Raw genomic sequence first — 57,671 nt, 5'->3', positions numbered from 1 at the left:
CGCCCAATGCCGCCCGCGAGGCCGTGGCCCACGGCCATACCGTGGTGGTCGAGACAAACGCAGGGATCGGCGCGGGTTTTCCCGATACAGACTATGTCGAGGCCGGTGCTCAGGTCGTTGGCACGGCGGCCGAGGTGTTTGCCACTGCCGACATGATCGTCAAGGTCAAGGAACCCCAGGCCGCGGAGCGGAAGATGCTGCGCGAAGGGCAGCTATTGTTCACCTATCTGCATCTGGCCCCGGACCCCGATCAAACCCATGACCTGTTGGCATCGGGTTGTACTGCCATCGCCTATGAAACCGTGACGGATGCCGCCGGTGGCCTGCCGCTGCTCGCACCTATGTCCGAAGTGGCGGGGCGGTTGGCCCCGCAAGTCGGCGCATGGACCCTGCAAAAGGCAAATGGCGGGCGCGGTGTTCTGATGGGCGGGGTACCCGGTGTCGGCCCGGCCCGGGTTATTGTGATCGGCGGCGGCGTCGTGGGCACGCACGCGGCGCGGATCGCGGCAGGCATGGGCGCGGATGTGACCGTGCTCGACCGGTCCCTGCCCCGTATGCGCTACCTTGACGACGTCTTTGGCGGGCAGTTCAAGACCAGCTTTGCCAGCCAGGGCAATACCGCCGAACTGGTGGCCGAAGCGGATATGGTTGTGGGCGCGGTTCTGATCCCCGGGGCCGCTGCACCCAAATTGGTCAGCCGCGCGCAACTGTCCACGATGAAGCCTGGTGCCGCCATCGTCGACGTTGCCATTGACCAGGGCGGGTGTTTCGAGACGTCGCGCGCCACCACCCATGACGACCCGATTTACGACGTGGACGGTATCATGCACTATTGCGTCGCCAATATGCCGGGGGCTGTGGCCCGCACCTCGACCATCGCGCTGGGGAACGCCACGATGCCCTTCATGCTGGCGCTGGCAGATAAGGGGTGGCGGCAGGCCTGCGAGGATGATCCGCACCTTTTGGCGGGTTTGAACGTGCATGCGGGCAAACTGACCTATTACGCCGTCGGCAAGGCGCTGGGGATCGACGTGCTGGCCCCCACCCTGGCCCTCAAGCAATAGGTAGCTGCGTCGGACTGACGTCGCAGATGGGCAATGGCCCGCTGTCACGGCACCCACAGATGATTGTGGGAACTATGGAAACGAAAAAGGCCGCCCTGACACGCAGGACGGCCTTCTCGTTTGATCAACCGGCTCAGGCTTGTTTGGCCAGCGCGTCCCGGATTTCTTTCAGAATATCCAGCTCGGACGGGCCTGCGGGGGCCTCTTCTACCGGCTCTTCGGGTGTCTCGGTTGCGGCTTTGACCTTATTGACATAGCGCACCAGCATGAACACAACAAAGGCGATGATCAGAAAGTTGATGATGGCCATGATGAAAGCGCCATAAGCAAAGACCGCGGCACCCGCCTCACGGGCTGCCTCCAGCGACGCACCGGGTGCAACATCACCCGACAGCACGAAATACATGTTGGTGAAATCGATCCCGCCGAGGAACAGACCAATGAACGGATTGATCAGATCGGCGACCAGGGACGACACAATGGCTGTAAAGGCCGCGCCGATGATGATACCAACAGCCATGTCCATGACATTGCCCTTGGCGATGAAGTCTTTGAATTCGTTAAGCATATTTGTTCCCTCGTTGGCTTTGGCGCACCCTTATTGTTGATGTTGGTGCGCGTGCGAACACTCGTTAACACATGATCTCACAACGCCAAGCCTATTTCTGGGGGGAAAATCGCCTATGTCGTGACCATAACAATCAGGAGATGCCCCAATGGCCGACCTCAGCGCCTTTCCAATCACCCAGAAATGGACCCCGCAGAACACCGATGTCCTGCAACTTTTTTCCTTCCCGACCCCAAACGGCGTGAAGGCGTCCATTGCGCTTGAGGAAATGGGCATTCCCTACGAGGCGCATCTTGTGACCTTGTCGGATGCAGACGTCAAAAGCCCCGAATTCCTGTCACTCAACCCCAACAACAAGATCCCCGCGATCATCGACCCTAATGGGCCGGACGGCCCGCTGGGCCTGTTTGAGTCTGGTGCGATCCTGATCTATTTAGCGGAAAAATCCGGCAAACTGATGGGCAAGACTGCCGCCGAGAAAGCCAAGACGATCCAGTGGGTCATGTTCCAGATGGGCGGACTTGGCCCGATGCTGGGGCAGATGGGCTTTTTCGTGAAATTTGCCGGCTCGGAGTGGGAAGACAAGCGCCCGCAGCAACGTTATGTCGCCGAAGGCAAACGCCTGCTCGCAGTTCTGGAACAAGAGCTTGAGGGCAAGGACTGGATCACCGGCGAATACTCGATCGCGGATATTGCGATTGCCCCCTGGCTGAACGCCTTGGAATTTTACGGCGCCAAGGAGATGGTCGGCTGGGATGATCACCCGAACCTTGTGGCCTATGTCGCCCGGTTCAAGGCGCGCCCGGCGGTCGCCAAGGCGATGAACATTCCACCGCGCCCCTGATTTCTTCTGGCCCTAAATATCCCGGGGGCTTGGGGGCTGGCCCCCAATAATTGGCGCGTTTAGGGGCTGCCCCAAACCCCCGGGATCAAACGAAAACCCATGGATGCGTGGCAACGCCGATTCAGACCGCGCCGCGCATCTGCGCCGCAATCTTTTCGGCAATCATGATCGTCGCGGCGTTGGTGTTACCCCCGATCAGCCTCGGCATGAGAGAAGCATCCACCACGCGCAGCCCCTCAAGGCCATGCACGCATCCAGACGGATCGACAACGGCCATGTCATCGCCGCCCATTTTGCAGGTGCCGACCGGGTGATAGATCGAATCCGCACGGGCGCGGATATCGGCTTCCAACCCTGCATCGGTGCCGTCGTGAGGATAAAGTCGTTTGCCTCGCCATAGGTCGAGCGGCGGAGCGGTCAGGATTGCCTCCATCTGATGCGCACCCTGTTTCAACAGTTCGAGGTCGCGAGGATCGCTGAGATATTGCGGATCAATACGGGGCGGTTTGGCGGGGTCCGCAGCCGTTAGGCCCACGCTGCCGCGACTGTGCGGGCGCAGCACGCAGACATGGCAGGAATAGCCGAACTTCAGGTGGATCTTGCGCATATGGTCATCCACGATACCCACCACAAAGTGCAGTTGCAGATCGGGGCGGTCCACCTCGGGGCTGGATTTCAAAAAGGCGCCGCCTTCGGCAAAGGGCGAGGCAAACAGGCCCGATCCGTCCTTGCGCCAGCGCATAGCGGCCTTGCCGAGGTCCATCAGGCCCTTCGGGCCAAGACCCACCACATCATCGCGTTTGGAATGATAGCTGAGGATGTAATCGAGATGGTCTTGCAGGTTCTGCCCCACGCCCGGCAATTCATGCAGCGTGTCGATGCCGTGGTCTGCGAGCTCGTCGCGCGGACCAATCCCTGACAGCATCAGCAACTGGGGGGAGCCAAATGCACCAGCCGACAGGATCACCTCGCGCCCAGTTTCGATCAGCTTGATCTTGCCCCCATGCTTGATCCGCACACCAATGGCTCGGCCTTGGGTCATCTCGACCTTTTGCGCGATGGCGCGCGTCAGCACGGTCAGGTTGGACCGGGTGAGAACTGCGTCAGGCAGATAAGCGGCGGCGGCCGAGCACCGCTCCCCTTTGGCAGGCCCGGTATGATGCTGCGTGACCTGATAAAGACCCACGCCCTCTTGGCCAGGTCCATTGAAGTCATCGGTCGCGCGCAGCTGTTGCTGCGTGGCCGCTTCGACAAAGGCATGGGTGATGGGACGCGGTTCGGATTGTTCCGCAACTTGCAAAGGGCCGTCCGACCCGTGCAGGGCATCCGCGCCGCGCACATTGCCCTCGGACCGTTTGAACCAGGGCAGCACGCTTTGCCAATCCCATCCGTCACAGCCCAGATCAGCCCATTCGTCGTAATCTGCCGGATGTCCACGCACATAGAGCATAGCATTGATGGCACTTGAGCCGCCCAACGCCTTGCCTCGCGGCTGAAACCCCCGGCGCCCGTTCAGGCCGGGCTGTGGTTCGGTATGAAAGGCCCAATTGTTGACCTTGGGACGGCCAGAGATCATGGCTGCAATGAGCGCTGGCGCCCTGATAAAGATGTCGCGCCCCTGCCCGCCAGCCTCGATCAGGCAGACGGAGGTGCCCGGATCCTCACTGAGCCGAGAGGCCATCACACAGCCGGCCGAACCACCGCCCACAATCACATAGTCATATTTCATAAAGGTGCCTCCCAGCCTGCGATAAGGCTAGGCCCGCCATTCACGCCGTTCAAGCGTTACCCGGGGTCGGAACCGTGTACCCAAATCGGTCTTTCACACAAAGACCGGCTGGAAACCGACGCGGTTTCCCTTTCCGCTGTCCCCGTTTTCTGCGTCAGAAAACAGCCGGAGACCGCGTCGGTCTCCGTTCCTTATTCAGGCAATGTGCCTGTCAGCACATAGCGCAGGATTTCAACCACTTGCCCGGGCCGCTCGGCAACTGCGAGCGCGGCGGCGTCAACTTCCTTCAAGGGATGCGCATGATCCGGCCCATGCAGAATGATCAGGGATTTGCCCAAAGCCGCTGCATAACCCGCATCAAATGCGGCATTCCATTGCTTGTACTGGTCCCCAAAACGCACGACGACCACATCTGCATCCGAGATACCCTTACGGGTGCGGATCGCGTTGATCATCGCCCCTTTGTGGTCATGCCAAAACTTGTTTTCCTCTGCCCCCAGAATTGCCACGCCGCAATCGTCGCTGGCTGCATGATCCGTCACCGGACCCGAGAACACCACATCCAGACCTGTTGCCCCTTCGATGATTTGCTCGCGCCAGTCCGTGTGGATTTCGCCAGAGAGATAAACATTCAGTGTCATTAAAGGCTCCTTCATTCACTGCCGCGTAACGTGCAGCACCGGACACCAAAAGCAAGGTCAGAGGCGCGTGGCCACCACGAAATGGTTCGGAGGACGAACCGGGTAGTTGCCTGTCTCGACGATCCGAAAGCCTGCTGCCGCGATCTTTGCCTCGATCCCCGCGATGCTCTCGAATGAAACATAAGGGGCCTTGCCGACCCATTGCATTGCAGGGATCAAGCGCTTTAGCAGACCAAATTTTAGCCCCAGCGACCTTTCCCCAAGACATGGAGTTTTGGAGATAAAGATGCCGCCGGGTGCCAGCAGCGCATGGATACGGGCAAACGTCGCGGGCAAGTCTTCGACCAAATGAAACACGTTGAACCCCATCACCACGTCAAACCCGCCGAGGGTCAGGGTGTCGTCAAACACGCCAGCTTGCAGAAACTGAACGTTATCGGCCCCGTCCCGCGCCTGAGCTTGCGCGATCATCCCTGCGGAAAAGTCTGTGGCAAGGATTTGGCCCACGTGATCCGCCAGGCGCAAGGCGGTTCCACCTGTCCCACAGCCCAGTTCCAGAACTCGGGCGTCCGGCGTCAGGTGTGACGCCACACGTTCCATCGTCAGATTATAAGAGGCCATATCGGAAATCGGTTGAGCCGCGTATTTGGCGGCGATCTTGTCCCAGAATGCACTATCAGGTTTCATTGCGTTTCTCCTTTATCCGCGCATATAAGTCGGAACGATCACCCTCAATATCCCCGAAATCTGTAGGTTACGCATGCAAAATCGTATAGGTCAAAGCTTTGACTGGAACCGGATGCGCGCCTTTCTGGCCACTGCCGAGGAGGGATCCTTGTCAGGTGCGGCCCGTCATTTGGGCTTGACCCAACCCACTTTGGGTCGCCAGGTGGCCGCCCTGGAAGAAGAGTTGGGGCTGGCCCTGTTTCAGCGCACCACCCGGGCCATGCAACTGACGGATGCCGGGCGCGATCTGTTGAACGAGGCACGCAATATGGGCGAGGCAGCGACGCGCATCGCACTAATGGCCCAAGGGCGCGCGCAGTCTTTGGATGGTGTGATCAAGGTCACGGCTAGTGACATGATGAGCGCCTATGTCCTGCCCGATATCATGATGCGGCTGCGCAGCATGGCCCCCAATTTGCGGGTGGATGTAGTCGCCGCCAACGACATTCGCGATATCCTGAAACGCGAGGCCGATATCGCGATCCGCCATGTCCGCCCCGAACAACCAGACCTGATTGCACGGCTGGTCAAGGATGCAACCGGGCATCTTTACGCGTCGAAAGACTACATCGCCGCACGCGGCGCGCCCGAAACGGTTGAAGACCTACTGGACCACGACTTTATCAGTTTTGGCGATGACGCGCGGTTCATCGAAGCGCTGGGGATGCAGGGCATCCACGTCACTTCCGCCCATATGCGAGCAGGCTCGACCAGCGGTGTCACCAATTGGGAACTCCTGCGGCGCGGCTTTGGGATTTTGCCGATGTCCGACGACATTGCCGCGCAATTCACGGATGTGGTGCGGGTACTGCCTGATCGGCCAGCCATCACCTTTCCAGTGTGGTTGGTCACGCATCGCGAGTTGCACACCAGCCGACGCATCCGGCTGGCGTTTGATTTGATCGCCGACATGCTGGCGGAGCGTTAACCCCGCAGGCTACCGCCCGTGGCCTTGGTGACCTTTTCGATCACTTTTTTGGCTACCGCCTCGATATCGGCATCCTTCAGCGTCGTTTCACGGGGCTGAAGGCGCACGGTAATGGCCAGCGATTTCTTGCCCTCACCCAGGCTTCCACCGATGAACTCGTCAAAGACGCGCACATCCTCAATCAGAGCCTTATCTGCACCACTAGCCGCATTGACCAGCGTCAGGGCATCAACACCGGCATCGACGACAAAGGCGAAATCCCGTTCGACCGCCTGTAGGTCGCTGATGTCTTGCGCGCCGCGGTTCGTGCCTGCCTTGCGCGGCAAGGGCACTTCCTCGGGCCAAAGGGTAAAGGCCATGGCAGGCCCTTTGATGTCCATCGCATCCAGCACGCGGGGGTGCAATTCACCGTAAACACCCAGCACTTTCTTGGGACCAAGGCAGATCATGCCATGGCGTCCGGGGTGCCACCAATCGCTGGCACCGCGCAGGATTTGCACGCGCGCAGGCGCGCCCACAGCCGCCAGAACAGCCTCGGCATCCGCCTTCACGTCGAACACGTCGACGGGGCGGGACGCACCATGCACATCCTTTGGACCAGTCCGACCCACCAATAGGCCACTGACGAGGTTATGCTCCTCGCCCGGCTCCCCCCCGTGAAAGGCTGGGCCCACTTCGAACAGGGCCAGATCCATGAAGCCGCGCGCCTGGTTGCGGGCCGCAGCCTGCAAAAGGCCCGGTAACAGTGCGGGCCGCATATGGCTCATGTCGGTCGAGATCGGGTTTTCCAGCATCGTGGCATCATCGCCACCGCCAAAGAGCGCAGCAGAGGCCTGATCGATAAAGCTGTAGGTCACGCATTCGTTGTACCCCAGTGCCGCCGCCGTCCGGCGCGCCGCCTGTTGGCGGCGTTGCATCGGCGTCATAACTGGCTTGGGCACACCGGTGGTCAGCCGTGGCAGCGGCTTGCCCTTGAGCTTGGTCAGAGACGCAATGCGCGCCACTTCCTCGACAAGGTCCGCCTCGCCCATCACATCGGGTCGCCAACTGGGGACGTGCGCCATATCGCCATCAAGGCGAAAGCCGAGCGCCGTCAGCGTCTGGCGCTGTTCGGATTCCGGGATGTCCATGCCCACAAGGCTTTGGACCCTCGCCGCATTCAGGCGGTACGCCCGCGCGGTGTCAGGGATGGCACCGGCTTGCACGCGACTGGACACTTCACCACCGGCAATGTCCACGATCATCTCGCAGGCGAGATCGAGACCAATGGGCGTAAAGGCCGGGTCAATGCCCCGTTCAAACCGGTAACGCGCGTCGGAATTGATGCGCAGCGCGCGGCCCGTATAAGCGGTGCGCACCGGATCGAAATAGGCCGCCTCGACAAAAACGTTAACCGTCTCTTCGGTGCAGCCGCTGTGCAGGCCGCCCATGACGCCACCGATGCTTTCGACGCCATTGGCATCCGAAATCAGGGTCATATCGGGCGCGAACGTATATTCCTTGTCGTCCAGGGCCACGAGTGTCTCGCCCCCGACAGCCCGGTGAACGCGTAAGGCGCCGCCCGCAATCTTGTCCGCGTCAAAGACGTGCAAAGGGCGGTTGCGGTCAAAGGTGAAGTAGTTTGTCACGTCCACAAGGAATGAAATCGGACGCAAGCCAATGGCACGCAGGCGGTCCCGCAACCAGGCAGGGCTTGGGCCGTTCTTGACGCCCCGGATCATCCGGCCAAAGAAGACGGGGCACTGACCCAGCGTATCGTCGTCGATGGTGACAGTGATCGGGCAAGGGAACGCCCCTTCGAGGGACGGCTCAGGTGCTGCTTTCAACGTACCCAAACCACGCGCAGCCAGATCGCGGGCGATGCCGCGGACGCCCAGCGCGTCGGGTCGGTTGGGGGTGATGGCAATCTCGATCACCGGGTCGACCTTGGCAGGGTCATTTTCGGCCAGCCAGTCCACGAACCGGTCGCCGACCTCGCCCGAGGGCAATTCGATGATGCCGTCATGCTCTTCGCTCAGTTCCATCTCGCGCTCGGACGCCATCATGCCAAAGCTTTCGATACCGCGGATCTTGCCAACGCCAATGGTGGTGTCGATGCCGGGGACATAGACGCCGGGTTTCGCCACGACGACGGTAATGCCTTCGCGGGCATTGGGTGCGCCACAGATGATCTGTTTCATACCCTCATCGGTGTCGACCTGACAGACGCGCAGGCGGTCTGCATCGGGATGCTTTTCCGCGCTTATGACTTTGCCGATGGTAAAATCGGCCAGCTTGGCACCGCGGTCTTCGACCCCTTCCACCTCAAGGCCGAGGTCGGTCAGGGCATAGCAGATGTCATCCACCGAAGCGGTCGTATCGAGGTGCTGTTTCAGCCAGGAAAGCGTGAATTTCATGCGATCAGGTCCTTGCGTGCGCGGTCGCCCTGCAATGGCAAAGATCAGGCCCGGGTGCAAGGCTGCGCAGGCGCACCAATAGGTCCGCCTTAAAGCCTTCGTTGCGACGGCTTCATTTCAGCCCGCAACGAGGACCTGTCGTTTGCCATCGGTCACGGATAGCTGAACGGCAGGTCCAAAAGCTCGTCCAGATGTCGCGCAAACCAACCATGCGGGATGAAATGGCCACCCGGATGCAGATCAAGGCTGACCCGGCCCGTTGCGCACGTATCCCACTCTGTCCGGCTAAGTGTCAGGAAATCCACTTGTTGCCACACCCCGCGCGCCTCGCCAGCGCCGCAACCATAGGCGGCGCGCCACAACTCCACCGGATGGGTCACGTCACCGCCAGGGCCCATGGGGAAATCCATAACCGTGTCATTCAACCCGTGCACATGGCGCACTTCGCCTGGTGCCTGAGGGCAGGTTTCGGATTGTGACAACGTGCCCGCAACCGCCAAGAGCGCGCGCACGTCATTGCCGTTCTCGCACACGTAGCGCCACGCCATGGCCGAGCCGAAGGAATAGCCGGAGACAAAGATATTCTCTTCATCCACCGGATAGCGTTTGGCGACATCCGCCAGAACGGCAGCCGCAAAGGGTACATCGTCAGTGTCGCTGTCCCAGAAATCCCAGGTCTTGCGCAACCCATTGGGGGCGACCAGCAGCACGCCCCGCCTCCGGGTTGCCCCGGAAATCCGACCGTGGTTCACAGGCAGAGCGCCGGTCCGTTGCCACCCGTGGAAATGCAGCATCACGGGCATCGGACTTTGCCCGTCCCAATCGTCGGGAAGCCGAATGTGGTACGACCGGTCGCCAAGGGTGCAGGCCACCTCACCACCACAGTCCTGCCAGGGACCCATGGCTGCGGCGGGCAGGGCCCAGATCAGGGCCAATCCAAAAATCAGATATCTCATGCGGGCGACCCTAACGTCGTGGCGGACAGTGTCACGTCACAACGTCTTTACCCGCCTCATTGTTTTCAGCGTTCTTGGCACGTGTGGCTTTCATCCAGCGATCCACAAAGAAGACTGGACCGAGGATAATGGTCCAAGCGGTCGCATTGATCACAGTGAACGTCAGCTTGAGAGCCGGATCCATGCTCGAGCGCCACAAAAAGATGTGGGCGATCACGATGAGCACGATCATTGCGACGACGATGTATTTGGTCATACCCTCTAGATAGAGCGGTTTCGCCTCGCGGACAGGGCGAACCGCTTGGCAAACCAGCTCTCAAGCGGGAGGATTTTCAAACGAGAGAAGGGCGGACCAGGGCTAGCGGCTCAGCCCGCCGTGCAGGGTCGGGACATCCAAGGCGGCAAAGCCGTAGTGGCGCAGCCAGCGCAGGTCGCTATCAAAGAACGCGCGCAGGTCGGGGATGCCGTATTTCAGCATCGCAATCCGGTCGATCCCCATGCCAAAGGCAAAGCCCTGCCATTCGTCAGGATCAATCCCACCCGCTTGCAGAACTTTGGGATGCACCATGCCAGAGCCCAGGATTTCGAGCCAATCGTCGCCCTCGCCCACTTTAAGCGTACCACCTTCCCAGGAACAGCGGATGTCGACCTCGGCCGAGGGTTCGGTGAAGGGAAAGTGCGAGGCGCGGAACCGCAAATCGACACCGTCCACCTCGAAATAGGATTTCACGAACTCTTCGAGCACCCACTTCAGGTTGGCCATACTGATGTCGCGGTCGATGGCAAGGCCCTCGACCTGGTGGAACATGGGCGTGTGCGTCTGGTCATAGTCGGCGCGGTACACACCGCCGGGGCAAATGATGCGGGTGGGCGCACCGGTCTTCTCCATCGACCGGATCTGGACAGGCGAAGTGTGCGTGCGCAGCACATGGGGTGGGCGGTTGTCGCCCTCGGCCCGGTGCATATAAAACGTGTCCATCTCGGCCCGCGCGGGATGGTGGCCGGGGATGTTCAACGCATCAAAGTTGTACCAGTCGGTGTCAATGCGCGGCCCTTCGGCAACGGAAAAACCCATTTCGGCAAAGATCGCCGTGACCTCTTCGCTCACTTGGCTGATGGGGTGGATCGTGCCCTGGCGGCGCGGGCGTGTGGGTAGTGTCACGTCCAACCATTCGTCGCGCAAACGCGCGTCCAAGGCCGCATCTGCCAAACCGACTTTTTTGGCGGCCAGCGCCGCGTTGATCTCATCCTTGAGCGCGTTGAGCGCGGGACCTGCCACCTGGCGTTCTTCTGGTGTCATGCGGCCCAACTCGCGCATCTTGAGCGCGACTTCGCCTTTTTTGCCGACAGCGGCCAGGCGGATATCCTCCAGCGCGGCCTCGTCCGAGGCGTCGGCAATTTGCGACAGGTATTTCGCTTTGAGATCGTCCATAGTTTTTGCTCCGCTCAGGCGTTGCAGGGGGAGTAATCCGTTGCCCGCAGCAGTGCAAGCCATGCGGTCACGCAGAAGCCGATTCGGTCTTTGGACGACAAAAACGAATCACCGCACAAAAAAACGAATCACCATGCGTTGACAGTGTTGAGAAATGATTCGCGATGTGTTTGTGTCGCTACCAAGGATAGGCAACTTGGGGCCCGCAACTGCCATATATGCGGGATAATGACAAAATCAGCCCATTTTGCCCGCCGATGAGACAACGCCTGGTCTTGGGGGACAGCGCAATGACGAAATTAACGATGAACACACAAGGTGGGTATGCGCCGCAGCAACAGGCCTTTGCGCCACCGCCACAGCGCGCGGGCCTGTCCGGCTGGGTTATTGCTGCTGGTGCCTTTGTCTTTCTGGCCCTGTTTGCCGGGCTGATCGTTACGTCGACCTTGTTATTTGTGCAATCCAACCAAAACATTGCAGCAGCCGCCAATACCGGCCTTACGGAACCCACGTTTCCAGGTGCGACGGACGCGGTCACCCGAACCAACGTAAACTTGTTGCAATCCGAGCAGGCAACGACGCCCCCGGCCACCACAGCCGTGATTGCAGCTGTGGCACCGGCGCCTACGCCAGTACCACAGCCGACCGAGGCCCCCGTGCAGGTCGCCAGCACCGTGAATACCGTACCGCTGCGTCTGGGCCGGTTTCACCGCTACCGCGTGCCATCATGTGTGGATTACCTCGACACGATGGTTGGTATCACAACCGTTAACTTCCCGGTGGGCGGCGACCAGCCCGACCCGGCTGACATGATCCGCGTGCGCAATATCGCGACGGCCGTCGAAATGTGTGACGAAGTGAAAGTCATCGTCGAGGGTCACTCTGACCGCCGCGGCAGCGAAAAGATCAACATGGATCTCAGCTGGTTCCGGGCCCAATCCGTAATCGATCAACTACAGAGCGAAGGCTATGATGTGACAGCAATGGAGCCCAAGGGCTTTGGCGCGAAACGTCCCATCAACCTGTCGGGCACAATCTCGGGCGAGGCGGTCAACCGTCGGGTCCAATTTGCTCTGGCCCCGCGCGCAGCACCGCCTGCGGGTCTGGTCCAGGACAACTGATCAGGAGGGCACCCCCTTGGGGTGTCCTTTGCCCTTCGACCTGGATAGGCCCTGCCGCTCGCGGTGGGGCCTTTTCGTTCACGCGGGGTTGCATTGGGATTGAACGTCATCAGCGGCGTCGACAGATTGCAGCAACACAAGTTCGACCCGCCTGTTGTTCTGCTGCGCCCGCGCCAGCCCTTCACCTTGCAAGCCATTCTCGGAAAATCGCAAGCAATCCTCGCCCATGCCTTGCGCCCTGATCTCGATCTCTGACAGCAGAGGTTGCGCGGCAAGCCAGGCGGCCACCGCATCCGCGCGCCGCTGCGACAGGTCACGGTTATAGGCAGCGTCACCTGACGTGTCGGTGTGACCGCGAACAATGACCAACTGAGGGGAAAAAGCCTCTATCTCGGCCAGTTCGGCCTGCATCTGGCCCACGGTCGGATCGGCCAAAGTGGCCTTGTCGACCTCAAACACAAATTGCGCCGGGATTGTGCGAACCTTGGCAGCACCTGTTTCGTCAACCACTTCCACTACAGGCGGGTCTGCGAGGATCATCGCGACCATCAAAACGGACACCACCCCGCAGACTTGCGCGACAGCAGATGTTGCAAACAGTGCAACGTAGCCCGTGTAGCGCGACCACGCGGGCCATATGGCCGTCACGTCGTAATCCGCTCCTTGCAGGATCTTGGTCGGATCACGGTTGGCCTCGTTAAAACGTTTTCGCACGTCTGGACGCATGGAAGGGCCAACAATGGCGACCACATCGGCGCCCCCTCTGCCAACAAGGTTTTTTGCCCAGAGACTGCGGAACAGCAGATATAGAACGAGGGCGACAGCCGCGGCACAGATCGCAATCAGGTAATACGTCACGAGAACAAGCGCCTCGCGCGGCCAAAACAGGTTGATGACATTGACCGCCAAGAGCGCGAACAAGACCAGCACACCAATGACCCGCAAAATGGCCGCGCGTTCCGGAACGGCGGGAAAGAGTACCTTGGGAAAAACAATTTGTGTGATGGCCGCAATCGTTGTCACAGCGGTCGTAACGTAAAGATAGGCGGGTTCGAACGCGCCGTATTCACTTGCTGCGGTGGCCAGTTCCTGTTCCATCGCAGCCTCCTAGAAGTCGCGCAGATGCACGGTGGGGTTCAGGGCGAAGCAGTCGTAAAGCCCTTCATCCTCGATACCATCGGGCGGGTTTCGGTCTGGCGTAGCAAAACGGTACACGCCCTCTTCGATGGTCCGTTGCGCCTCGTTGTTAGCGTCAGTTTTACCGAACCGCATTTCGCGTTCGATCCATGCCCATTTGTAATCCACATGGACAAGCGGAGTATTTGCGATCAGCCGCAATTTGACATGACCGCTGGGCGGCGTGTTGCTGCCACCGGGTGGCGTCGTCGCGGCGGCCATGGCCGCCTTTTCAACGTTTCGCCCAAAGAGGCCCATGATGCGGCCAAGGGTCTGATTGGAGTCGGTCTGCATCTCGACCGATTTGTCCTCTGAAATGGCTTCTTGCACCTGTTCTGCCTGTGCCGACCCCAGCGGGCGGTTGGGATCGTCGGGAGTGTCCAAGCTGATGCCAGTACGCTTTGCCAGACCCTTCAAGTTCTTGGTATCCGTAACATCAAAGAGCGGCAGCACATCACCCTTGATGCCTTTGGGCCGATAGACGGGAATGCCGCCCAGTTTGCTGCCCCTGATCCGCGCAATCGTGCCTCGCACGTCATCGAATTTTTCCGCCAGCTTGAAGGCACGATTTGCTTGGGCGGGGTTGGGGCGGAGGTCTGAGTCGTCCATGAAACCAAAACTGTGACGGGCAGCTTCAGCGTAGACGCGTGCGACGGCCATTTCCATCTTGAGGTCACTGCTCAGAATACCCTGCGCCTGTGCGCCGTCATCATTTTGCACACCTCCAAGCATTCTGTATATGCCTTTGGGACCTTTTGCACCGTAGCGGCCCCCGGATTGCGGAACGCTGTCCACGTTCAGTGCGGTGACCAGGTAATCCACCAAACGCGGTGTTTCTGCTGTTTCAAATCCGTTGTAGCTCAAATCAAACCTCGCCAAAAAATTCACGCGATAAGAGTACACAAATCCAAAATTCTGAAAAGAGTGATGGTGAGCCGTAGACGAACCGAGGTCTTCAAACCCCTGCGATCTCGATTATTCCGGCAGGCCCGCCTGGCGCAGCAAGGCCCGGTATTGCGCCCACTGATCCGCATCGCGGAACGGGATGGGCCGCATATCTTCAAGGCGGAATTCGTTGTGATCGGAGAGCAGTTGGTCTTTCATCCGTGCCACCTGCCCTGTGTCGCCCATGCGTTGGGCCACGGCAATCACATGCAGCATGGATTGCACAAAAGTGGGCTGCTGTTGGAGCGATCGGTGCGCGCAGTCCAGACAGCGCTCGTCAGCACCCAAGGCGAAATGGCCCAGCGCTTCGCTGCCTGCGACAAGGTGGTAAATCGGGTTCTGGTTCAGCGAGGCTGTGACCCGGCTGATCGCCTCAACCCCGACGCGGTATTCGCCATTCAGGATCGTGATGAGGCCCAGCATCGCCTGGCCCGTGCCAAAATGCGGATTGATCTCGAGCGCGCGCTGCACGTCCCGCAGCGCCGCCGGAATATCGCCCGTCACCCACACATTGTACGAGCTTTGGATGACGTTCACGAAATCGCTGTGGGTGTTCAAGCTCAGCGAGCGGCGCAGACACTGATAGGCCGTGCGTGCATCTGCGTCAGACACGTGGCGATACCCACATTTCGCCTCATACATCAGATGCGCCGCGCGCAGGGCTAGTGCCATGAAGTTGTCGGGTTCCTGCTCCAGTACCAGGTCGATCAGCTTGCCCGCCACGTCCCATTCGGCCCGGTCCGCTCCCAACAAGAGAACGCCTGACTTGCCGATCATGTGCTCGATATCGGCCTCTTCGCCATCGTCGCGCTTGTCGACTTCGCGGGCTGTGATGGCCGCGCGAATAGCCGTGGCAATGTGAGAGGACAGCTCATCCTGAGTGGCAAAGATATCTTCGATCTGACCATCAAAACGGACGGTGCCAAAGGTCTTGTTTTCGTCCGTATCAAGGCATTTGATGATCACACGATAACGATTGCCGATCATCTGAAAGCTGGCAATGCCCACGTAACCGGCTTGCGCCTCGTCCTGCACCACCTCAGATCCCGTGTGGTTTGACAATGTCGCCGTCACCGCCTCGTGGCAGGCCAGCGCCAGCATTTCGCCGTCGTCCGACCGACCAAGCACGTCAAAGGCGCGCAGCGCCACGACGGGCTTTTGCCCTCGCGAACGCACGGCTCGCATCACCGGCTGCTGGATCGGGTTCCCCGTCCATTTATACATGCGGATCGCACGAGCGATATTCTTGACCTGCCGGTCCCCGGTATCTTCAAATTCACTGCCCAGATTCCCGACAATCTGCTCAAAAACCGCCGACGAGATTGCGATGCCGCCGGGATCAGCCAACCCTTCGAGCCGCGCGGCAAGGTTCACGCCATCGCCCCAGACATCTCCGTCACGCATCACCACATCGCCCAGATTGACGCCAATGCGGTAACGGATACGCAGCACTTCGGGCCAGCTGCTTTCCTGGACGGTCATGTGGTGCTGAAAGGCCATGGCGGCGCGGACGGCGGCCACCGCACTGCTGAATTCGACCAGCGCGCCATCGCCCGTCGTCTTGATGATGCGGCCGTGGCCCTCGGCGATGCACTCGGCAAAGGGACCCGCCATAATATCGGCCTGCCTACGAATGACACCTTCTTCGTCCCGCTCCATCAAGCGGGAAAACCCAACGATATCAGCCGCCAAAATGGCGACCAACCGTCTGTCGAAGGCACGTTCAGTGGTCATTTCGTCTATCCCCACCTTTTTCAATGCACAGTTTGGACATGTCGCGCAATGAAAGAGGGGGCAAAGGGGCGGTTTTTGCAGGTCTTTTTGCCAAAAACTACTTGGCCGTGTGCACACCTGCCAACGCGTGGGTTCAGGCGGCGCGCAGCACCGGACCGTAGCGCACGGTTTGAACGGGCCTGGCCGTTACTCCGATGCCGTGCTCCGCGATATCCGGGAACAGGGCCGTCAGTTCCCGCAGCGTTTCCGGACACCAACCCGCGGTCTCAGCGGCGACAGGGAAATAGCTTTCGCTGCGTAGCCCATGGCTTTGAACAATCTCATGACCGTCGAAAAGAAGATGCACATACGTCACCGCTCGGCGCGGCATCTGTATGACCCGGTGGCCATCCAGCAACGCCTTGGCGGCAATCAGCACCTCGTCCTCGCCACAATAAAGCTGGGCGCGCCAGTCGCTGACCAGAATGCGGTGCTGCGGTGACACCCAAACAGGGGCGACGGCACCGTATGCGCCAGGCAGGATGCAGATCGGGGCAAAGTCGCCCATGCCCAATACCGTGCGCCGCCCTGTCCAACTCAGCGGGCGTGGACCATGATCTTCGGTCAGGACGATGTCGCCCGCTTGCAACGCCTCGACCCGTGTGGGGCCCGCAACAGTGTCGATCAACGTGCCCGCCACGAAACAGGCAATGCCAGTGTCACCCGAACTTGTCGCCTCATAGGTCAGCGTATTGGGGTTGGGTTGGTTGAACTGGATCGATGTGGTGGTGGCGTCCGGGCCCACAACCACCGCAAGGTTTTCCGAGGTTGCCCCGGCCGCGGCACCGCTCTGGGCGACGATGTTCTGCGTTCCACCGCCAATGTCGTAGAAGTCCAGAACCTCACCGGTATCTGTGTTGGTCAAAGCGTACGCTTCGTAATTATTTGCCCCACCGCCATCCGGATCGGTCAGCGCAATCGGCAGGTTATCCGCCGACAGAACATAGATGACCTCGCCATTGTCAGGATCTACGGTTTGGATGACACGAGGGTCATCCAGGGTCACCTCAAGGCCCAGAGTTCCGTCGCTTTGGTAAAAACCGACAACGAAATCCGCGGGATCATCCGAAGGGCCCAGCGCAACCTCAAGGAATTCCGATACGCCCGAATTACGCGCATAGGCATTAGAATAATGAAGTTCGCTGATCCGCGCCACGGTTTCGCCACTGTTTCGTTTCGCACGTGTGTAGCCGAGTATGGTTACTGAACTGTGCCCAAACCGTGTTCATTACATGGGGAATTGTGACGAAAAAGGCCCCGCTCCGGTCTGGAACGGGGCCTTTTGGCAATGTCGTGCCGATGCTCGGCGATCAGGCGCTCAGCGCGCCTTTGGCTTGGTCCACGATCGCCGCGAATGCGTCGGGCTCGTTGACGGCCAGATCGGCCAGAACCTTACGGTCTACTTCGATACCAGCCAAGGACAGACCGTTGATGAAACGGCTATATGTCAAGGCTTCGTCATGCGCGCGCACAGCAGCGTTGATCCGCTGGATCCACAAAGCACGGAAATTCCGCTTGCGGTTATGGCGGTCGCGGGTTGCGTATTGGTTGGCTTTGTCAACGGCCTGGCGGGCAACCTTGAAGGTGCTTTTGCGGCGGCCATAATAACCTTTGGCGGCCTTGATGACCTTCTTGTGACGGGCGTGGGTAACTGTACCACCTTTGGTGCGGGACATATCAGCTCTCCTTCAGGCTTAGCGGTCGTAGGGCATGAAGCCCTTGACGATTTTGGCGTCGGGTGCGGACAGGGTCGTTGTGCCCCGCGCGTCGCGGATGAACTTGCGCGTACGCTTGATCATGCCGTGCCGTTTGCCTGCCTGACCGGCCATCACCTTACCGGTGGCCGTCACCTTAAAGCGCTTTTTGGCGCTCGATTTCGTCTTCATCTTGGGCATTTCCGTCTCCTTGATCTGAGTTCGGTCAATGCGCGACTCGGCATGCCACTATCGGCCGGCCGCGCGGAACGAAACGTCTCTTAGGAGGGATCGGGCCAAGGAGCAAGCATAAATTGCCGCTCTGGCCATTGCTGGACAGGCCCGTTTGCATTGCGCCAGCGCATAACTGATGGCCCCGCATCACGCCGCCACTGTCCAGTGCGGTCACCGAGCGCCCTAATCGCCGAGGCGCATCGCTTTCAGTTCGGGATTGGCCTTAGATAAAGCGGGCAAAGACGCGCACAAACACGTCCGGAATGCTTTGCAGCTCATATCCCCCTGGCTGCGTCTGGATCGCATAGAGCACCATTCCCCCCGCAATCAGAATGGTCAACGCAGACGCACGCGGCGCGCGCCCGTCCGTCATTGCCGACAGGATGGAGGGAATGGAAAATCCAGCCAGGATAATCCCCAGCACCAAAAACAGATCAGAGTCCAAAACAGTAACCTTACCTATAACGCGGCGAGGTTACTCTGGATCAGTTGAGTAAATCAAACGTTCATCACAGGGGGCAACGCGCAGAATATTTGTGCTGCCCGTCACGTTGAAAGGTACGCCGGCCGTCACGACGATCTGGTCGTCGGCGGTGGCAAAGCCCTCATCCCGCGCGGCCTTGGCGGCCCCGACAACCGCCCCCTTAAAGCGATCCATCACCCCGGTGATCACACAGTTGCAACCCCAGCTGAGCGCCAGACGGCGGGCCGTACCCACCAGCGGGGTCAAGGCGATAATCGGCACGCGAGGCCGTTCGCGCGCGGTCAGCAGGGCCGTTGTCCCGCTTTGGGTGAAACAGGCAATGGCCTTGATATCAGCCGTTTCCGCGATCTCGCGGGCGGCGGCCACAATACCATTGGCCACAGAGCCGCGGTTCGAGGTCCGGCTCGATTCGATGATCTGGGTATAAGTCGGATCGCGCTCCACCTCGGCAGCCACATTGTCCATCGTGGTCACCGCCTCGATGGGATAGCTGCCTGCCGCGCTTTCCGCGCTCAACATCACAGCGTCCGCCCCCTCATAGATGGCCGTGGCCACATCTGACACTTCGGCACGGGTCGGCATCGGGCTTTCGATCATGGATTCCAGCATCTGTGTGGCCACGATCACCGGTTTGGCCGCATTGCGGCACTTGCGCACCAGGCGTTTCTGGATCGGGGGAACCGCCTGCACCGGCAATTCCACACCCAGATCGCCACGGGCCACCATGATCCCATCGCTCACCGCCAGAATTTCATCAAAGCGTTCCACCGCATTGGGCTTTTCGATCTTGGACAGAACCGCAGCGCGGCCTTTGATCAAATCACGGGCCTCTTGGACATCCGCGGCACGTTGGACAAAGCTGAGCGCCATCCAGTCAACACCCAGCTGGGCCGCAAATTCCAGATCGGCGCGGTCCTTTTCTGACAAGGCCGCCAGGGGCAGCTCTACATCCGGTACGTTCACGCCCTTGCGATCGGAAATCACGCCGCCGGCCACAACGATACAGTTGGCAAAGTCAGGGCCGCAGGTTTCTACCCGGAGGCGGATTTTGCCATCGTTGACCAGCAGAGTCTTACCAGGCTCCAGCGCCGCAAAGATTTCTGGGTGTGGGAGGCACACACGAGAGCTGTCGCCCTCGGCCTTGTCCAGGTCCAACCGAAAAGACGCGCCCTCGTCCAACATCTCACCGTCGCTGGCAAAAACACCCACGCGCAGCTTGGGGCCCTGAAGGTCGGCCAAAATGCCGATGGTCGAGCTCAAGTCTTCTTCGACCTGACGAATGATGCGATGCTTTTCCGCGATCTCGGCCTGCGTACCGTGCGACATGTTCAGGCGAAAAACATCCGCCCCGTTTTCGTGCAATGCCCGGATCATCTCGTAAGTGTCCGAAGCCGGGCCAAGGGTGGCCACGATTTTCACATTCCGCAGGCGTCGCATGATGCTGTCTCTTTTCCGAATTTATCTGATACCGCTAACAGTTGGCACGTTATTGCCCAATTCACATCTCTAGGCAACTGCCGTACACCTGCTTCAAATTTGGTGACAGCACGATGACATATTCCCCCTTTTTTATCCATGGCAGTGATCGGACGGGCAACTGGCTGGTTACCTGCGATCACGCGACAAACACTGTGCCCGATTTCGTAAATGGCGGCACATTGGGCCTGCCAGAGGCTGATATGGCGCGGCACATCGCCTACGATATCGGCGGGCAAGGGGTCGCGCTGGCGCTCGGCACCCTCTTGAACGCGCCTGTGATCTGCTCGAATTTTTCGCGGCTGGTGATCGACCCGAACCGGGGCCTCGATGATCCCACTTTGGTCATGCAGCTTTACGATGGCACGATCATCCCCGGCAACCGACACCTGAGCGATGGCGAGCGTCAGGCACGGATCGACCAACTTTATCAACCCTACCACGACGCGCTTGGCACACTGGCGGCACGGCCCGGCATCGCAATTGTGTCGGTCCATAGCTTTACACCACAACTCAATGGATACGCGCCCCGCCCATGGGAGGTCGGCGTGCTTTCGGCCCATGACCGACGCTTCGCAGACCCGCTTCTGACCCGGCTCCAAGGAGCGTTGAGCACACCAGTTGGCGATAATGAACCTTACGGTGGTCACTTGCCCGGCGACAGCATTGACCAACATGCGCTGCGTCATGGGCGGCCCAACGCGCTGCTGGAAGTCCGTCAGGACCTGATCCATCAGGCAGACCAACAACAAAAATGGGCGCAGATCATCGCCCCCCACCTTGAAGCAGCACGCCAGGACGCCAATCTCTGACCCAGCCCTTCATTGTTCCATAAATACTGCCGGGGTCTGGGGCAGAGCCCCAGTCCGACGCCTCAGAAAGGATCAAACCCATGGACGCCCAAACCCAGATCGAGCTTGAAGCCGCCGCCTTCCGCCGCCTGCGCCAGCACCTGATGCAGGACCGGACCGACGTGCAAAACATCGACATGATGAACCTGACAGGCTTTTGCCGGAATTGTCTGAGCCGCTGGTATCAAGAGGCCGCAGCGGAAAAAGGCATCGAAATGACCAAGGACGAGGCCCGCGAAAGCTTTTACGGCATGACGATGGCCGATTGGAAAGTAAATTATCAGACCGATGCCACCGGCGCCCAGCAAGAAGCGTTCAAAACGGCCTTTGCCGAGAATGTCGGCGACAAGGGCTAGGCACGCGCACACGCGCGACGCTGGACATCACATCAGCGCCGCGCCACGTTCCGTATCCAAAGCATCGGAGCCCCAAAATGTCAGAAACCACCTACCGCGTCGGCGAACGCGCAACGACCAAGGCCGAACCCAGCAATTTTGAACCCGACCCATTCAAACGGGCCCGCCCACCAGAACCGCTGCAATTCGAAGTGAACCTGGTGGCGCAGGCACACAGCAAACAGCAAAAGACCGGTACGGTGTCGGTGAACATCCCCGGCTTTTCGCCGCTAAAGCTCTATTGCGACGAACAACCACCCGTGGGCGATGACCAGGCTCCGCCGCCGCTGGCCTATTTCTGTGCCGGGATCGGGTTCTGCCTGATGACGCATCTCACCGACATCTACACTGCCCGCAAAATCGAAATCACGTCGCTCAGGCTTGAACAGCGGGTTCGGTTCAAGACGAACCTGTCGCATATGCGCGATCATGGGCACACAACCCAAGGGGAAACAGAGTTGGTGGAAACCCACGTGATCATCGACAGCCCCGAACCCAGCGCGCGCATTCAGGAATTACTCGACGAGGCCGAAGGCGCCTGCATGGCCCATTTCGCCCTGCGCAACCCTATCCCCTGGTCCACCCGACTGGTGCATAATGGTGATGAAACCGTGAACCGGTCGGGCAACACTGCGTAAGGCGGACCTTGGTCCGCCATGGATGCTATCCAGTCGCTACATCGCGACTTTGCGGCTCTCGTCCAGGTAAATCTCGCGCAGACGCGGGGCCACACGGCCCGGCGTTCCATCGCCCAGGGCGTGGCCGTCAATTTCCACCACTGGCATCACGAAAGTAGAGGCCGAAGTGATAAACGCTTCATCCGCGGCGCGGGCCTCTTCAATGGTAAAGTTGCGCTCTTCCACTTCCATCTGCGCCTCGGCGGCAAAGCGCAGCACGGCAGCCCGGGTGATCCCGTGCAAAATGTCATTGGATTTGGCCCGGGTGATGATCTTGTTGCCCTTCACGATATAGGCGTTGTTGGATGTGCCTTCGGTGACAAAACCGTCCTGGATCATCCAGGCGTCATCCGCGCCCGCCTTTTTGGCCATCATCTTGCCCATGGATGGATACAAAAGCTGCACAGTCTTGATGTCGCGGCGACCCCAACGGATGTCCTCAATGCTGATGACCTTAATGCCCTTCTTTGCCGCCGGATTGTCGGCCAGGCCGGGCTTGTTTTGGGTGAACAATACAATAGTCGAAGGCGTCGTTTCCGGGTCGGGAAACGCAAAGTCACGATCAGCAGGGGCGCCGCGGGTGATCTGCAAATAAATCATACCCTCTTCGATGCCGTTCAAACGCACCAATTCGCGGTGAACCTCCAACAGGTCCTCTTTGGAGATGGGCGATGCCATGTCCAACTCGTCTAGAGACCGCTGCAAACGCACGGCGTGACCGTCAAAATCAATCAGCTTGCCATCCAACACGGATGTTACCTCATAGACCCCATCCGCCATCAGGAACCCACGATCAAAGATCGACACCTTGGCCTCATTCTCTGGCAGGTAGTCGCCATTCACATAAACAGTCCGCATCTATTTCATCCTCTTTGGGCAGGGGCCTGAACCCCCGATCATTTCGCTGTGGCATATCGGGCATCGCCCGCAATCAATTGCATTTTCTGGGCCGTGCCGGGGCGACTGCCCCACGCCATCCGGATCAGACCGTCCGACGCGCTGTTTAGGATCAGACAATTGGTGTCACGCGCCGCCCCGGTCGAGGCTTGGCGCCCACCAAACAAACACACAAGCCCATCCGGCGTAACGGTCCAACTGTCGTAATAAACCTTCAGCAAACCGGAATTCGACATTGCAATCTGTTCTGCAAATACGTCCTCAAAGACAATCGCATGGCCCTTGGCCTTGGGAGAGACGATGCTGCGCCCCACCAGTGCGACACGCAAGCGCGCATCCTCTGGCAGATCACCACGCCGCATGGGCTGTGTCGCCATCGCGGCGCGGGCCTCTTGGTTATTGCCCTGAAAATCGAAATCCACGCGGCCAAAAACCTCCGCCGCCTTGCGGCCGTTCACGGGCTTGTAGATATTTGACACTTTGCGCGTCGCTACGACCTCGGGGGCAACACGCCGCCCGGCCACTTCATACAAAACACAATCACGCCGCCCCGGGCGCAATTCAGCTTGGCAATAATTCATCGCTCGTGCGGCTGCGTTTTCCGGCGTATCCACACCCCAGGACCGACCCCAGGCCCCATCCGGCGAGATGGCAAATGCTGTTACATCAGGCTGCCCAGCAATTTCGGCCAGGGCCTTGGCCTGTTTGACCGTCAGTTGAACAGCCCAGCTTTCTTGCGCCGCAACAGCTTGCGGCAGCAACATTATGCAGAACACCAAAACGGCAGTGACTGTCTTGATCATCGGCCGAACCCCTCTGGCCTGCCTATCCCCAAAGTTCCTCGCTGGGCGGGTGCACACCGTCATCGTCAAACAGCAAGGGCGTCTTGCGGTCTTCGGCCAACAAGAGCGGGCCGTCAAGGTCTACGACCCCTGCCCCCTGGGCCACCAGGGTCGCGGGCGCCATCGCAAGCGAAGACCCCACCATACAACCCACCATGATGCCATAGCCTTCGGCCAACGCCGCTTGGCGCAGGGCCAGTGCCTCGGTCAGCCCGCCGGTCTTATCCAGCTTGATGTTGACCACATCATATTTGCCCGCGAGCTGCGGCAGGCTCGCCCGGTCATGGCAGCTTTCGTCGGCACAGACCGGCACGGGGCGGTCCATCCCGATCAGGGCGTCATCCTCACCAGCAGGCAAGGGCTGCTCGACAAGATCGACACCCAGGCGAACCAGATGTGGGGCTAGATCGGCATATACATCCGCCGACCACCCCTCATTCGCATCAATGATTATGCGGGATTTGGGCGCACCCGCACGCACCGCCTCAAGACGGGGCATGTCATCCGGTGTGCCCAGCTTGATCTTGAGCAGGGGGCGAAACGCATGTTCGGCCGCTTGCGCGCGCATCGCTTCGGGCGCGTCCAGCGATAAGGTATAGGCCGTCACTTCGGGTCCCGGCGCGGACAATCCGGCCAAATCCCACGCACGCACGCCTGCGCGCTTGGCCTCAAGATCCCAAAGCGCGCAATCCACCGCATTGCGGCCCGCCCCGGCAGGCAAAAGATCATAAAGCGCCGCGCGGGTTACATCCGCGGGCAAAGCCGAAATCTGATCCGTTACGCTGTCCAGCGTCTCGCCATAACGAGCATAGGGCACACATTCGCCCCAACCGCGATGCAACCCGTCCGAAACCGTCACCGTCAGCACCTGCGCCTCGGTCCGCGACCCGCGCGAGATGGTGAACACTTGCGCCAGCTTGAACACATCCCGCGTCACTTCAATGCGCATGGCTGATCCTTTATTGTCCCACAAATATGTCCGCTTGAGGCGATGCTACATCCCCACCAACGCATCGACCAGCTTGGCAGCACCAAAGCGGAACGGGTCGGTCGCAGGCAGGTTCATGCGGTCTTCGATCTCTTGCAGACACGCCTTGGCCGCCGCCTCATCGAGCGCCTTGGTGTTTACGGACACCCCCGTGATTTGGGCCGCCGGGTTCACAACTTGCGCTATGGGCAGCGCGGTGTCGCGCAACTGCTCCAGCGACGGCAACGCATATTCCGGCAGGCCGCGCATATGAGTGCGCGTGGGTTCGTGGCACAGCACCAGCGCATCAGGCTGGCCACCATGGATCAAGGCCATGGTCACACCGGAGTAAGATACGTGGAACAGGCTACCCTGCCCTTCGATATGGTCCCAGTGGTCCGCATCGTTGTCGGGGGTCAGATATTCAACCGCACCCGCCATGAAGTCGGCAATCACAGCGTCCAGAGGCACGCCCTTGCCCGTGATCAGGATACCGGTCTGACCCGTGGCGCGGAAATCCGAGTTCATGCCACGCGCACGCATTTCGGCGTCCATTGACATGGCGGTATACATTTTGCCGCAGGAACAATCGGTGCCGATCGCCAGCGCCCGCTTGCCTGTGCGTTTCTTGCCGTTCGCGATCGGATAGGCGATCGTGGGCACACGCACATCATGCAGCGTGCCGCCATTAACCTTGGCCGCCGATTGCAGCTCATTCTCGTCGCGCAGCAGGTTGTGCAAGCCCGCCGCAAGGTCATAGCCCATTTGCAGTGCCTTGACCAAAACCACCTTCCACTCGTCCGAGATGAAACCGCCGCGATTGGCCACGCCTATGACCAGGGTCTTCGCACCAGCGGCAAGGCCCTGTTCAAGCGTCATATCGGTCAGGCCCATATCCGCACCGCAGCCCGGCAAACGGATTTGACCCACCGCATTTTCGGGACGCCAGTCCTTGATCCCTTGGGCGACCTTTGCGGCCAGTTGATCAGGCGCATCGCCCAGGAACAAAAGATATGGTGTCTGAATCATGGCGCATTTCCCCTACGAGCGTTTCGCGAAAAATGACGCAGTTTCCACGCAAAGGCATCGCAATTCGTGCCGCGGAGCCGTCAATTCTCGAAGGATTGTGCGCCAGGGCCAAAATATTGCGCAATTCTTGCACACAAGCGTTCTAGCGCCGAATATACCAGCCTTGGCCAAATGCTGCAGGTGCAAAATCACTCTTGCGGCACCCTGCGCAATTTAATAGCAGTTACGCAACAGCTTGACGCAACAATCTTACCGCAAAGGTCCGTATCATGTCCTTCCGCCTGCAACCCGCCCCGCCCAGCCGCCCAAACCGCTGCCAATTGTTTGGCCCAGGGTCGCGCCCAGCCATTTTCGAGAAAATGGCCGCCTCAGCGGCGGATGTGATCAACCTCGACCTTGAGGATTCGGTGGCCCCGTCGGACAAGGACAGCGCGCGCGCCAACGTGATCCAGGCAATCAGCGACATTGACTGGGGCAGAAAGACGCTTTCGGTGCGGATCAATGGCCTCGATACGCCCTATTGGTACCGCGACGTGGTGGACCTGATGGAGCAGGCGGGCGACCGGATCGACCAGATCATGATCCCCAAAGTGGGCTGTGCTGCGGACATTTACGCGGTCGACGCGCTCGTCACTGCAATCGAGACCGCGAAAGGGCGCACCAAGCCGATTACTTTCGAGGTGATCATCGAATCTGCTGCAGGCATCGCCCACGTCGAAGAAATCGCCGCCGCCTCGCCACGCATGGCCGCGATGAGCCTTGGGGCCGCTGACTTTGCAGCATCCATGGGGATGCAGACGACCGGAATCGGTGGCACGCAGGAAAATTACTACATGTTCCGTGACGGTGAAAAACACTGGTCCGATCCATGGCATTGGGCCCAGGCCGCCATCGTCGCCGCTTGCCGGACACATGGCGTTTTGCCGGTTGATGGGCCCTTTGGCGACTTTTCCGATGACGAGGGGTTCCGCGCGCAAGCCCGCCGCTCTGCCACGCTGGGCATGGTCGGCAAATGGGCCATCCACCCCAAACAGGTGGCCATCGCGAACGAAGTCTTCACACCTTCCGAAGAAGCGGTCGCCGAAGCCCGCGAGATCCTCGCTGCGATGGCGACGGCAAAAGCGAACGGCGAAGGGGCGACCGTCTACAAGGGCCGTCTGGTCGACATCGCCTCGATCAAACAGGCCGAAGTGATCGTGCGCCAATCGGAAATGATTGCAGGCGGCTGACCGCCACCCACGGGGTTGTGATTGGATTGACGGGGGCAGGCGCGGGCACAGTCTCGGCACGCCCTCTGACGAAAGGTCACTCCATGCGCCACGCCTTTGCCTTGCTCACCGTCCTGATCCTGGCCCTGCCAGTCGCCGCCGAAATGGCGCCCCGTGAAGGCTGGTCCGTGGCCCAGACCGGAAAACCCTATGAACAGCTGATTGACGACGTCAAAGCAGCAGCCAAGGCCAACAAGATGGGCATCGTGACCCAAGCCGGCCCCACCGGCGCCGCCAAGAACCGGGGCATCACGATCCCCGGCAACCGGGTCATCGGCATTTTCAACAACGTCTATGCGGTCAACATCCTCAATCTGTCGACGGCCGCAATGATCGAAGCCCCAATCCGAATGTACGTAACCGAGAATACAGACGGCACGGCAACGCTCAGCTACAAGTTGCCCAGCACGGTCTTTGCGCCATACATCGACGAAGCCGGGCCAGGGTTGGCCACGATGGCCGCCGAACTCGACGCAATCTTTGCCACGATCAGTGATCAGGCTGCGCAGTAACGCTTCAGTGTTCCCAACATAGTCAAATCAGGCGCGTTCATCTTTGGGCGAGCCCATGACGACATAGGATGTGATGCTGTTCACTTGCGGCAACGCGCCAAGCATATCGGTGTGAAACAGCTTGTAGCTGGGCAGGTCCGCGCATTCGACGCGCAGCAGATATTCGATCGTGCCAGTGATGTTGTGGCACTCGCGCACCTCGCGAGCCCGGGAAATGGCGCGCTCGAACGCTTCCTGACTGGCCTTGGAATGATCGTTCAAGCCCACGGCAATGTAGGCGACAAACCCTGCGCCCAGTTTGGTGCGGTCCATGACCGCGCGGTAGCCTGTGATGACGCCGGATCGCTCCAACTCCTGCACACGGCGCAAACAGGCCGACGGGGACAGGCCAACGCGGTCTGCCAACTCGATATTGCTGATCCGGCCATCGCGACCAAGCTCTTGCAATATTCGTTCGTTTATCTCGTCCAGCTTCGCCATTCATTGCAAATGATAGGGCAATTCTGCATCGATTTGCAATTTCAAGCCAGCATTTTCCAGCCACTTATTGCACATGACACTCGATATTCTCACCGCCCTTGTGGTTTTTGCCTTTGTCAGCTCCATCACACCGGGGCCGAACAACCTGATGCTCATGGCCTCCGGCGCCAATTTTGGCTTCCGTCAGACTGTTCCCCATATGCTGGGGATCGGGATCGGGTTCACCTTTATGGTGATGTTGGTGGGCGGCGGCCTTGTGCAGGTATTTGACGCCTACCCGATCAGCTATACGGCACTAAAGGTCGGTTCAGTGCTCTATCTGCTATATCTGGCCTGGAAAATTGCCAATGCCGCCCCGATCAACGAAGGGCATGGCAAGGGGCAGCCCATGACATTTCTGCAAGCGGCCGGATTTCAATGGGTCAACCCCAAGGCCTGGGCCATGGCCCTGACGGCGGTCTCGGTCTATGCGCCGGACACGACGCTATGGGCGATTTTTCTGGTGGCACTGGTCTTTGGCGCGGTCAATTTGCCCTCGGTCAGCACCTGGACGATCCTGGGCCAGCAGATGGCACGCTTTTTGACCAATCCCGCCCGGTTGACCGCCTTCAACTGGACCATGGCCGCACTTTTGGTCGCTTCGCTCTACCCTGTTCTCTTTCCCTGACGTTGCAAACGGGGCCGGACCCGGCCATATAGCTTCAAACGACAGCGGGAGCGTGCGCGTGACGCAATATCTGGAATTCGAAAAGCCCCTGGCCGAGATTGAAGGCAAAGCAGAAGAGCTGCGCGCCCTCGCCCGCCAGAACGAAGAAATGGACGTGGCCGAAGAGGCTGCGGGCTTGGATGCCAAGGCAGAGGCGCTGCTGGCCGATCTCTATTCCAACCTGACACCTTGGCGCAAATGCCAGGTGGCGCGGCACCCCGACCGCCCTCATTGCATTGACTATATCAACGCGCTCTTTACCGATTACACGGCCCTGGCCGGCGATCGCAACTTTGCGGACGACCATGCTGTCATGGGCGGCTTGGCGCGGTTCAACGACCGCCCCGTGGTGGTGATCGGTCACGAAAAGGGCAACGATACAAAGTCGCGGATTGAGCGTAATTTCGGAATGGCGCGCCCTGAAGGGTATCGCAAGGCGATCCGCCTCATGGATTTGGCAGACCGCTTTGGCCTGCCGGTAATCACCCTGGTGGACACACCCGGGGCCTACCCCGGCAAAGGCGCTGAAGAGCGCGGCCAATCCGAGGCTATCGCCAGATCAACCGAGAAATGCCTGCAAATCGGTGTACCGCTTGTGTCTGTCGTCATTGGCGAGGGCGGTTCCGGTGGTGCGGTGGCCTTTGCCACAGCCAACAAGCTCGCGATGCTCGAACACTCGGTCTATTCTGTGATCAGCCCTGAGGGATGCGCCTCAATCCTGTGGAAGGACGCCGAGAAAATGCGCGAGGCAGCCGAGGCGCTGCGCTTGACCGCGCAGGATCTCAAGCAGTTGGGCGTGACCGACCGGATCATTCCCGAAGCGCAAGGCGGCGCGCATCGTCATCCTGATGCAACGATGGCCTCTGTCAGCAGCGCGATTGAAGCGATGTTGAGCGAATTGGACGGCAAGGACGCAGCCACGCTCATCGCAGATCGGCGCAACAAATTCCTGGCGCTCGGACAGACTGGACTTGCCGCCTAATCATTCGGGCCAAAACCGATGTCTGCCCTCTTGTAGGGCTACCTTGCCGTGGCTCCGTCTGAAACTGCCGCATCCAGAGTTGTCGCCAATGCACCAACCGCTTGCATGTTTGGCAGTATCTGACCGGGCAATTGAAACTGCACCTCCGCCCCACGACCCGAGCTTGGCGACACAGCCGAGATTACGCCGCCGCGTGCACGGACCAATCTGCGTATGCCGAGCAAACCAAATCCGCTGTCCACGCCCAACGCACCCCCATCCAGAAAGGCCAACGCCGGGTCGGCAAAGCCCGTGCCGTCATCCTTGACCGTCACCTCGATCCGGTGCGGCCCCTGTGCAGTAACTGATATCTCAAGTGCGGTCCGCTCTGCTTTGGAATGTTTGAGTGCATTGTCTATCAGATTGCGCAGGATGATCTGGATCGCGATGTAATCCGCATTCAGGTGAAGCTGCGGCACAGTCACCACGTGCAGCCGCGCCGGATCGAGCGTGACCAGAATATCCTCGCAAAGCGCTCGGAGATCAAAGTTGCGCAGATCGCTGCGCGCATTGGCCGCTGCGGCCTGCGCCATGACATCCGACACCAGAGCAAGCGCACGCGTGCTGATTTCCTCGATCATCCCAAGCATCTCGAGCTTGCCATCGCCCATATCCACAAAATCCTCGCGGATGAGATCCGCAAGCGTTTTGACATTGGCGATAGGGCTGCGCAGGTCGTGTGCAGCGAGGCTGACGAAATCTTCCATCTCTGCAACGGTGGCGGACGTGATGGCCTGCATCTGTTCCAACGCGCGTTCCTGAGAGATGTCCTGGGAAATACCGACCATATAGGCGAGGTTGCCCGCCTCATCGCGAACAGGTTCAAGGCGAGTACGTACCCAAAGCGGATTGTCCTTGATCGGGATCGCAATCTCGTAACCCGTCGATTGGCCTGCTTTCCAAGCCTGGGCCTGCCGATCACGCACTGATTCTGCCGCCCGCCCGGTAAACAACTCGTCCGCCGATCGGCCCACCACCTCGTTCAGGGGCCGATCCATGTGGCTCAGGCCACAGGCATTCATAAAGGCATAAACGACCCGCCCGTCATTGGCCTTGACCAAGACAAAGACGGTTTGGGCAACAAGGTCGTAAATCGTAAAATCGGGCAAACGCATCTGACAATCCTACCGTTCGCGCAAACGGTATACGTTTCGCCCTACCAAAGGCTTAAAGTCAGCTCGCCAACATACGAAGGCCCTGGGTCACATCCGAACGAACAGCAATGCGCAGCCCTGGTTCGTCGCCCGCGCGCAGAGCGGCGATGATGTGGCGGTGATATTGCGGGGGTTCGGTGCGTCGCAACCGGCCATATAGCGCGCGCATGGTCGGCCCCATCTGCAACCAGACTGTTTCAGTCATGGCCAGCATCGCAGGGGCCTGCGCGCGCAGATAGAGGGTGCGGTGAAACTCCAGATTGGTGCGGATATAGCTGACTGCATCGCGGTGGGCGACCGCCTCGGCCACAGATGTGTTGATTGTTTGCAACCGCTCGATCAACGCAAGGTGCGCGCGGGGTAAGGCGCGGGTGGCAAGCTCTACCTCGATCAGGGCGCGCAGGGCGGCAAGTTCTTCGATCCGCTCGTTCGACAGTTCGGGCGTGGACACTCGCCCTGATTGCGACATCGTCAGCGCCCCTTCCGCCACCAGACGGCGCACCGCCTCGCGGGCAGGGGTCATCGACACGTCATATTGCTTACCGATACCGCGCAAGGTCAGGGCCTGACCGGGTGCAATGTCGCCATGCATGATACGGGTGCGCAATCTACGAAAAACGCGGTCATGGGCCGCAGACAGGGTGTCACGGGTGCGGGCTTGGCTTTGCATGTGGATTTGTGATCACAAACAAGCGTGTGCGTCAATCGCCAAATCTATAGCCGTGCAAGGCGTTGCCATCGGTTCGCAACCAGCGGCGCTGCGCCTCATAGGGGCCGTGAATACGGGTCACCTCGGCCCAGAAGGCAGACGAGTGATTCATCTGGGACAGGTGCGCCACTTCGTGTGCTGCGACATAATCCAACACCGCAGGCGGGGCCATGATGAGCCGCCAGGAATACATCAACCGGCCCGCCGACGAACAAGACCCCCAGCGAGAGCGGGTATCCCGAATGCTGATCCCGCTATAACTGCGGCCAAGGCGGGCGGCAAAATGGTCGCTGGCTGCGGCAAGGCGATTGCGAGCGAGGGTCTTGAGAAACCCCAACGCCTTTCGGGGCACAGCCGCGTCGTCGCCCGGGACGATCAGGTGGCCCTCTTCCAACCTGACTGCGCGGCCTGTCCCCGAAACAATCTGACGAGGCTGTCCGGCGACGGGAACATGCTGACCCAACGCAACGGCGACACCTTGGACGCGACCGGCCAGATGTTTGCGAATCCATGGCCCTTTTTCTTCGGCAAACCCTAGCGCAGCAGATTCGGTCACATCCTTGGGCAAGGTCAGGGTCACACGGCCATCCAACTGGGAAATACGCAGCGTAATGCGCTTTGCCCGGGTCGAACGGCGCAAGGTCACAGAAATATCTGGATGCCCTTGAAGGACACGGGTGGTCATCCCATTTTCCTCTTCACGCCATAAGGCTTTGACTCCGTCTCGGCCTTATGGCACTTGCCCAGAATCGCTGCAATATTCACTGACCTTGCACGCCTGAAATTGTCAGGCTGCTGCGGGGTCGGAACACAGGAAAAGGATTACCGATGCCAAAGGAAGAATGGGGCACCAAACGGCTTTGCCCAACGACCGGCAAACGGTTTTACGACATGAACCGGAGCCCGATCGTCAGCCCTTACACCGGTGACGTGGTCGAGCTGGACAGTACCAAGACCCGCATGATTGCCGCCGACGCCGAAGATGCCGTCACAGCCAAGGCCAAGGCCGCAACTGCCGCCACGGACGACGATCAGGTGCTGGACGATGATGACGTTGAAGTCGAGCTGGACGATGATCTGCTCGATGATGACGAGGACGAGGATACCGTTCCGCTCGAAGAAATCGCGGACGTGGCGTCGGACGACGACGACTCGTAAAATACCTGGGGCCGGGGTTGAGTTTTTTGCTTGATCCCGCCCGGCAAAGCGCCTAATCAGCGGCGCACGACTGGTAACGGTCGATCAAGAATGGGGCCTTAGCTCAGTTGGTAGAGCGCCTGCATGGCATGCAGGAGGTCAGCGGTTCGACCCCGCTAGGCTCCACCATTCTTGCACTCCCAATTATAAACGACGGCGAATACCAAATGTCCACGTGCTGACTGACGGTCAGCGGCGCGACTTGTCGTAAGTTTCCTATTTAAGGAAAAACGCGCTTCACCCAAATTTCTGATGTCACAGACCAGCAACAATGCTGTCGTTCGCAGATTGCGCGACCGATCAGTGGGCTCGATTTGTTTTTGCGGCACTAGATAAAATCCGCTCAGACCAAATAAACCAAGAGCGCCATAGGGCGCTCTTGGTTCTGCCTTCCGGCTATTTGTTGATCGGAATTGCAAGCTCCACCGAGACGCCCCAGTTTTCGTAATCGGACTGGCCGATACCATCGTAGGATGCGCCAAAGCTGAATTCGCTACCACGATCATTGCTGATCTTGACGCCCGCCCGAATGCGGCCCCGCAGGCCTTCTACAGCAGCCGTCCCATCAGGATCGGACAAGGTCACGCCCGTCGTGTCACCGTAGTTATAGATCGCGTCCAACCCGAAATATGGCGAATAGTTGGTGCCGTCCAACGTGTTGAAATTGCCGGTGAATGTCGGGCCGATCTTGAGCTGGCCCAGCTTGACCGTCTGGCTCGGGATCGCAACGTTCAACGAGTCCGTATAGCCAAGCTGTTTTTCCTCATAATAGGACAGGCTCGCATTGGGTCGGATCGTCCAGGCACCCCGTGTGAACTCCCCCGTCAGTGCAGCCTTCACCAGCCAACGGTTGGTGTCGAAGTCGTCACTGTAGGTGTTGAACGGGCTGACCGTATTGTTCGACTGGCCGACCGCGATACGTCCATCAAAGTACAAGCGGTCATTCAGGCGCATGGTCATATACGGCCCGACCATCCAACCGGTACCGCTGACAGTGCTGTTGGTGGCCGACGACGCGTCCTCCATATCGTCGAACTGCAGCATCACACCCACCAGCATATCCGGTGTCACCAGATAATCGACACCTGCATAGATGATGCCAAAGTGCCCGGTGCCATTGTCGCCCAGATCGAACTCTTTGTACTGTGCCTCGACCCAGAAATCGCGGCGCTGGTTTTCGACATAAAGCGTGTCCTCGGGCGAGCCATGCGCAAGCGCAAGGCTGGCGGCCGCTTGCCGTGTTTGCAGCAGGCTGGAGCTGAAGGAGAAGTTGCCGCCGCCAAAGTCCATCGTTGCCGAGAAGGGCAGGAAGGACTTCAGATCGCCTTGCGAGAACTGCAAGGGCGAAGACGTACCCGAACCACGTTTCAGCCGGTCAAAGCGACGGCCGGCTGACGGCTCAGACGACAGGATGAGATCAGCCCGTTTGGTCAGGAATTCGTTGATCACATCCACAGTCTGCTGACGTGTTGAGATCGACGAAATCGTACAAGTCACAGCCTCAAGGGGCGCGATGTTGAGCGAGAGCGTGCGCGCAAACGCGTCACCCGTGCTGTCCCCGTCGCTACAGCTGATCGACGTGTTACCGACGCCATCCGGGACCGATTGGTTCACCAGATAGCTGCCCGCATCCACCCTGATTGGGCCCGCAGTCCCCGACCCGCCCGAGGCCAGAATGCTGAAGTTCAAGCCCGGTTCAACTGACGAGAAGCTGTAGGAGCCATCCGTATCCGTCACCTGAACAAAGGTCACAGTACCTGTTGTGGCAGGCGTGATCTGCAACGTTGCGCTGGCCGTATCCGATGTGCCCAGGGACGATGTCAGCGTATCCAAGCTGTTGGCAAAACTGCCGATGGTTAGCGACGTTACGTTGACCGAGATTGAACAGCTGGACCCGACACCGAGGTTCGCACCTGAGAGCGCCACCGACGACCCGCCCGCTGTCGCGGAGAGCGTGCCGGAGCAGGTTGTGCTGGCATTCGCCACGGAGGCAATGCTGACTCCCGATGGCAGCGTGTCGTTCAGCGTGATAGACGTCGCGGCCAACGCGGCCGGGTTCGTCAGCGTATAGGTCAGCGTCGACACCTCGTCCTGCTCGATCGAGCTGGGGCTAAAGACCAATGAGGCCGTCAGTGGAAGCTCTTCGATGACAACGACACTGCCGCCTGGCAAGTCCGCCGTTGCGGTTGGCAGGCTGGATGTCAGGACAGGCGCCCCATTTGAGAACGAACCCGAGGTCAGGGCACGCACCACAAGGGTGATCTGACAGGTCTCCCCTGCCCCCAAAGTGCCGCCGCTCAAGCTGATGCTTTGCGATCCAGCCGCCGCGGTCAGGTTGCCGCCACACGAATTGCCGGTCAGGGTCGACGACACAAGCTCCAGGCCTGCAGGCAGGTTGTCGGTAAAGCCGAGGCCCGTGGCACCGATGCTGTTGGCGGTGTTGTCGATGGTATAGACCAACGTCGTCGTCGCACCTTGGGACAGTAATGTGTTGCCAAAGACCTTGGTAAAGCCGGGCGCTTCTGCTTCGGTCACAGTCAATGTCGCGCTTGGGGCGGCCGCTGTGGGCAGGCTCGATGTCAGGGTCGATGCCGTGTTCGTCACGGCACCTGTCCCGATGGCCTGCACATCAACCGTCACTTCACAGCTCGCGCCTTCGGCAACCGTTCCGCCGACAAAGGAAAGGCTGGAAGCCCCTGCCACGGCCGTCAGCGTACCGCCACAGCTGTCGCTGATAGCGGGCGTTTCCGCGATGGTCACGTCGGTCGGCAAGGTGTTGTCAAAGGCCAGGGACGTCGCCTCGATGGCGTTTCCGGTGTTGTCGATGACGAAGCTCAGCGTTGTGGTCTGACCTTGCGCAATACTGTCGGGCGCAAAGCTGATCGCAAATCCAGGCGCATCCGCGGTGCTGACTGTCAACGTGGCTGTAGCTGCGCTGGCGGTTGCGATGGTCGAGATCAGATCGCTGGTCACGTTAACAAGGCTGCCCGTCTCGATGGCCCGTACGGAGACCGTAATCTCGCATGTGGATCCTTCGGCCAGAACACCGTCGCTGAGCGTCAGAGTGTCAGAACCCGACACCGCCGTGGCGGTACCGCCGCAGGTGTTGGTCAGGGACGCTGTCGGTGCCACGATCATGCCTGACGGGAACACATCCGTCATCGCAAGCTCGTCGGCAAGGATTGCATTTGCCGTGTTGTCGATGCTGATCGTGAGGGTCGACACCTCGCCCTGAACAATGGCTGCGGGCGAAAACGACTTGGCAAAGCCCGGTGCATCCGCCGCAGTCGAAGTCAGCGTGGCCGATGCCGCAGGTGCGGTGGCCAAGGTGGAGGTCAGTTCGGTCGTGGTGTTTTCCAACGCCCCGACTCCGATCGCCCGCACATCAACAGAGATGGTGCAGCTTGCGCCTTCGGCCAGAACCCCATCCAACAAGCTGGCGGAAACGCCACCTGCAACCGTCGTGAAAGTACCACCGCAGGTATTGGAGATGTTGGGATCATCCGCCGTCAGTATCCCCTCAGGATAGACGTCGTCAAAGGCGATGCTCTCCATCAGGATCGCATTGGCGCTATTGTCGATGGTAAAGATCAGGGTCGATGTTTCCCCCTGCGCTACCGTGTCAGGCGAGAATGCCTTGGCAAAGGTTGGGGCATCCGCAGCAGTGACCGTCAACGTCGCAGTTGCCGGATCAGCGGTCGCGATGGTTGAGGTCAGATCGCTCGTGACATTCTCCATCACGCCGCTACCCAGTGCGCGAACGGTCACGCTGATCTCACAGGCGTCACCGGCGGCAATAGACCCATTTTCCAGAGACATGTCGCCAGCCCCGCCGGACGCCGTCAGCGTGCCGCCACAAGTGTTGGACGCGGCGGGTGTTTCGGCCAGAACCAGACCATCCGGGAACGTGTCGCTGAAGGCCACGGAGTCCGCCAGGATCGCGTTGGCGCCATTGTCGATAGTAAAGGTCAGGACGGATGTTTCGCCCTGCGCAATGGCGTCAGGTGCGAAGACCTTGGCAAAGCCAGGGGCTTCCGCCGCCTCAACCGTCAAGGTCGCGGACGCAGCAAGCGCAGTGGTGATCGACGAGGTCAGATCACTTGTAGTGTTCTCGATTGCACCCGACACCAAGGCGCGGACATCGACACTGATCGCACAGCTCGTCCCCTCGGCAATCACTCCATTGCTGAAATCAAGGATGCTACCACCGGTGCTAAAGCTCAGGGTGCCGCCACAGGCGTTTGACACATTGGACGGGTCCGCGATGATCAATCCGTCAGGCAAGGTGTTGGTAAAGGCTGCATTCACCGCCTCGATCAGGTTAGCCGTGTTGTCGATATCGAATGTCAGTGTCGACACTTCGCCCTGTGCGATGGTCGACGGTGTAAAGGACTGGGCAAAGACGGGTGCACCTGCGCGCGTCACTTCGATCCCCGCCGAGGCACCGCTCGCCGTTTCCAATTCAGAAGTCAGGTCACCGGAGACGCTGATGATGTCGCTGGCGCTGAGCACCCGAACATTTGCCGTGATCGTACAACTTGCGCCCTCGGCCACGGTGCCGCCCGCAAGCGTCAGCAATGTGCCATCGGTTGCTGTTGTCACTGTACCGCCGCACGTGTTGGTGATCGCAACTGACGTGGCAACCAATCCTTCGGGGAAGCTGTCGGTGAATGCCAGTTCGCCCGCCTGGATGGCATTTGCGCTGTTGTCGATGGTGTAGGTGAGGTCAGAGGTGTCACCCTGCTCCACTGCGTCAGGGGTAAAGACCTTGGTGAAGGCAGGTGCATCCGCAGCACCGACTGTCAGGGTTGCAACCGAAGCGTCAGAGTCGGGCACTGTTGTCGACGTCAACGGGCCGCTGGTGTTTATGGCAGAACCGTCTTCAACAGCGCGCACCGTGACAGAGATCGCACAGGCCGATCGCGCGGCCAACGCGCCGCCCGAGAAAATTAGCGTTCCGTCCCCGGCACTTGGCGCGAAGGTCCCGCCACAGGTGTTGGAGGCCGCAGGGATTGCCGCCACCGTTACGCCACTTGGCAATGTGTCGGTAAAGGCCAACCCTTCAACTGCGATAAAGTTGTCGTTCGAGATGTCGAAGGTGAGGACCGATGTTTCACCCTGCGTGATGGACGCGGGCACAAAGCTTTGCAAGAAGCCCTGAGCAAAGGCCGCAGAGACGTTCAGCGTAGCGGTCGCCGCGGGCGTTGTTGCTACGGTGGACGTTATTTCGGATGTGCTGTGTGTGATCGACCCCGCATCAGGTGCGGTCACATCAACTGTGATCACACAGCTCGAGAATTGGCCCACCTCCCCATTGCTCAATACGATGGCAGCGCTGCCCGGGTCGGCTGTGAACGTGCCGCCGCAACCATTGTTCACATTCGCAGGCGTCGCCACGATGAGGCCACCCGTCAGGTTGTCGGTAAAGCTGACGTCGGTCGCGTTGATGGCGCTGTTGGTGTTTTCGATCAGGTAGAAGATCGTCGAATTCTGGCCCTGCGCGATGCTGTTCGGAGTATAGAACTTAGCAAAAGTCATTTCCGCAGCGACGGAGGTCAGCGTTGCGGACGGCCCTGTAGCCGTGGGCAAATCGGATGTCAGATCGCCCGCCGTGTTCAGCAACGTCCCGAATCCGGTTGCGCGCACGGTCACGTCGATGGTGCAGCTTTCAAGCGCTGCAACCGTCCCACCGCTCAACGAGACGGATCCCGCCTGTTGGGTTGCTGTGAACGTGCCGCCGCAACCGTTGGACACCGAAGGCGAATTCGCCACTACCATGCCTGCCGGCAGGGTGTCGGTGAAGGCCATGCCTGTTGCAGGAACCGAGTTGGCCGTGTTGTCGATGCCAAAGGTCAGAACAGTTGTCTCACCTTGGTTCACGGACGTATCGGCAAAGCCTTTGACAAAGGTCGGCGCACCTGCCGGGTTCACCGCCAGGTTGGCGACCGCAGGGCCCGCATCAGGGAAGTTCGATGCCAGAACCGTCGTCGTGTTGGCGAGCGATCCGTCCGCCGACGTGACAACAGTCACGGCGATAGAACAGGTGGCGCCACCGGCAACCGTGCCACCGCTGAGCGAAACGCTCGACGCGCCAGCGGTCGCTGTCAGGGCACCGCCACAGCTGTTGCTCGCCGCCGGATCGGCGGCCAGCACCATGCCGGTGGGCAACGGATCGTCAAAGCTCATGCCTGTGGACGCCAGGCTGTTGGTGGTGTTGTCCACCACGAGCGTGAGGCGCGATGTCTGGCCCACATCGACCGCCGTCGGATTGAAGGATTTGGTAAAGCCAAAGGTCAGCGGCGTGATCGTCGTGTCGGCAGCGGCTGCAGTATTGTTGCCTGTATAGCGATCAAAGCCGGATGCGGTAACGCTCGCCGTATTCGACAATGTGCCCGTCGCATTTGGATCGACCAGACAGCTTGCCAAATACGTCACAGACGACCCCTTCGGCATCGCGAGCGTTTCGGTCAGATTGCCCGAACCGGAGGCGGTGTTGCCCGTCGCCCCGCCTTCCGCGGTGCTGGTATAGGTACAGGTCAAGCCAGTCGGGAAGCTGTCTGTGAACGTCGCTGCAGGCTCGTCCGATGGACCGAAATTCCGAACAACAATCTTGTATGTCAGGCTCTGACCAGACGTTATGAGGGTGATGCCATCGGAGTTCGTGACGCTCAGATCGGTCGAGCGGGTCACAACTGTGTCGCTGTCGGCAGCTGCATTGTTGGATGCAACCGGATCAATGACAGATCCCGTCGCAACCACGGAATTGGTCAATGTCCCCTCGAAATCCCCGTCAATAGTACAAGACACATTGTAGAACGCGCGCCCGCCCGAAGGCAGTGACACCGTCTGATCAAAACCACCCGCAACCGTGGTACTGGACACAAGCGACCCACCATTGAGGAACACAGGCGAGAAGGTGCAGGTTGTATTCGGGTCGAAGGTATCGACAATCCGAACAGCCGGATCTGTCGATGGGCCAAAGTTAGCAACGTTAAGTGTATAGGTGATGTTGTTGCCCGCAAGCGCGCTGGTCAGCCCATCGCTGATCACAACAGCAATGTCAGCAACCTGCGTGACGGTTGTCGTCGCTTGGGCAATGTTATCTGTGGTTATGGGGTCAGTGGCATCCGAAGCGACGGACACGCTTGAAGTTACATCACCTGCCTCATCATCGGTGCCGCTGGCAACCACGGTAAAGGATGCGGTGTCGTTTAACGCAATTGCACCCAAGCTACAGGTGGTGACGCCATTGGGGTCCTCGGTACAGCCAGTGGTCGACACCAGCGACAGGCCACCGTCGAGGGTAAAGGTGGCCACGGCGTTGGCAGCCTGAGATGGGCCGTCATTGGTCACATCAACCGAATAACTGATGTTGCTGGCCGCGTTGACCGGGTCTGGCGTATCTGCCAGCGTCACATTCAGATCAGCGACCTGTTGCAACACTGTGTCATTGTCCGTGGCCGTATTGTTCGCGGTGTCTGGGTCAGCAATGGAAGCCGCAATCGTGGCAGTGTTGGACAACGTGCCCGTCTCTGTCGTTCCGATGAGGCAGCTTGCGGTGTAAGTCACCGATGCGTCCACCGGCAGCGACAGCGTCTCTGACAGATCGCCGGACCCTGCAGCCGTGTTGCCCGTGGCCCCACCCGCAGCAACGGAGGTATATGTACAGGTCAGCCCCGAGGCGAAGGTGTCGGTCAGCGCGGCGGCTGGATCGGGCGAAGGTCCGGCATTGCTGGCGACGATCGTGTAGGTCACGGTTTCGCCCGCAGCGGCGCTGGTCACACCGTCCGATTTGGTGACAGACAGATCGGCGCGCGGCACGACTGTCGTTGTTGCGTCAAAGGTGTTGTCGGCAGCGTCCACCTCATCCCCATCAACAACAAAGCCGAATGCAGAAGCCGACACCGAACCGGTCAGATCGCCATTGGCCGTTGCGGTGAACGTGAATGACGCCTGCTGGCCTGCGATCAAAGTGGGAATGTCGCAAGCAAACAAACCTGGCGGGACAGGGCTGGATGACGCGGTACAGCCCGAGAGCACGCCAAAGTCCAAACCCGGACCGGCGCTTGCACCAGCAAAGATGCTTGGCGCATCACTTGGCCCGGCGTTGTTGATCGTCACTGTGTACGTGTTTGTCTCACCGACAAACAGCGGGTTCGTTCCTTGGCTGACAGAGACGCTCAGATCGACAGAGGTAACGACGGACGTATCGTCATCCGTGGCCGTGTTATTTGAAGTAACGGTCTCGAATACGGATGGGGTTACCGTCGCCGTGCTCGAGAGGATCTGGGGCGCAAGCGAACTCGGCACAGTACAGACGGCCGTGTATGTAACGGTGGACCCATTGGGCAGGTTCAGCGTTTCGCTTGGGTTACCAGTTCCGGACACGGTATTGCCGGTCGCGCCACCTGTGGCCACGGACGTATATCCGCAGGTCAGGTTTGCTGGGAAAGAGTCGGTAAAGCTCACCGATGGATCTGTCGAAGGACCCGCATTCGAAACAACCGTGGTGTAGGTCACGGTGTCCCCCGCAGCCACAGCGCTTACGCCATCCGTTGTGGTGACGCTCACATCCACCAACGGTGTGATCGCCACGCTGGATGTGCCAGTGTTGTTCGCCGTGTTCAGGTCTGTGGCATCTGATGAGACCAAAGCCGTTGTTGTCAGATTTGCACCGGCATCCCCGTCAACAGAAACGGTCAGATCAAAGCGGTTTGTGGCAGTAGGTGTCACAGTGCCCACGCTACAGGTGGGCACACCATTGGGGTCTTCGGCACAGCCAGAGGTCGACACAAAAGTCAGACCCGCAGGCAACGTGATGGCGACGGACGTGTTAGGCGCATCGCTTGGGCCGGAATTGGAAACAGTACCGGACATGGTGAACGTGTCGCCAGCAAAATAGCCGGCCTGCGGCGCGCGCAGGGCGATGCTCAGATCACTTTCTTGCGTGATCACCGTGTCATTGTCGGTGGCCGAGTTGTTGGCCGCGACGGGGTCACCAATTGAACTAGAGACCGTCGCGGTGTTGGAAAGTGTTCCGGTGGCCGATGTCGGCACCAGACAACGGGCCGTATAACTCACGAAAGAACCGGACGGCATCGACAGGGTTTCGATCAAGCCTGTCACGTTGCTCTGATCGGTGTTGCCGGTCACGCCGCCGATGGCTTGCGAAGTGACATTACAGACCAGGCCCGCCGGGAAACTGTCGGTGAGCGTGACCGCTGGGGCCAATGACGGACCATCATTACGCACCAGAATCTCATAGTTCGTGCGGCGTCCCGCCTCAACAGTCGTCACGCCGTCAGACACGCTGACAGAGATGTCGGCCTGCGGGGTCACGGTCGTCTCTTGGGTCGCTGAATCGTTGGACGTCACAGGGTCCGTCCCGCCAGAGAAGGAGGCAACGCTGACGCTGGCCATCTGTGTCCCCGTGGTTGCGGCATCCGCCGTTGTCTGGACGGTAAAGGTCTTGCTCGTGCCCGGCTGGATAAAGCCCAGCGAACAGGTTGGGACACCACTTGGATCCTGCGTACATCCGCTGGTTGAGGCTAGGCTGAACCCCGTGGGCAGCGTAAACGTCGCGCGCGCATCAGTCTCAAGGCTGGGACCTGCATTGCTCACCACAGCGGTGTAGGTTGTGGTGCCATTGGGCAAAACTGGATCTACCGAGTCTGCCAATGTGACGCCAAGGTCGACGACGCGCAGAACCGGATCAGAATCAGACGCAGAATCGTTGCCGGGCACAAGGCTGGTGACGCCAGCAGATGTGGTCACCGTGGCAGATGTCGTGGCTGTGCCACCCAGGTTCGTAGGGGCGGCACAGGTCAACGTGTATGTGACCGAGCTGCCATTGGGCAGGTTCAACGTATTTCCAGGAGGGCCAGAGCCTGCCGCTGTGTTGCCGCTCGCGCCACCGGACGCCACGGAGGTGTATGTGCAGCTGGCAAACGGAAACGGGACGCCCTGAAACACAGCTGCCGGATCGTCTGAGGGGCCATTGTTGGACACAGTGATGGTGTGGACGGTGCTTTCGCCCGCAACGATCGACGTCGCGCCGTTGTCTACGGTAACCGCCAGGTCCGCCGCCGCCGCAATCGTCAGGGCCGTGGACGCGGGTCCCGCAATGGCCAGACCATTGGAAAACAGATCACCCGTTGCCGTTGCATAGGGTGTCGTGCTGGCCGTCGCTGTCACTGGAACAGCCAGATCAACGACAATATTACAGGTCTCGCCCGGCCCTACTTCGCCACCCGTCAAGCCAACGGTGTCTGTGCCCGAGACCGAAGACCCCGCACCGCAGGCATTGGCCAGGGGCAAATTGGTGGCGACGGTGTTTTGCAACGTACCACCGATGTCATGCGAAAACACGAGGTCGCTGATGGTCGTGGTGCCCGCGTTCTCAATTGTATAGGTGATCGCCGTCGTGCCGCCCAGGACTGTCGATGCAGGCGAAATGGCCGCACTGAAAATGACATCTGCCAGAGAGTTCACAACCAGCGTATCAGACGCCGGATCTGCACCAACAGAGATGGCACCGGCCGTCGCCGTCAGTCCGCTGGTCGTATGGGCAAAGTTGCCGTTGTTGGATCCCGCAGGGATCGTCGCCGCAACGATGATTGTACACGTGCTGTTCGCCGCAAGGGTGCCCGCACCATAGGTCAGCGTCCCAGTGCCAGCGGTGCTGTCCGTGCCGCCGCAGGTGTTGGTTGCAAGGGTGCTTGCAAACACGGGCGTGCCGATGGCTGTGTTCAGGTCCAGATCAAACGCAATGGCGCTCAACGCCGTGCTCAGCGGGTTTTCAATGGTGAACTCAAGAGTGACATCTTCACCGGGTGCGACCGGATCGTCCGTGAACGCCATCGAGAAACCGATCGGTTCATTGTCGACAGTAAGAACAGCCTGAGAACCGGAAGTGATAAGCGTTGCGCTGTCGATTGTCGCCGATAAGTCACTGGTTTGGCTAAAGAAATCGCCTGTGCCAACCGACACCGGAACAAGGACATCAATGGCCACCTCGCATGAGCTGCCAGCGGGCACCGTGCCGCCCGTGGCAATCAGGAAGGTCGTTCCGTTCACAAGGGCGAAGTTACACGTGTCAACGGCAGGCGTAACACTGACATTCGACAGACCACCAACAACGCCAGCCAGGTTGTGGGTGAAAACGAGGTTGTTGGCATCCAATGTGGCATTGGGATTTTCAAACAGGTAGGACAACCGGATAGTTTCGCCCGCCAATGCTGTGGCACCACCATTGAACGCGTGACTCGCAACCAAAGGCAACGCATTGCCGATGGTGATCGAGGCCGTCGTCCCGGCGGCCTGGCCCGGCGCTCCACCAGCTGTGAAGGTCAGCGGGCTTGTGTCGGCTGAGGCCAGAACATTCGTCCCGCCTTGCGCCGTGACGCGCACGGAAATGTCACAGGACGCACCGATGGCCAATGCGACATCGGTCACGGTCAGCAGATTTCCTCCGCCATTAAAGCTTGCGCCGGCTCCAGTACAGCCATTGCTGACCAGCGCAGCGGTTGTACCAGCCCCGAATTGCGCCACGTCGAATTCATATCCGCCCGCAGTGATACCAACCTGCGATTCCGCGGCGTTCTCGAAGGTCAGAACCACATCGAACTGGCCACCATTCACAACGCGGTCGTCGTTGATCCCGTCAATCGTGTCTTCAACCGTCGCGGACAGCGTCACAGTCGCGCCCGCGTTCACGGTCAGCGTATCGCTCTGACCCGGGGTGGTTACCGTCTGTCCGCTGAAGGTCGCGGTCAGATCGCTGGAGGTCGATACAAAGGCACCGGATGGGGAATCCGTAGGCACGGTTGATGTCGCTGAAAAGGTACAAAATGCCCCGGGCGCCAGTTCACCCCCAAAAAAGTTGAAGCCAACCAGAGAGGATCCGGTGAAATCCGAGACAATCAGGTTGGTGGAACCAGACCCCGCGCCACAGGCCGCCGTCATTCCGGTGAACGCGGCCAAATTGCCAAGGCGGCTGGAGAAATCCTCGGAAAACGCGATGGCCGTGGCCGTCAGCGACGCGTTGGGGTTGAAAATAGTATATGTCAAAACCAACGGATCGCCCGCCCCAACCGCATCCGGTGTGAATGCACGGGTCAACGTCAACGGCTGGGCTGCAAGCACGGTCAGTGTATCGCTGCCTGTGTTCGTCCCACCCACAGGGCCGGACCCAATCTGAGCCTGAACCGCACTTGTGGTGTTGAGGTAGTCGCCCGCAACGGTGGAGGCCGGTACTTGGACAGACACGGTGAACGAACATGTGCTGCGTGCCGGGATCGTACCGCCCGACAGGGTCAGCGTGCTTGTTCCTGAAACCATGGATCCAATGCCACACACATCATTGCTGGGCAGGCCAACCAAAATCGCGCCATTTATGAAGGCATCAATGTCATCGGTGAAGGACACCTGCGTCGCGTCTTCGGTGGCATTGGCATTGCCAAGCAAGAACGTCAGATCGACCATGCCGCCGGGTGCCACAGTTTCTGTTGCAAAGGTCTTGGTGATGGTCACTTCGTCTGTCGGGATAATGATCTCGTTCACTGTCAGACTGCGCGTTGCGGCCGGAACAGTTTCGGGGGCCGCAGACAACGGATCCGGCGTCAGTTGGTAGCCGCCGATGACATTGCCAACGAGATCAACAGACACGGTGCAGGACTCGCCCGGCAGCAGGGTCGCAAAGAGGTCACTGAAGTTGCTTCCGCTCAACGAGAATGAAATTTCCTGCCCGCCGTCCAAAGCCGCGATGAACGGCGAACCAAACCCTGTCGGTTCGCAGGTTGTGCTGGAATTACTGGGTGTTGCAATGGCGACACCCGGGGGCAAGGTGTGATCAAAACTGAAGCTGCCCATCCGGTTTGCGTTGCTGGTGGCTGTATCGGTGGAAGTATTTGCAATCGTGTATATGGCCGTGGTGACACCGCCCTGATCAATCGACGCGTCGCTCAGCACGAAATCAAAGCTTGCCAGCCCGGATGTCGGCGCAACCGCAGTCACGTTGACCGGAGAACCGGGCGGTTGAGTTCCCCCCGAACTAGTCACAGTTGTGGCGGGGAAGCTATATGAACCCGCGACGGGAAGCGTGACGCTGACAGACACGGTGCAGGTGGTCCCGCGATCCAACACACCATCTGCAAACGCAATGCTGGTCGCGCCGCTGGCTGCCGTAATTGTTCCGCCAATACAAGTGGTTGACGCAAGGTTGTCTGCCACAACGGCCTGCCCCGGGGACACGGGCAAGACCATCGAAAACGCGGCGTCGGCGATATCCAACCCAAAGGAGTTGTCGATCGTGAACGTCAGCGTTGTGCTGCCACCGGCGCCGATGGTTGTCGGGGTCGCCTCGAACGACAAGCTGGCTGGCGCTTGCGCGTGCGCCTGTTGCCCCACAGCTGCCAAAACCAAAAACATCAATAGTGCCGAGAAATAGGTTCTGAAAAACGTCATGGACTGCCCCGTATGCATAGCTGGGAAGCTCTGACTGCCGGCCCGTCCGAAAAATGGACAAAAAAATACAAATACTGCCGAACAGCCGTCTCCCGCATGCAACTTGTCACATAGGCGGGTTACCGCCAAATTAGGATTTCAAGCCAGCGCCAAAAAAAGTGACGACCTGTGTTTTTTTGTGACAGTTGGCCGCCAAATTCCCCGAGAACTGGTGTGTCAACAGTCTGCGCGTTGAAATTCCATAACTTTTCGCAAGCGCTTGCTGTCTGCCAAATGCGTCGAAATCAAGCAAACAGCACCCGTTAAGACTGCACTTTGAGGATGCGCCGATGCTTTTGCATCTCGGCGCGGACCTCACCAAAGCAGCGCAGATCTCGTGCCTCGAGGATGGGCAACATCGCAACCAACGCCTGTGCCGTGGCCATCGCATCTCCCAACGCTGTGTGCCGCAGCTCGGCTGGAATTTCGACCAGCAAGCGTTCGCAAATCGCATCAAGCGTATGTTCGGCCGACCCGCCAAAGACGACGGCCGACAGGTGCACCGTGTCCAAGACCGGGTGATCAAAGGCCGGGTCCAACCCGTCGCGATGCAGAAACGCCATGTCAAAAGGCGCGTTGTGCGCGACGATCACGCCACCACTGGCAAAGGCATGAAAGCCCGCGCGCGCCTCCTTAAAGGCAGGCGCCTGCGCCACCATCGCATCATCAATCTGGTGCACCTTGGTGGATGCAGGCGGGATCGGGCGGCCCGGGTTCACGAGAGTTTCAAAGGTTTCAGAGGCGATCACCCGACCATTCACCACCCGCACAGCACCGATTTGCACAACCTCGTCCTTGGCCGGGTCAAGGCCCGTGGTTTCGCTGTCAAAGACAACAAATGTCAGGTCCCGCAGAGGACATTGATCGAGGTCGCTGGGCCTGACCTTGTCCAACAGATCAAAGTCATAGACCAGGGGCCGCGACGCAGTCGGGTCCAGCGGCTCGAGCATCAGGGTATAGCCCCCATCGTTGTCGAACAGACGGATATGACCGGAATAGACGGCGCCGGAACGGCCCGTTAGAGCAATCTCGCGGCGTGACGCCCCTTGCCCGCGCATCTGGGCGATCAGATCACGCAAAGGGGCTTCGGCCAGATAATCAAAGACGGAACAATTCAGGCGCGCAGGTGCCTCCGCCTCCATCAGGTCCGCGGCCTGCCCATCATAAAGAACGATCTGATGATCCTGCGATGCGACGATCACCGCGACCGGCATGTCCGACAGGATACGCAGCAGTTGCGCGCGCTGCCGCTCCAACCGCGCGGTTTTCTGGACTACGGTTTCCGCTGTGGCCTGAGCGGCCTCGCCCAATCTGGCCTGTACGGCTTGGGCTGCGGGGGCAAGATCACCGAGGTATTTGGCCATGTTTGGGTCAACTGAGGCCGCGATATCGGCGTCGGCCCGCACCCGAAACTGGGCCGCCAGCGCTTCGATCGGTTTGCACACATGTTCGTCAAAAAGCCGCCAGACAAAGGTCGCCAGAGCCAACAGGCCAAAGCCCGCCACGACCCCGGCGGAGACAAACGGGGACAGCGCACCGGGGTCGTCCATTTGGCGAAATCCCAACCAAAGGGCACCCACGACAACGCATAACCCACCCATGCCAATCAGGCCAAAGAACAGAAACACGCGGAGCCGAAGACTGAGGTTATGCATCTCACACCTCCTGACAGGCTGCTTTCAAAACCGGGTCTGCCCCGTCCAGCATCCGCCATGCGGCGTTGATCACTGCACCGTCGTCGCCAAATGCAATGCCATCCACGATGTCAGCCCGTTTGGCGTCCGCGCAATCAAAAAGAACGGGCACTTTGGCGGTGCGCGCCCACCGCCCATAAAACACCAGATCAACAATGCGTTGATCAGGCTGCTTGGGATGGCTGCGCGCAGTCGCCTGATCCACAGCGACAAAACGGGACACGAAGGGCTTGGCATAGGTCCAGGGGCGGTAGAACGCGCTTTCCTCGACAGTTTGAGCCACAACCATCCCTTCGGGCATGTTGCCGACGGTTCTGCCGAACCAGCTGTATTCGCTGGATATTGTAGTGGCAAACATCGCACCGCCCGCAGCAACCGGCACCAGCCACGTGGGCAGACGTCCCTTGAGCGTCCGGTTCAGCGCCCAGACGATCAAGCCTGCCGCGACCCCAGCTACAATCGTGCCAATCAGTTCAAAGAACATGTAAACCCCTCCCGGTTTTTTCCAGCCTAGCCCAAAACACCGCGTCCTTGCATCAATGCCGATTGCATCGTCTTGATCACTACAAAAGCGTCGCGCAGATGGCTGCGTTCAAAGGCGGATAATGCAGCGGGCGGCAGGAAATTTTCGGGTGCGTCGCCCCGTTTGATCCGTGCCGCCTGATGTTCCAGCCGCGTTTGTGCCACCAGATCATAGGCGTCTAACAGGTCTTGGCCGCCGCTTTGGCTGACCATACCACCCGCAATTGCGGCCTCAAGCCGGGCGCGGGTGTTGACCACGCCCAACCGCCCTTGCAGCGCATACATCCGCCCCAGGTCAACGACCGGCACCACTCCGTTCAGCTTCATGTCGATGGTATTGCGATGCTCACCCGACCGGATGGTCGCCAACCCCTTGAGCAGGCCCAAAGGTGTGGCATGGGTCAGTGCATTGCTGGCCATATGGGCGGTGAAAAACGAATTGCCACTGGCGGCCTTCAGCGTTTCGTCTTGCAAACCGTCAAAGAGGGTCGCATCGCCGCCAACAAGCCGCAGATCAAACATGACAGAGGCGAGCATTTGCGCCTCTTTGCTGGGGCTGGCGATCCAGTGTTGGAAATAGTCGCGCCAGACCGACAGGGGCTGCCGCCAGCGCGGGTTCGTGGCCATCATGTCGCCGGGGCAATAGACGTATCCGCAGGCGTTCAATCCATCGCTGACATACTGGGCGAAGGGTTCAAAATAAGCCAGCTGCGTCTCGGTCAGGTCATCCGGGAGGATCAGGCAATTGTCCTGATCTGATACGCCGGTCTGTTCCTGCCGCCCCTGCGACCCGCAAGCGAGCCACGCATAACGGACGGGCGGGGGCCCGTATTTTTCCTCGGCCATGGCCAACAGACGGCGTGTCACCACATCGGCGATATCAGTGATCATGCGGGTAACAACATCATGGCGACGACCAGCAGCCACCAGATGGGCCAACAGGTCGGGGATGCGGGCAGTGACAGCCGCCAGGTCCTCAACAGACGCGGCGCGGGCGGCATCTCCTACAAATCCGGCGGTGTTCGACGCCTGAAACCGGGTGAGATCGGTTTGAGTAACGATACCCACCAACTTGCTACCCGCCACAATCGGCAGATGCCCCAGCCGGTACTCCATCATTAGGTGCAGCACATCCGACCCAATGGCCGAGGGGGGCAGCGTGCGCGGCCCATAGGTCATGATCTGGGCCACCGGCGTGTCATGGGGCAGACCATCGGCCAGAGCCTTGCCCGTCAGATCGCGCATAGTGAGGATGCCGACCAACGCGTCGCCCTCAACCACGCAAAGGCAGGAAATCCGCGCATCCCGCATGGTTTGGGCGGCAGCCTGAATCGTTTCGGTCGGCGCGCAGGTTATGGGGTTTGGCACCATCAGTGTCTCGACACGAACCTGCGCCAGATCAGAGGTGCCGTTGCTGCCTTCCTCCGCCCTGCCCCGGTCAAAAAAGCGTCGGAAAGGCACGTGCGCATCGCGCAAACCGTGAAAGAGGCGCGCAGGGATCAGGATCAGGCGCGTGTCCTGGATCGCGATGGCCGACGTCACGGCCGTGCCGGATTTCAACAAACCACGCTCACCAAAGGAATTCTCACGCTGCAAGACGGACACTTCATGGCCCATCGCGTCGCGGACAGACACTTCGCCTGCGACAATGACATAAAGCCCGTCCAGCGTTTCACCAAAGCGATAGACAGGCGCACCCGCGGCCAGATCAAACACGGTGATCGCGCCGGCCAGATCGGCAAAAACCGCCTCGGGCAACGCATCGTAAGGGTGCAGGTGGCGCAAAAGGGTCAGGGCGTCGGTCATCAATGTGCCCTCCATGGGCTAAAAGGGTAAGGCCAGCGTGCAGATGCCGCTGGCCTCGATATCATGGATGCATTTGCATCTTAGTGGTCCAGAGCCGCACCGGCACCTGCGGGAACACGGACGCTTTCAACCAGATCCTTGATCTCCTGCGGGGTCTCTTTGGTATTCATCGACACCGCATAGGCCACTGCAAAGTTGATCACCGCACCGACCGCACCAATGGCCGTCGATTGAATGCCCAACAGGGATCCATCCGCACTGTCCACAAAGGAGTTGGTACCGGGGATAAAGAACCAGCCCTTGTGCAGGAAGATGTAGACCAGGGTAAAGATCAGACCCGCCAGCATCCCCGACACAGCGCCCACGTTGTTCACGCGCTTGGAGAAGATGCCCATCATCAGAGCAGGGAAGATCGACGCCGCAGCCAGACCAAAGGCCAGGGCCACGGTCTGCGCCGCAAATCCGGGCGGGTTAAGCCCCAGGATCACCGCCACGACAATCGCCGCTGCCATCGAAATCCGGGCCGCAAGCAGCTCTGATTTTTCCGACATGTTGGGCGTCAACTGACCCTTGAGCAAGTCATGCGATACCGCCGACGAAATCGCCAAGAGCAGTCCCGCCGCCGTAGACAGAGCCGCCGCAAGGCCACCCGCCGCCACCAGGCCGATCACCCAACCGGGCAGGTTGGCAATCTCTGGATTGGCCAACACAAGGATGTCGCGGTTAAAGCGCGTCAGCTCGTTGCCTTCCCAGCCATTGGCAGCCGCTTTTTCGGCCATGGCGTCGGATTTATCGTTATAATACTGGATCTTGCCGTCGCCGTTCTTGTCTTCCCAATCGAGAAGGCCGGTTTTCTGCCACGTTGCCATCCAGTCATAGCGCGCATCGGTTTCAATGGTCTCGACCGACACCGCTTCGCCGTTCACACCATTGGGCCACATCATTTCAGAGATGTTCAAACGGGCCATGGCACCCACCGCAGGGGCGGTCAGATACAGCAGCGCGATGAACACCAGCGTCCAACCCGCAGACCAACGCGCATCAGATACGCGAGGCACGGTGAAAAAGCGCATGATGACGTGGGGCAGACCCGCCGTACCGATCATCAGCGACAAGGTGAACAGAACCATGTTCAGGTTGTCCTTGTGCGCCTCTGTATAGCTGGAGAAACCCAAATCCGTCACGATCTGGTCAAGCTTGGTCAGCAGGTACACACCGCTGCTGGTGCCGTCGGCATTCAATGTCTCGGAAAACAGACCAAGTGCCGGAATGGGCGTGCCCGTCAGTTGCAACGAGATAAACACAGCCGGGATTGTATAGGCCAGGATCAGAACGCAGTATTGGGCAACCTGGGTATATGTCACACCCTTCATCCCGCCGAAAACGGCATAGGCGAACACGACACAAGAGCCCAGGAGCAGGCCCCAAAAGGCGTCAATCTCAAGGAAACGGCCAAACGCGATGCCGACCCCCTGCATCTGACCGATCACGTAAGTGATGGAGGCCACAAGCAGACAGATCACCGCCACCAGACGGGCCGTAGGCGAATAGAAACGGTCACCGATGAACTCGGACACGGTGAACTTGCCGAACTTGCGCAGGTAAGGGGCCAGCAGCAGTGCGAGCAAAACGTAACCGCCCGTCCAGCCCATCAGGAAGGATGAGTTGTCGTAGCCGGTAAAAGCGATGAGTCCCGCCATCGAGATGAAAGACGCAGCCGACATCCAGTCCGCCGCGGTGGCCATCCCGTTTGTGACAGGGTGCACGCCGCGCCCGGCGGCGTAAAATTCGCTGGTCGAACCCGCACGGGCCCAAACGGCGATGCCGATATAGAGCGCAAAAGATGCGCCTACAAACAGCAGGTTAAGGGTAAACTGGTCCATGATTATTCCTCCACCCCGAATTCTTTATCCAGCTTGTTCATACGCCAGGCGTAGAAAAAGATCAGCGCAAGAAAGACCAGGATCGACCCTTGTTGGGCGAACCAGAAGCCAAGGTCTGTGCCGCCGATACCAATGCCCGCAAGCAACGGGCGCAGCAGAATACCGAACCCAAAGGACACGAGGGCCCAGATGATGAGGCTGATGGTGATGATGCGAATATTGGCTGTCCAATATCCCGCCGCCCCATCTGCCTGTGTGTGTGTTGATTGATCCGCCATTGTGGCGCTCCTCCTTTTTTTGATGTGTTAAGATGCGACGTTCAGAGACGCGGTGATCTTGCCCAGCGCGGCCGCGATAGCGTCGATGCTTTGCATGGCGTCCACCGTTTGCAGGACCTCTTTGTCGTCGTAGTAGGCGAGCAAGGGCTGGGTCTGAGCGTGGTAGGCATCCAGCCGCGACATCACCGTCTTGGCATTGTCATCGGCGCGGCGTTTCATATCTGTGCTGCCGCATTTATCGCACGTGCCCTCGACCACAGGCGGCTTGAACGTGTCGTGATAACCCTCGCCACAGCCGCCGCAGGTAAAGCGGCCCGTGATGCGCATGACCATCTTGACGTCATCCACCTCCAGCGACACGGCGACGTTTACGGCCTGCCCGCTCTCAGCCAGCAACGCGTCCAACGCCTCGGCCTGACCGAGCGTGCGGGGAAAACCGTCAAGGATCACGCCCTTGGCGCAATCGGGGCTGGCAAGACGATCCCGCAGGATCGCAAGCACGATCTCGTCACTGACAAGGCCACCGGCCTCCATCACCTGCTTGGCTTGCTTGCCCGCTGCCGTGCCCGCCGCAACGGCGGCGCGCAGCAGATCACCGGTCGACAGTTGGATCAGGCCAAAGCGATCCTCCAGCATCCGGGCCTGGGTGCCCTTGCCTGCACCGGGCGGCCCGAGAAGGATCAGAACCGGGGCCGTTTCGGGGTGCGCGGAACCATCCATCACGCGTCCTTTCTGTTCATACGATTTTCAATGAGATCATCCACGACCTCCGGCTCGGCCAGGGTCGAGGTGTCACCAAGAGTGGCAAAATCATCTTCGGCAATTTTCCGCAGGATGCGGCGCATGATCTTGCCCGATCGAGTCTTGGGCAAGCCGGGGGCCCACTGGATCAGGTCAGGCTTGGCAATGGGGCCAATCTCGGTCCGAACCCAGACCTCCAGCGCCTTGCGCAGCTCTGGCGTTGCCTCGACCCCGTCCATCAGGGTGACATAGGCATAAATGCCTTGCCCTTTGATATCATGGGGATAACCCACAACAGCGGCTTCAGCGACGTCCGCATGGGCGACAAGCGCGCTTTCCACTTCTGCCGTGCCCATCCGGTGGCCAGAGACGTTGATCACATCGTCGACCCGGCCCGTGATCCAATAATCGCCATCCGCATCGCGGCGGCAGCCGTCGCCTGTGAAGTAGTAACCGGGATAGTCGCTGAAATAGGTCTTTTCGAACCGGTCGTGATCGCCCCAGACGGTGCGCATCTGACCCGGCCAGCTGTCAGCGATGACCAGCACGCCTTCGGCCTCTGTCGTGGTAATCTCAACGGCGGATTGCGGGTCCAGAACCTTTGGCACGATCCCAAAGAAGGGCTGCTGCGCCGAACCGGGCTTGAGCTTGGTGGCAAAGGGCAGCGGCGTCATCAGATGGCCGCCGGTCTCGGTCTGCCACCACGTGTCGACGATGGGGCATTTGCCCTTGCCGACGACCGTGTTGTACCAGTTCCACGCTTCGGGGTTGATCGGCTCACCCACGGTGCCCAGCACTTTCAGATCGCTCAGGTCATACTGTTTCACCGGATCGTCGCCCGCTGCCATCAGGGCGCGTATCGCGGTGGGCGCGGTATAAAACTGGTTAACCTTGTGCTTTTCACATACGGCCCAGAAACGACCCGCATCCGGGTAGGTAGGCACGCCCTCGAACATGATCGTTGTCGCGCCATTGGCCAGTGGGCCATAAACGATATAGCTGTGGCCAGTGACCCAACCCACATCGGCCGTACACCAGAACACGTCGCCGTCGTGGTAGTCGAACACCATTTCCTGGGTCATCGCCGCATAGGCCAGATAACCGCCAGAGGAATGCACAACGCCCTTGGGCTGACCGGTGGAACCGGAGGTGTAGAGGATGAACAACGGGTCTTCGGCGCTCATCTCGGCGGGCGCGCAAATGTCCGACGCCTCCAGCGCCATTTCGTTGTAGTCATAGTCGCGGTCGGTCCAGGTGGTCTGGCCCCCTGTGCGCTTGACGACCAGGCATTTCACCCGGTCGTCACAGTGCAGCAGCGCCGCATCGGTGTTGGCCTTGAGCGCCGTCTTGCGACCACCACGAGGAGCCTCGTCTGCCGTGATGACGACCTTGGCGTCGCATCCATTGATGCGAGCGCCAAGGGCATCGGGGGAGAACCCGGCAAAAACGATGGAGTGGATGGCGCCAATACGGGCACAAGCCAACATGGCGTACGCGGCTTCCGGGATCATGGGGAGGTAAATGACAACCCGGTCACCTTTGCGCACGCCAAGCTCTTCGAGGATGTTGGCCATTTTGCAGACGCTGCGATGCAGGTCCTTGTATGTGATGTGGAGCGCGCCATCCGCCGGATCATCGGGTTCCCAGATGATCGCGGTCTGCTCGCCGCGTGTGGCCAGATGACGGTCAATGCAGTTGGCCGCCACGTTCAGCGTGCCATCCTCAAACCATTTGATCGAAACCTGACCAAGGGTGAAATCGACGTTCTTTACCTTCGTAAATGGCTTGATCCAGTCAATGCGCTTGCCCTGCTCGGCCCAGAACGCATCCGGGTCCGAAATCGAAGCCTCATACTGAGATTTGTATTGCGCGGCGTTGACATGCGGGGTGCGCGCTGGCGCGTCCGTGCCGTTGTCAGGTTTTTCCAGAACATCCATGGTCAGCCTCCTCAAACTGATGAAGGAAGCGTCACATGACGATCACGACGCCTCCCACGTTGTGTAAACAGAGTTACGCCAGTTCTTGTCAAAAAGAGACTATCTATTTGTCTTTGCTATATTTTTTTGTATAAATTTTTTCCGATAGGTGCGTTTTTTGTAAACTTAGACTGCGTCAATTTGCCAAAAGCGAGAAAACTCAACACCTTGACTGTCAATCAGAGTTTACAAGATTTCCGGCCCAATTTCGCATGGCGCAGTGTTAGCGCCCGAACCAATTGACCACGCCAACGCGGTTGCGCGCCGCCATCGGGCCGCTTGTTGCGATAATCGGCAAAGTTGAACCCAACAAAGGCATGTCAGGCCGAATCCCTACGCCCAAACCGTCCGGCGTTTCCGTCGGAACAGCACCCGACTGCGTCAGGGTGCGGGCTTGGCTGTCGTCGTGTTGAGGCCGCAGGCCAGTGTCGCACCGACTTCAAGGCTGAAATTCGCGCCAAGGCTCAGCCCCTTGCGCCCAGAACACACCACCGCCGCACCAGCCGGGACGGTCAGATCACCCAACGCCAGCACCCCTTCGGCGTGCAAGGCCACCGCCCCATCCGCGGGCGCCGTAAGCGACGCAAGCGTCATGTCCCCCTGCACGGCGTATTGCGTGTTGGCCGTCAGCTCAGTCGGGGCAGCCGCCCCTTGTGTAACGCGGAGCGCGAAAACCTCGGACCCGCTATAGGCATAGACTGCCCCATCCGGTCCGGCGCGCAGCTCAAGCACTTCGATCCCGTCATTCTTGGCGGGCAACCCATCCAGTGGCGCCATAAACACGGCCTCGCAAGTCGGGCTGAAACCGCGCAACACACCGCTTGGACCTGCATCTTCCTGCCAGAACACAAGGTTCCCATTGCCATCGGCCACCAGATTGGATGTGGCGCTGACCGGCCCTGCAGCATCATCAGAGGCACAGATCATCTTGCCGCTTTGATACGAATAAGCGCGGAACTGCTGGGCTTGCACGCAATAGACGACAGGTTCGGCCCCATCCGCAGGGGGCGGGGACATGCAACGCGACACCTCTCCGGTCTGAGCTGCATTCCAGCGGCCGGGCGATCCCGGCTTGTCCAAATCCGTGAACCCATCCAACGTGCCGTTGCCCGGAGCAAAGCCCGACAGGTAAACCCAATCCTTCGGCGTGTCCGCAGTCGGGTCCGCCACAAGGGCCAGGGGCGGATGAAAGCTGTTGAACTTGTCCAGATCACTGCCCGCCGGAAAACCGATTGGAACAGGTTGCACGCCCGTGGTGTTGTCAAAAATCGACAGCCCCGCCGACTGATCCTCGCCCATGACATAGACCAGTTGCTGGCCCAGACGGGGGCTCAGGACCGGGGCTGTGGACTTGCCCACATTGGCCGGGGACCGCCACAGGGTGGTCAGGTTCGGGAACGGGGTCAGCGCGTAGATGTAATTGCCTGGCTCGGCATCACTCGACTGGTTCTTGCGAAACACCACAAGCCCCCCCGCACTGATCACGGGGCGTTTGGACACGTTCATTTCCGGCACCGACTTGGTCACCGCTGTGGCGGGGCCCCTGGGACCGAAACCAGAGAACACAGTGACGCTGCCGGTATTGGCAAAGGCCATCAGCCGCCCCTGATCATCCAGGCGCAGGTATTTCCAGGTGATGTCATCCAGTGCGGTGCCATCGCTTGGATAGGTCCAGGCGACGCTTCCGCTGGGGCGCATGCCATAAAGCTTAGGGCCATCGCTGCCCTTGGCGATAAATACCACCAGATCCCCGACAAAAGCGGGGCCCGTCAGAATGTTCGCCTGCGCGCCGCCACTTGGAAACAAAACCGACAGAACCGCGCCTTCAGGTGCGTTATAGGCCCAGGGCGTCGCGTCATCCGGGCTGCCGCGATAGCGCAGCTGCGTACCCACGCGCGTCATCTTGGGGCTGTTATCCGCCCAGGTTACAATCAGGCGCGGACGATTGGTGGAGCTGCTGTCGGCGTAAGAAAAATAGCTGCGTTCCGAGCGGACAGAATCGGTAGTCAGCACGAGATCAAGGCTGGCCGGGCGATCCGCCAGCACGTTCAAAAGCCCGTCGCCAGTCGATTCCGTCGGTGTTGGCGTCACAGGCACGTTCAGCCCGCCAATGGATGTGCCCGTCTCCCCTTTCTTGAAAATCCGTACAAATTGCGCGCCTTGCCCGGCAGAGGTGGGCACAAGACGCAGCACCGCGCTGGTCAGTCGCACACCGGGCGGCACTGCCGACATATCAAAGCTGATTTCGACGCCCATGCTCGTGTCCTGTTTGATGGTAAATGGGGCGCCCTGCCCCGTTACCGCGACCGGGATCACAGCGGTCGCCACGGTTCCAGCTATGGCCACCGGGGCCGACACAAGGGCCATAATCAGGCC

Annotated in this window: 45 protein-coding genes and 1 tRNA gene (2 of these 46 only partly in view); 13 read left to right on the top strand and 33 right to left on the bottom strand. The window is 59.7% G+C overall.

All coding sequences use genetic code 11. The features are described 5' to 3' along the window. A protein-coding gene (gene ald, locus Q1A44_RS05030) for an alanine dehydrogenase (RefSeq protein WP_299620651.1) crosses the window boundary here: on the top strand, positions 1-1,064 show its 3' portion. The gene continues 55 nt to the left of window position 1, outside the view; 1,064 of the gene's 1,119 nt are visible here — the last part of the coding sequence; its start codon lies beyond the left edge, outside the window; its stop codon occupies positions 1,062-1,064. 133 nt (positions 1,065-1,197) lie between these two features. Here the strand turns inward: ald and mscL are convergent, their stop codons facing one another. Next, positions 1,198-1,632 carry a large conductance mechanosensitive channel protein MscL gene (mscL, locus tag Q1A44_RS05025; RefSeq protein ID WP_299620648.1) on the bottom strand — a complete coding sequence of 145 codons (435 nt, stop codon included), beginning with the start codon at positions 1,630-1,632 and terminating at the stop codon, positions 1,198-1,200. Between the two features lie 148 nt (positions 1,633-1,780). Here mscL and Q1A44_RS05020 point away from each other — a divergent pair, with 148 nt between their 5' ends. Further along, positions 1,781-2,476, top strand: a complete 696-nt coding sequence (locus tag Q1A44_RS05020) for a glutathione S-transferase N-terminal domain-containing protein (RefSeq protein ID WP_299620645.1) — start codon at positions 1,781-1,783, stop codon at positions 2,474-2,476. 121 nt (positions 2,477-2,597) lie between these two features. Here the strand turns inward: Q1A44_RS05020 and Q1A44_RS05015 are convergent, their stop codons facing one another. The 3 genes from Q1A44_RS05015 to Q1A44_RS05005 form a co-directional block, all read right to left on the bottom strand. Next, positions 2,598-4,205: a GMC family oxidoreductase N-terminal domain-containing protein gene (locus Q1A44_RS05015; protein WP_299620642.1), complete on the bottom strand. Its 1,608-nt coding sequence runs from the start codon at positions 4,203-4,205 to the stop codon at positions 2,598-2,600. 191 nt (positions 4,206-4,396) lie between these two features. Then, positions 4,397-4,846 (bottom strand): YtoQ family protein, encoded by a 450-nt coding sequence (locus Q1A44_RS05010; RefSeq protein ID WP_299620639.1) that lies wholly within the window; start codon positions 4,844-4,846, stop codon positions 4,397-4,399. A 57-nt stretch (positions 4,847-4,903) separates the two neighbouring features. Beyond that, positions 4,904-5,533, bottom strand: a complete 630-nt coding sequence (locus Q1A44_RS05005) for a class I SAM-dependent methyltransferase (RefSeq protein ID WP_299620636.1) — start codon at positions 5,531-5,533, stop codon at positions 4,904-4,906. 73 nt (positions 5,534-5,606) lie between these two features. On the opposite strand from Q1A44_RS05005, the gene Q1A44_RS05000 reads away from it, so the two are divergent. Continuing rightward, positions 5,607-6,500 (top strand): LysR family transcriptional regulator, encoded by an 894-nt coding sequence (locus Q1A44_RS05000; protein ID WP_299620633.1) that lies wholly within the window; start codon positions 5,607-5,609, stop codon positions 6,498-6,500. On the opposite strand, the gene pheT is transcribed toward Q1A44_RS05000, so the two are convergent. The 4 genes from pheT to pheS form a co-directional block, all read right to left on the bottom strand. Continuing rightward, complete coding sequence (gene pheT / locus Q1A44_RS04995; protein WP_299620630.1) at positions 6,497-8,896, bottom strand: phenylalanine--tRNA ligase subunit beta; 2,400 nt, start codon at positions 8,894-8,896, stop codon at positions 6,497-6,499. The genes Q1A44_RS05000 and pheT overlap by 4 nt on opposite strands. A gap of 152 nt (positions 8,897-9,048) precedes the next feature. Then, positions 9,049-9,852, bottom strand: coding sequence for a polyhydroxybutyrate depolymerase (locus Q1A44_RS04990; protein WP_299620587.1), 804 nt, complete (start codon positions 9,850-9,852; stop codon positions 9,049-9,051). Positions 9,853-9,883: 31 nt separating this feature from the next. Next, positions 9,884-10,108: a phenylalanyl-tRNA synthetase subunit beta gene (locus tag Q1A44_RS04985; protein ID WP_299620584.1), complete on the bottom strand. Its 225-nt coding sequence runs from the start codon at positions 10,106-10,108 to the stop codon at positions 9,884-9,886. Between the two features lie 102 nt (positions 10,109-10,210). Beyond that, positions 10,211-11,284, bottom strand: a complete 1,074-nt coding sequence (gene pheS, locus Q1A44_RS04980; protein ID WP_299620580.1) for a phenylalanine--tRNA ligase subunit alpha — start codon at positions 11,282-11,284, stop codon at positions 10,211-10,213. Between the two features lie 290 nt (positions 11,285-11,574). On the opposite strand from pheS, the gene Q1A44_RS04975 reads away from it, so the two are divergent. Beyond that, positions 11,575-12,405 carry an OmpA family protein gene (locus Q1A44_RS04975; protein ID WP_299620577.1) on the top strand — a complete coding sequence of 277 codons (831 nt, stop codon included), beginning with the start codon at positions 11,575-11,577 and terminating at the stop codon, positions 12,403-12,405. Positions 12,406-12,483: 78 nt separating this feature from the next. Here Q1A44_RS04975 and Q1A44_RS04970 read toward each other — a convergent pair whose 3' ends face one another. From Q1A44_RS04970 to pyk, 8 genes are all read right to left on the bottom strand, one after another. Further along, complete coding sequence (locus Q1A44_RS04970; RefSeq protein WP_299620572.1) at positions 12,484-13,503, bottom strand: OmpA family protein; 1,020 nt, start codon at positions 13,501-13,503, stop codon at positions 12,484-12,486. Positions 13,504-13,512: 9 nt separating this feature from the next. After that, entirely contained in the window at positions 13,513-14,403 is an 891-nt protein-coding gene (locus Q1A44_RS04965) for a hypothetical protein (protein WP_299620569.1), read from the bottom strand. A 153-nt stretch (positions 14,404-14,556) separates the two neighbouring features. Continuing rightward, positions 14,557-16,260, bottom strand: a complete 1,704-nt coding sequence (locus Q1A44_RS04960) for an adenylate/guanylate cyclase domain-containing protein (protein WP_299620566.1) — start codon at positions 16,258-16,260, stop codon at positions 14,557-14,559. A 133-nt stretch (positions 16,261-16,393) separates the two neighbouring features. After that, a complete protein-coding gene (locus tag Q1A44_RS04955) occupies positions 16,394-17,455 on the bottom strand; it encodes a Hint domain-containing protein (protein ID WP_299620563.1) in 1,062 nt (353 codons plus the stop codon). Between the two features lie 154 nt (positions 17,456-17,609). After that, complete coding sequence (gene rplT / locus Q1A44_RS04950) at positions 17,610-17,975, bottom strand: 50S ribosomal protein L20 (RefSeq protein ID WP_299620560.1); 366 nt, start codon at positions 17,973-17,975, stop codon at positions 17,610-17,612. A gap of 18 nt (positions 17,976-17,993) precedes the next feature. After that, complete coding sequence (rpmI, locus tag Q1A44_RS04945) at positions 17,994-18,194, bottom strand: 50S ribosomal protein L35 (protein ID WP_027263382.1); 201 nt, start codon at positions 18,192-18,194, stop codon at positions 17,994-17,996. A gap of 256 nt (positions 18,195-18,450) precedes the next feature. Further along, positions 18,451-18,672, bottom strand: a complete 222-nt coding sequence (locus Q1A44_RS04940; protein ID WP_299620556.1) for a hypothetical protein — start codon at positions 18,670-18,672, stop codon at positions 18,451-18,453. 30 nt (positions 18,673-18,702) lie between these two features. Further along, on the bottom strand, positions 18,703-20,148 hold the full coding sequence (gene pyk, locus Q1A44_RS04935; RefSeq protein WP_299620553.1) for a pyruvate kinase: 1,446 nt from the start codon (positions 20,146-20,148) through the stop codon (positions 18,703-18,705). Positions 20,149-20,261: 113 nt separating this feature from the next. On the opposite strand from pyk, the gene Q1A44_RS04930 reads away from it, so the two are divergent. From Q1A44_RS04930 to Q1A44_RS04920, 3 genes are all read left to right on the top strand, one after another. Further along, positions 20,262-20,999 (top strand): N-formylglutamate amidohydrolase, encoded by a 738-nt coding sequence (locus Q1A44_RS04930; RefSeq protein WP_299620550.1) that lies wholly within the window; start codon positions 20,262-20,264, stop codon positions 20,997-20,999. An 80-nt stretch (positions 21,000-21,079) separates the two neighbouring features. Next, on the top strand, positions 21,080-21,394 hold the full coding sequence (locus Q1A44_RS04925) for a DUF1244 domain-containing protein (RefSeq protein ID WP_299620547.1): 315 nt from the start codon (positions 21,080-21,082) through the stop codon (positions 21,392-21,394). A 77-nt stretch (positions 21,395-21,471) separates the two neighbouring features. After that, positions 21,472-22,071, top strand: a complete 600-nt coding sequence (locus Q1A44_RS04920; protein WP_299620544.1) for an OsmC family protein — start codon at positions 21,472-21,474, stop codon at positions 22,069-22,071. Positions 22,072-22,107: 36 nt separating this feature from the next. Here Q1A44_RS04920 and Q1A44_RS04915 read toward each other — a convergent pair whose 3' ends face one another. From Q1A44_RS04915 to dgcN, 4 genes are read right to left on the bottom strand one after another with little or no spacing between them, the layout of a single operon-like run. Continuing rightward, complete coding sequence (locus Q1A44_RS04915) at positions 22,108-22,968, bottom strand: D-amino-acid transaminase (RefSeq protein ID WP_299620541.1); 861 nt, start codon at positions 22,966-22,968, stop codon at positions 22,108-22,110. Positions 22,969-23,006: 38 nt separating this feature from the next. After that, entirely contained in the window at positions 23,007-23,810 is an 804-nt protein-coding gene (locus Q1A44_RS04910) for a hypothetical protein (protein WP_299620538.1), read from the bottom strand. 22 nt (positions 23,811-23,832) lie between these two features. Then, positions 23,833-24,798, bottom strand: coding sequence for an N-acetyl-D-Glu racemase DgcA (gene dgcA / locus Q1A44_RS04905; protein ID WP_299620534.1), 966 nt, complete (start codon positions 24,796-24,798; stop codon positions 23,833-23,835). A 45-nt stretch (positions 24,799-24,843) separates the two neighbouring features. Continuing rightward, a complete protein-coding gene (gene dgcN / locus Q1A44_RS04900; protein ID WP_299620530.1) occupies positions 24,844-25,845 on the bottom strand; it encodes an N-acetyltransferase DgcN in 1,002 nt (333 codons plus the stop codon). A 269-nt stretch (positions 25,846-26,114) separates the two neighbouring features. Here dgcN and Q1A44_RS04895 point away from each other — a divergent pair, with 269 nt between their 5' ends. Further along, on the top strand, positions 26,115-27,074 hold the full coding sequence (locus Q1A44_RS04895) for an L-malyl-CoA/beta-methylmalyl-CoA lyase (protein WP_299620527.1): 960 nt from the start codon (positions 26,115-26,117) through the stop codon (positions 27,072-27,074). A gap of 83 nt (positions 27,075-27,157) precedes the next feature. Then, positions 27,158-27,625, top strand: a complete 468-nt coding sequence (locus tag Q1A44_RS04890) for a DUF302 domain-containing protein (protein ID WP_299620524.1) — start codon at positions 27,158-27,160, stop codon at positions 27,623-27,625. Positions 27,626-27,652: 27 nt separating this feature from the next. Here the strand turns inward: Q1A44_RS04890 and Q1A44_RS04885 are convergent, their stop codons facing one another. Beyond that, positions 27,653-28,105, bottom strand: coding sequence for an Lrp/AsnC family transcriptional regulator (locus Q1A44_RS04885; protein WP_299620521.1), 453 nt, complete (start codon positions 28,103-28,105; stop codon positions 27,653-27,655). Positions 28,106-28,178: 73 nt separating this feature from the next. On the opposite strand from Q1A44_RS04885, the gene Q1A44_RS04880 reads away from it, so the two are divergent. Beyond that, positions 28,179-28,772, top strand: a complete 594-nt coding sequence (locus tag Q1A44_RS04880; protein ID WP_299620518.1) for a LysE family translocator — start codon at positions 28,179-28,181, stop codon at positions 28,770-28,772. Positions 28,773-28,830: 58 nt separating this feature from the next. Next, positions 28,831-29,793 carry an acetyl-CoA carboxylase carboxyltransferase subunit alpha gene (locus tag Q1A44_RS04875; protein ID WP_299620515.1) on the top strand — a complete coding sequence of 321 codons (963 nt, stop codon included), beginning with the start codon at positions 28,831-28,833 and terminating at the stop codon, positions 29,791-29,793. A 38-nt stretch (positions 29,794-29,831) separates the two neighbouring features. On the opposite strand, the gene Q1A44_RS04870 is transcribed toward Q1A44_RS04875, so the two are convergent. The 3 genes from Q1A44_RS04870 to Q1A44_RS04860 are packed head-to-tail and all read right to left on the bottom strand — an operon-like array spanning position 29,832 to position 32,380. Then, positions 29,832-30,947: a PAS domain-containing sensor histidine kinase gene (locus Q1A44_RS04870; RefSeq protein WP_299620512.1), complete on the bottom strand. Its 1,116-nt coding sequence runs from the start codon at positions 30,945-30,947 to the stop codon at positions 29,832-29,834. Positions 30,948-31,005: 58 nt separating this feature from the next. Continuing rightward, complete coding sequence (locus Q1A44_RS04865; protein ID WP_299620509.1) at positions 31,006-31,656, bottom strand: GntR family transcriptional regulator; 651 nt, start codon at positions 31,654-31,656, stop codon at positions 31,006-31,008. 31 nt (positions 31,657-31,687) lie between these two features. After that, entirely contained in the window at positions 31,688-32,380 is a 693-nt protein-coding gene (locus tag Q1A44_RS04860; protein WP_299620507.1) for a SprT family zinc-dependent metalloprotease, read from the bottom strand. A 143-nt stretch (positions 32,381-32,523) separates the two neighbouring features. On the opposite strand from Q1A44_RS04860, the gene Q1A44_RS04855 reads away from it, so the two are divergent. Both Q1A44_RS04855 and Q1A44_RS04850 read left to right on the top strand, forming a co-directional pair. Beyond that, entirely contained in the window at positions 32,524-32,853 is a 330-nt protein-coding gene (locus Q1A44_RS04855) for a TIGR02300 family protein (RefSeq protein ID WP_299620502.1), read from the top strand. 92 nt (positions 32,854-32,945) lie between these two features. Beyond that, positions 32,946-33,021, top strand: a tRNA-Ala gene (locus tag Q1A44_RS04850). A gap of 267 nt (positions 33,022-33,288) precedes the next feature. On the opposite strand, the gene Q1A44_RS04845 is transcribed toward Q1A44_RS04850, so the two are convergent. The 9 genes from Q1A44_RS04845 to Q1A44_RS04805 form a co-directional block, all read right to left on the bottom strand. Further along, on the bottom strand, positions 33,289-46,356 hold the full coding sequence (locus tag Q1A44_RS04845; RefSeq protein ID WP_299620499.1) for an autotransporter domain-containing protein: 13,068 nt from the start codon (positions 46,354-46,356) through the stop codon (positions 33,289-33,291). A gap of 302 nt (positions 46,357-46,658) precedes the next feature. Further along, a complete protein-coding gene (locus Q1A44_RS04840) occupies positions 46,659-48,050 on the bottom strand; it encodes a 3'-5' exonuclease (RefSeq protein ID WP_299620496.1) in 1,392 nt (463 codons plus the stop codon). A gap of 1 nt (position 48,051) precedes the next feature. Next, entirely contained in the window at positions 48,052-48,573 is a 522-nt protein-coding gene (locus Q1A44_RS04835; protein WP_299620493.1) for a hypothetical protein, read from the bottom strand. A gap of 26 nt (positions 48,574-48,599) precedes the next feature. Beyond that, positions 48,600-50,417, bottom strand: a complete 1,818-nt coding sequence (locus tag Q1A44_RS04830; RefSeq protein ID WP_299620490.1) for a DUF294 nucleotidyltransferase-like domain-containing protein — start codon at positions 50,415-50,417, stop codon at positions 48,600-48,602. Between the two features lie 80 nt (positions 50,418-50,497). Continuing rightward, positions 50,498-52,300 carry a sodium:solute symporter family protein gene (locus tag Q1A44_RS04825; protein WP_299620487.1) on the bottom strand — a complete coding sequence of 601 codons (1,803 nt, stop codon included), beginning with the start codon at positions 52,298-52,300 and terminating at the stop codon, positions 50,498-50,500. Positions 52,301-52,302: 2 nt separating this feature from the next. Further along, positions 52,303-52,578, bottom strand: a complete 276-nt coding sequence (locus Q1A44_RS04820) for a DUF4212 domain-containing protein (RefSeq protein WP_299620484.1) — start codon at positions 52,576-52,578, stop codon at positions 52,303-52,305. 27 nt (positions 52,579-52,605) lie between these two features. Continuing rightward, on the bottom strand, positions 52,606-53,298 hold the full coding sequence (locus tag Q1A44_RS04815) for an adenylate kinase (protein WP_299620481.1): 693 nt from the start codon (positions 53,296-53,298) through the stop codon (positions 52,606-52,608). Next, the gene (acs, locus tag Q1A44_RS04810) at positions 53,298-55,256 is read right to left on the bottom strand and encodes an acetate--CoA ligase (RefSeq protein ID WP_299620478.1); all 1,959 of its coding nucleotides are present in this window, start codon (positions 55,254-55,256) and stop codon (positions 53,298-53,300) included. The genes Q1A44_RS04815 and acs overlap by 1 nt, the downstream gene beginning before the upstream one ends. A 420-nt stretch (positions 55,257-55,676) precedes the next feature. Beyond that, on the bottom strand, positions 55,677-57,671 hold the 3' portion of the coding sequence (locus Q1A44_RS04805; RefSeq protein ID WP_299620474.1) for a hypothetical protein. The gene runs 36 nt beyond the window's last position; the window shows 1,995 of its 2,031 coding nt (coding positions 37-2,031); the start codon falls outside the window, past its right edge; it ends in the stop codon at positions 55,677-55,679.

Source organism: uncultured Tateyamaria sp., from assembly GCF_947503705.1.
GTDB lineage: Bacteria > Pseudomonadota > Alphaproteobacteria > Rhodobacterales > Rhodobacteraceae > Tateyamaria.
This window is presented reverse-complemented; position numbering and strand designations above follow the sequence as displayed.

Coding starts and splice junctions, on each gene's coding strand:
- Q1A44_RS04975 (WP_299620577.1), top strand. CDS start 11,575: ATGACGAAATTAACGATGAACACACAAGGTGGGTATGCGCCGCAGCAA.
- Q1A44_RS04985 (WP_299620584.1), bottom strand. CDS start 10,108: ATGACCAAATACATCGTCGTCGCAATGATCGTGCTCATCGTGATCGCC.
- Q1A44_RS04925 (WP_299620547.1), top strand. CDS start 21,080: ATGGACGCCCAAACCCAGATCGAGCTTGAAGCCGCCGCCTTCCGCCGC.
- Q1A44_RS04895 (WP_299620527.1), top strand. CDS start 26,115: ATGTCCTTCCGCCTGCAACCCGCCCCGCCCAGCCGCCCAAACCGCTGC.
- Q1A44_RS04830 (WP_299620490.1), bottom strand. CDS start 50,417: ATGACCGACGCCCTGACCCTTTTGCGCCACCTGCACCCTTACGATGCG.
- pheT (WP_299620630.1), bottom strand. CDS start 8,896: ATGAAATTCACGCTTTCCTGGCTGAAACAGCACCTCGATACGACCGCT.
- Q1A44_RS05015 (WP_299620642.1), bottom strand. CDS start 4,205: ATGAAATATGACTATGTGATTGTGGGCGGTGGTTCGGCCGGCTGTGTG.
- dgcN (WP_299620530.1), bottom strand. CDS start 25,845: ATGATTCAGACACCATATCTTTTGTTCCTGGGCGATGCGCCTGATCAA.
- acs (WP_299620478.1), bottom strand. CDS start 55,256: ATGGATGTTCTGGAAAAACCTGACAACGGCACGGACGCGCCAGCGCGC.
- Q1A44_RS05010 (WP_299620639.1), bottom strand. CDS start 4,846: ATGACACTGAATGTTTATCTCTCTGGCGAAATCCACACGGACTGGCGC.
- Q1A44_RS04915 (WP_299620541.1), bottom strand. CDS start 22,968: ATGCGGACTGTTTATGTGAATGGCGACTACCTGCCAGAGAATGAGGCC.
- Q1A44_RS04855 (WP_299620502.1), top strand. CDS start 32,524: ATGCCAAAGGAAGAATGGGGCACCAAACGGCTTTGCCCAACGACCGGC.
- Q1A44_RS05020 (WP_299620645.1), top strand. CDS start 1,781: ATGGCCGACCTCAGCGCCTTTCCAATCACCCAGAAATGGACCCCGCAG.
- rpmI (WP_027263382.1), bottom strand. CDS start 18,194: ATGCCCAAGATGAAGACGAAATCGAGCGCCAAAAAGCGCTTTAAGGTG.
- Q1A44_RS04865 (WP_299620509.1), bottom strand. CDS start 31,656: ATGCAAAGCCAAGCCCGCACCCGTGACACCCTGTCTGCGGCCCATGAC.
- Q1A44_RS04815 (WP_299620481.1), bottom strand. CDS start 53,298: ATGGATGGTTCCGCGCACCCCGAAACGGCCCCGGTTCTGATCCTTCTC.
- dgcA (WP_299620534.1), bottom strand. CDS start 24,798: ATGCGCATTGAAGTGACGCGGGATGTGTTCAAGCTGGCGCAAGTGTTC.
- pheS (WP_299620580.1), bottom strand. CDS start 11,284: ATGGACGATCTCAAAGCGAAATACCTGTCGCAAATTGCCGACGCCTCG.
- Q1A44_RS04825 (WP_299620487.1), bottom strand. CDS start 52,300: ATGGACCAGTTTACCCTTAACCTGCTGTTTGTAGGCGCATCTTTTGCG.
- Q1A44_RS04960 (WP_299620566.1), bottom strand. CDS start 16,260: ATGACCACTGAACGTGCCTTCGACAGACGGTTGGTCGCCATTTTGGCG.
- Q1A44_RS04970 (WP_299620572.1), bottom strand. CDS start 13,503: ATGGAACAGGAACTGGCCACCGCAGCAAGTGAATACGGCGCGTTCGAA.
- Q1A44_RS04840 (WP_299620496.1), bottom strand. CDS start 48,050: ATGCATAACCTCAGTCTTCGGCTCCGCGTGTTTCTGTTCTTTGGCCTG.
- Q1A44_RS04910 (WP_299620538.1), bottom strand. CDS start 23,810: ATGATCAAGACAGTCACTGCCGTTTTGGTGTTCTGCATAATGTTGCTG.
- Q1A44_RS04880 (WP_299620518.1), top strand. CDS start 28,179: ATGACACTCGATATTCTCACCGCCCTTGTGGTTTTTGCCTTTGTCAGC.
- Q1A44_RS04835 (WP_299620493.1), bottom strand. CDS start 48,573: ATGTTCTTTGAACTGATTGGCACGATTGTAGCTGGGGTCGCGGCAGGC.
- Q1A44_RS04920 (WP_299620544.1), top strand. CDS start 21,472: ATGTCAGAAACCACCTACCGCGTCGGCGAACGCGCAACGACCAAGGCC.
- Q1A44_RS05000 (WP_299620633.1), top strand. CDS start 5,607: ATGCAAAATCGTATAGGTCAAAGCTTTGACTGGAACCGGATGCGCGCC.
- pyk (WP_299620553.1), bottom strand. CDS start 20,148: ATGCGACGCCTGCGGAATGTGAAAATCGTGGCCACCCTTGGCCCGGCT.
- Q1A44_RS04885 (WP_299620521.1), bottom strand. CDS start 28,105: ATGGCGAAGCTGGACGAGATAAACGAACGAATATTGCAAGAGCTTGGT.
- Q1A44_RS04930 (WP_299620550.1), top strand. CDS start 20,262: ATGACATATTCCCCCTTTTTTATCCATGGCAGTGATCGGACGGGCAAC.
- Q1A44_RS04820 (WP_299620484.1), bottom strand. CDS start 52,578: ATGGCGGATCAATCAACACACACACAGGCAGATGGGGCGGCGGGATAT.
- Q1A44_RS04870 (WP_299620512.1), bottom strand. CDS start 30,947: ATGCGTTTGCCCGATTTTACGATTTACGACCTTGTTGCCCAAACCGTC.
- mscL (WP_299620648.1), bottom strand. CDS start 1,632: ATGCTTAACGAATTCAAAGACTTCATCGCCAAGGGCAATGTCATGGAC.
- Q1A44_RS04860 (WP_299620507.1), bottom strand. CDS start 32,380: ATGACCACCCGTGTCCTTCAAGGGCATCCAGATATTTCTGTGACCTTG.
- rplT (WP_299620560.1), bottom strand. CDS start 17,975: ATGTCCCGCACCAAAGGTGGTACAGTTACCCACGCCCGTCACAAGAAG.
- Q1A44_RS04890 (WP_299620524.1), top strand. CDS start 27,158: ATGCGCCACGCCTTTGCCTTGCTCACCGTCCTGATCCTGGCCCTGCCA.
- Q1A44_RS04990 (WP_299620587.1), bottom strand. CDS start 9,852: ATGAGATATCTGATTTTTGGATTGGCCCTGATCTGGGCCCTGCCCGCC.
- Q1A44_RS04845 (WP_299620499.1), bottom strand. CDS start 46,356: ATGACGTTTTTCAGAACCTATTTCTCGGCACTATTGATGTTTTTGGTT.
- Q1A44_RS05005 (WP_299620636.1), bottom strand. CDS start 5,533: ATGAAACCTGATAGTGCATTCTGGGACAAGATCGCCGCCAAATACGCG.